Raw genomic sequence first — 55,862 nt, forward strand, 5'->3', positions numbered from 1 at the left:
GAAGAGGCACAAGGGCGCGAATACATCAAAGGGCCGAGGTAGCTCCTCATTATGAGCCCGCATATAAGCACGCAGTCTGACAAAATTAACGAAGGGTATTGTGCAATAGGAGGAGTCCATATAAGGCGTTTTAACGCTGAACAGGTAGCAGCGGGTTTACCCCGCGTAATTTACAGTTTTATCTGTGAAGCGCGAAGCGCCTCGGTTTACTCTGTGGTTCAATATTATTTGCACAAAGAGAAGACAATGAAAAGTGAATGAGTAACCCAACAAAACCATCAATTTTTTAATAATTCCTCTTAAGCGCAGCGTCTCTTTTCCTCTTTGTGAGTATTCAGTGGATTACGCGATATAAAATCGCCGCTACACTCTTGCTAATCCGCAACTCGTGCCCCTAGATCCTTTCACCTGTATTCTTTTACAATGCATAAAATGACTTTTTTTAGAGAATGCGTTGAACTACTTGGCTCACCTTTATTTAGCACAACCGACGGCTGATTCACATTTTGGTAATTTGCTGGGGGACTTTGGTGGGCGTCGGTATTCTGCGCAGTTACCCAATACGGTTAAAAATGGCCTTGAAAATCATTATCTGGTTGATAGGTTTACTGACTCACATCCCCTTGTAAAAGAGGCTAAGCAGTACTTTTCGCCAGCACGTAAACGCTTTGCAAGTGTCGCCATTGATGTAGCGTTCGATCACTTTCTAATTCAGCATTGGCAGCGGTTTAATGACCAACCATTAGCTGAATTCAAACAGCACAGTTATAGGCTTTTAAATGCTAGGCAAGCCATGATGCCTTCGCGTATGCAGCAAGTTGTGACTAGTATGACCAACAATGATTGGTTTAAAGAATATGAAACACTCGATGGGGTCGGCCTTGCCCTTGATAACATCGCCAAGCGTATTCGCTTTGCTAATAACTTTGCAGGAGCCGCTGACGATATAGCCCGCCACTACCAACAATTAGACGCGGTATTTTTAACGTTTTTCCCTGAGCTGGTTGAGCATGTGAAGCAAATGGGTGTGGAAAAGCAAAAGCTTTAAGCTGGTAGGTTGGGTAGAACGGAGTGAAACCCAACAAGTTATCGAGTTAAAGGGAAAGATACGAGTTTCGAGGAACGAGATGCGAGTTATAGGAGGCGTTTTAACGCCGAACAAAAAAGTCGATTGGGCATGGAACCCCCTTACGAATCCAAAACCAACACTATGCTGCTAGCACCTACCACCTAGCACCTGTGATCATTCCTACGCGATATAAAATCGCTGCTACAATTTTGCTAACTTGCTAACTTGCTAACTTGCTAACTTGCTAACTTGCTAATTTGCTAACTTGCTAATTTGCTAACCCGCAACTCATCCCATTTAATCGTCTGGGCCTTTTAGGGTAAACACTAAATGCCTGCGCATGTCTTTTAAAATCACGCCTTTTTTCAGCATTGCGCCACTTAGGCGTTTTTGCCATTTTAATAGCTCTGGGGTCGCTGCATCGAGTGTTTGCTGGTTTTCAAATTGAAAACATAATAGCAATGAGCCTGGGAATAAGTGGTATTCCACATCAAACCAGCATTGCAACATGCCTTCAAGTTCTGCGCGACCTTGCTCTTCAAGGGCGTCGGCAACATTTAATACAAGGGCTTGCTGTTTTAATTGTACTTTAGAAAGCTTTTTCATTTAAAAACCAAAATCGAGTCGAAAAACTAATTATACCTAAGCTTCATGCTTGGCGGAATGCATTACGCCAATCTCGCGGTGATAAACCAAACTGAGAGCGAAAATGGTGACGTAAAGTAACAGATGAGCCAAAGCCGCATTGCTCGGCTAAATGTTCTAGAGGTAAATCAGTTGACTCAAGAAGTCGCTGCGCGTGGTTTAAACGTTGATTTAATAGCCATTGCCCAACGCTCTGCCCAGTAAGCGATTGAAAGTGGCGGGTAAAGGTGCGTCGGCTCATGTGCATTTGCTCTGCGAGTGTATCAATCGTATGGTGGCTAGCTAAGTTTTTTTGCATCTGTTCAAGCAAGCTTGCTAAACGCTCATCAGCAACATTTTGCGGGACGGGTAGGGCAATAAATTGTGTTTGCCCGCCAGTGCGATACGGCGCAGTTACCATCATTCTGGCAATAGCATTAGTTTGCTTGCTTCCTAAAAATTTGCGAACTAAATATAAGCAACAATCAATGGCTGCCGCTGTTCCTGCCGATGTATATAGCCGATTATGTTCAAGGTAAAGCACTTGATTGTTAAGCTTCACTTTTGCAAAGCGCGCTTTGAAGTCATCGCTGTATGCCCAGTGGGTGGTTGCTTCAATATTATCTAAAAGCCCAATGTGCGCTAACGCATAAGCGCCTAAACAAAGCCCTACAATTATAGCGCCACGGCTATGCGCGTTTAGCAAACTGGTTGCTAATTTTTTAGAGGGGGCTGTTTCAGGTGATGGCCAAGACGGAATAATTATAATATCTGCCTGATCAAACTTTGTTATTGAGTGATGCGCTTGAATATCAAACCCCGCGCTTGAGGGCATTACAGCTTTACTTTCGCTGCACACTGCTAAGTTAAATTCTTTGATACCAGATGAGCGAGCGCCCTCACCAAACACCATACATGGTACTGCAAGGTGAAATGGACTGATATTTGGAAATGCGAATACTGCAACATTCATGGTAAAGCCTTATCAAACACTTTGGCCCAATATTATCGATAAATGGTGTTTGGGTCACTGTTTGATACGTTAAAAATTCAGCAAACTAGGCGTCAATACAATGAAAAAGGGTTTATACAATGACAAACACAGCATTACTAATTATTGACTTACAGAATGATTACTTTGAAGATGGCGCGTTTCCTTTATGGCAGGCTAAACAAGTAAAAGATCAGCTCGTCGATGTAATAAAACAAGCCACAGAGCGCGGGGTTTTACCTATTCATATTCAGCATGTTGCTGATCCTTCTCAGGGTTTAGCGCCATTTTTTAATGAAGGTACAGAAGGTGTTGATATTCATACTGATATTTTAAATGCAGCACCAGAAGCCCCTGTGGTTGTAAAACACTATGCAGACAGCTTTCACCAAACTAATTTAGAAGATGTCTTAAAGCAGCATGGTATTAAAAAACTTTTGATCGCAGGCATGATGACGCAAAACTGTGTGACTCATACAGCTATCTCAGAGCAAGCTAAAGAGTACGATGTAGAAGTTTTGACAGATGTGTGTACCACAGTATCTGAAATGCTACATTTAATCGCACTAAATGCGCTTGCCCCACGAGTAAAACTGCTGGACGCAAAGCAAGCCTTGCTTAGTTTGCAAAGTAATTAATATTTGCAAAGGCCGAAATAACATCTTTGGCAAATGCAATACGGGGGTGTTTTAATGCCCCTTTGTTCCAAACTAAGTAAATAATGTTTTCTGGGCCTTCGGGCCCTAGTTGCACAAGCTCCCCGGCTTTTATCTGATCGCGACAAAGGTAATCGGGTAATACAGAATAACCAATACCTGAACGAATAATATTGCTAATAGCACGTATATCTGGGCAAATAGCAATGACGTTTGAGTGGCATTTTGCGTTGAATACAGCTTCAAAGTATTGTCTTATCAAAGGCAGCTCTTCATCATAAGCAACGACATTGTAGCTTGAGAGTAAATCTGCGGTAAGGGCGCTGTCTTTGATTTCTCGGCCATGTAAACGGTTCATCACCAAAATGAGCTTTTCTTTGTCGAGCACTAGGCTATCGAATAGTGCTGGATCAGGCGCTGATGCGGCAATAGCAATATCTGCAGTACCTGATTGCAAGGCATCAAAAATTCTCACTTTATTACCAATATGCAGAACAAGATTTACATTGCCAGATTGCAGTAAGTTGGCAATTTGTGGCCCCGATACACTACTAATATATTCGGCAGGTCCTGCAATATTAACAGTGCCATGCGCGGCATCAGAACGTGCCCGTATCGACATGATCTTTTGCTCTAATATATCGATATGACCAGAAACCTGCAGCGCTAAATCATGTGCAGCGGCAGTGGGGGTAACACCGCGGGCTTTGCGCTCAAATAAAGATTTACCGACTACAGTTTCCATTGCTTGAATGTGTGAGGTCAGTGAAGGCTGAGATAAGCCTAAATTAGCCGCAGCCTTCGTAATATTTTTACAACGATAAACTTCAACAAAGGTTTTTAATTGCGTGAGATAAGACATGTAACTGTACGAGCCATAAATATTCTGATTGCTCCTCTTAATTTATCCGAATTCTACTCGCCCCGCAAACCCACTATGATAGCTTCACTTTCTAAGAGGATGAGTTATGAAAAAGATATTACAGCGACTAACGCTTGTTGCTGCATCAACTATGTCGATGTTTGCAGTGGCGGGTGAAGGCGAAGTATTGGTTATTTTATCAAGTGAAACAACCATGGACTTAGCTGACGGCCAGAGCATCGAAACAGGCTACTACCTAAATGAGTTTGGTGTGCCAGCAAAAGCATTAGTTGATGCGGGTTATGAGCTTGTACTTGCAACACCTAAAGGTAATGCGCCTCAAGTAGATAAAAAATCAGTGAGCACCGATTACTTTGATGGTGATGAAGCTAAAATGCAGAGCATTCAGCGTTTTGTAGCATCACTTCCTGATATCAATGATACCGCGAGTTTGAGCGAAATTTTAGCGGGTGACTTAAGCCAATATGAGGCTGTGTTTATCCCTGGAGGCCATGCACCTTTAATTGATTTAGCAAACAACCCAGAAGTGGGTGAAATTTTGCGTCACTTTAATAAGCAAGGTAAACCAACAGCGGCAATTTGCCATGGCCCAATTACCTTGTTGTCGGCTCAAGTTCAGCCAAATTCTTATTATCAAGCGATAAAAGAGGGCGAAAAAGCATCAGCCAATAACTGGATTTATGACGGCTATAAAATGACTATTTTTTCAGACCCTGAAGAGCGTGTTTTTGAAAGCAGTTTAGAAGGTAAAAAGCTTAAGTTTTATCCAGCTATGGCAATGGAAAACGCCGGTGGAAATATGGCATTCGCTAGTGAGTGGCAGCCAAACGTGGTTGTTGACCGCGAACTCATTACGGGGCAAAACCCGTTTTCAGATAAATTATTAGCAGAAAAGCTTTTAGAAATGTTAGCTAAGTAAATTAGCTAATTAGCAATTTAAACCTAATTTAAGGGGCATTTAAATGTTGAACTTTATTTATAAAAATCAAACCGAAATTTTGTTTGGTAAAGGTCAAATGAGTGAGATCACGTCACGTTTACCAGAAAACGCTAAAGTACTATTACTTTTTGGTGGTGGCTCAATAAAGAAAAACGGCGTTTACGACCAAGCAATGAGTGCGTTAGCCGATGTTGACGTTATAGAGTTTGGTGGTGTTGAACCTAACCCAACATACGAAACACTGATGCAAGCTGTGGCAAGTGCTAAAGAGCATAATGTTAACTTTATTTTAGCTGTTGGCGGTGGCAGTGTTATTGATGGCGCTAAGTTTGTTGCAGCAGCTTATAACTTTGCAGGTGAGCCGTGGGATATCCTTGTTAAAGGTGCTGAGTTTAGTAACCCGCTTCCTATTGGTGCAGTATTAACTTTACCTGCAACTGGCTCTGAGAGTAACGGCAACTCAGTGGTTACTAAAAAAGAGACGTCGCAAAAACGTGCTTTTTCATCACCGAGTGTGCAACCAGTTTTTGCAGTACTTGATCCTGAATATACTTTTTCGTTACCTGAGCGCCAAGTAAGTAATGGTGTTGTAGATGCGTTTGTACACGTTATTGAGCAGTACTTAACTTACCCAGTAAATGCACCATTACAAGACCGCTTTGCAGAAGGTATTTTACAAACTTTGATCAGCGAAGGACCTAAAGCGCTGAGCGAGCCACAAAACTATGATGTTAGAGCCAATGTTATGTGGTCGGCTACAATGGCACTTAATGGTTTGATTGGTCAGGGTGTACCGCAAGATTGGTCTACACATATGATTGGTCATGAATTAACAGCACTTTATAATCTTGATCACGCACAAACACTAGCGATTGTTTTACCTGCACTAATGCATGTTCAAAAAGAGCAGAAGTCTATTAAAATACAGCAACTTGGTGAGCGAGTGTTTGGTTTTAATTATAGCGATGAAGCTGAACAAATCGATAAAACGATTAAAGCAGTGCAAGACTTCTTCGAAGCAATGGCTGTGAAAACACGCCTTGCTGATTATGACCTTGATGAACAAGCAATCGACGCGGTTGTTAATAACTTAGAAAAGAATGAGTTAACTACGCTAGGTGAACACGGTGATATTGATTTAGCGAAAGTTAAGCAAATATTAGCGCTGGCACTTTAGGGGTTAAATTTAAAGGCGTAACATAAGCTGTTACGCCTTTTTAAAAAATTGAAGACGTTTAATTCTATTGCATAAGCTAGTAAAATCTAGGCAATAAATTATCGATAAAAATCACACCATGAAACTTACCCATTTATTTTCAAGCGCTTGTTTAGCTTTATCTTGCTTTGTCTATGCAGAACCTGCAAAGTTTTATGCTAATGAAGCATTGCAAAAACAAACGCCAACAGCATACGCGCTCAGTGAATCTAATATTCCTTGGTTAGAGCAAGCACATAAGCAAAGACAACTTGATGCAGAAAAACTGGTCAACGCCTTAAAGCAAAATAAAGCGCTTTATAAAAAGTTAATGAACTGGGAAGCGCTATCGTTTGAGCAGCGAATGGCTTTACTACCAGAGGTGTTTGCAATTGAAATTAAAAGCTTTGCTATTACAGCACCAACCTTGGTGATAAATAACACCTTGTATCCGCAAAGAGCAGTTAATTTTGTGTTTGATGTACGTTACCCAGGTGCAGGATTAGTTTATTTAAACCCAGATAAGCTCAAAGAGATGGAAGTTTATGCGCCATTAGCGTTTTTATTACACGAAACCCGCCATGCATACCAATTTCAGCTAGCCTTTAAAGAGCAAAACTTATTAGCAAAAGGTTACTTAAGCGCATTTAAAACGCAGAGTAACTTATCGGGCGCATCATTTAGTGATTTTTTAACACTACTTAATGAGTACGAGGCGTTTCAATTTGGTAATCAGGTACTTGAACTGCTCACTGATGGTAAGTTTGAATCAGCAATGATGGGCACATTTGCTAGCCAATTTAATGAGCATAACCACTTAAAAATTGATTTGCTCGAACTGGCTAAAGAACCCCAAAAGGGCAGTTTACTTGAGCGGTTTAATGCCGCGATGAAAGAGCAATATAAGCTACGTTACCCTGAAAAATAAACTAACGTATGTGAGTGTTCACTATTTCATTGAGCGCCATGCAAAGGTCGAGGCGGCAACCACAATCGCAATAGAAATACCAAGGTAGAGGGTTTCTATTGTGCCGCCAAACTCAACGGCGTGTTCTAAAAACAGAATCACCAAAATCACAGATGTTACCTGCACTAAAGTAATTTTTAAGTCATGAAAATCTTCGATATGAAAGGCGGCCAAAAACTGGCTGCTTTTTGTTGTTGAGGGCGATATAAATAGCCGGTACAGACTGATGGTAATGACTTGAAGAGTAATACCAATCAGTAATAAGTCGAGAATTTTTAAAAGCTCGACAATTAACTCTTTCCCTCCTTTTGCTGAGTCAGGTAGCGCGGTGATGGTGACTTTAACAACATTGAAAACGATATTCACACAGGCAATGTAAACGAGTAACGATGAAATGGCCGTGGTGAGAATCGCGATAATAACTAAAAACCGGCTATTTTGAAAAATGCGCTCCATATTAACTCACACAAATTAATTTCTTTAATATACGTAGTTTAGCTCGTTTTTGATTAATTACTTAACATATTATATGCCAAGTTAAACCTAACTTATTAGTTCTTTGCGTATTTACTCGTAAGGTCGGGTTGTGTATAAGTTTAAGGAACAATGAAGGTTGTTCTCATTAAGCTTTATTTTAAAAGGGATGTTTATGGGTTCTATGGCTAAGCACTCACTGGAACTGGATTTAAATGATAAAAAATGGTTTCGATATGCAGCCTTTAAAGGAAAGTCATCACTAACCGAAGATTCATTAACAGAACTAGAGTCTTTGCCAGGCTTAGCGACGTTATCAGGATGGGCCGAAGTGATTTTTGCGCTTATGGTATGCGCAATTTCACTATCTAGTTTTTATTTAGTAGATGCTGTTAAACCATGGTTGGCTTTTTTAATTTGCCTTACAAGCTTTTTATTGGTGTTTATTACCAAACGCATCATGACTTACAAGAAGTATGGCTTTGGTTCTAAATGGGCAATGAGCATAAGCAAGGATGAGCTTAAAGTTGATAAGTTGACGTTTAAAAAGCACCAAAATCGTCCCATCACAATTGCTAAAAATGAAATCGCAGAGGTGTTATTTCACTATACGATGGATCTAAAACGAAAACGAAAGTTTGGCGAACCCCGAATTAGATTACCTACTTTGCATGTGTGTGAAATTCACTTAAAAAATGGTGATACCCATGAAATTGACGGGATGCGGGTAGGGCTTTTTAACGTATTATATTTAATGGTTTTTCATGGCTATCCATTAAGCTTTAAAGGCACTTTTGCTGGTGGTGCAGGGAATGTCTTAATTTTGTTACTAAGGATGTTTGCTCTATCAGCAATTGCAAGTGCGCTTAGTATGCTTTTCGTTAATTTAAAGCCATGAGCAGTTGTTGTGTATTCTTGAATGAAATAGCGCCTATTAAAATCAATAGACGCAACAGGTACGCTCGAATTAAGCAATAAAGTCAAGGGTTACAAGTAGTCGTTTTTCGCCAGCAGCGAGTGCTGGTGAGCGGTGCACAAGGCCTTTGCCTTCGTTATCTTGCCAAGTTTCGCCTTTTAATAAGGCCACATCACCCACATTTAGAGAGTGAATTTTAGCATTTGCTGTCATTAATCCTGATTCTTCATCGCTTAATCCTTGATGACCAGCGCCAAGTTTGGTGCGATCAAGTCCTGCATTTTGCAACCACTGCGAACCACTACCATAATATGTGCTGACTAACCGGCAAGGGACTTTATCAACATGAAAACGTGGGCACATGGCACGTTCAAGAACTCTTAGGCGTAATCCGGTTCGCTTTAACTCAAATAAATAACAAAACATATCAACAAGCTGAGCGAGGTCGGCTTTAAGCTCTTTTGCTTGAGGTAGTTTTTCAAGGGCTTTATCAATGTCAGCCACAATGCTGTTTTGATTGATCACAGCGTTAATGCTGAGTTCTGGGTTGGCTGTAATACTCTCAGCTACTTCTGATTGCAGCTGTTCAGCTAAGTTGCGCTGCCAAATTGCAATGTTATGCTCAGGTTTATAAATTTGTGAAAACACCACAGGGCTTAACGCTGTTGCGGCCGCTGTTGGTAGGTTATCAGTGTCATGTTCTAATGCGTAGGCTGTCATTATGCTTCCTCCCAGACAGGAAATGGATCGGGCAGGGTTTGCCAAAGCGCTTTGCCTGCTAATAGTTCATCGTCGCTAAGTAAGCAGTTATCGAGAGCTTGAATGATCGCTGCTTGATTGAGGTTTTGACCAATAAAAACCAGCTCTTGGCGCATATCACCAAAGGGCTCTTGCCATACTTGGTTAATTGAATCTAAGTAGTCGCTATCTGTTGGCCACTGATCTTTCGGTAAGGCTTTCCAAAATACCCCGCCAAAACCATAGCGGGCTATGCCGCCAGCTTGATTCCATTGGCAAGCAAATTGTGGTCGAGAGGCTAACCAAAAGTAGCCTTTGGAACGAAGTAATTTGCCTTCGCGCTGATTGTTATGAATAAAGTTATAAAATTTTTCAGGGTGAAAAGGTCGGCGGGCCCCGTAAGTAAAGCTGCTAATATCGTATTCTTCGGTTTCTGGGGTATGTTCGCCGCGCAGTTCTTTTAGCCAGCCAGGTGCTTGCTGAGCTTTTTCAAAGTTAAACAGGCCCGTGCCCAAAATTGTATTGATATCAACTTGGCCATTTTCAATGGCAATCAGTTCTGCAGAGGTATTTAATGAGTTTAAAATGGCTTTTAAACTCTCAAGTTCATCGGCACTAATTAGGTCTGTTTTACTAATTAAAATGACATCAGCAAACTCAACTTGATCAATAAGTAAGTCGGCTACGCTTCGCTCATCTTCATCACCTAAGTGTTCGTTGGTTTCTTGTAAGAATTTGGCTTCGTTAAAGTCGTTTAAAAAATTAACGGCATCAACGACCGTGACCATGGTATCAAGCCTTGCAACATCAGACAGTGACACGCCATCTTCATCGGCAAAGGTAAATGTTTCGGCAACAGGAAGGGGTTCTGAAATACCGGTTGACTCAATAACCAAATAATCAAATTGGCCTGTTTGCGCTAGAGCGCGTACTTCAATGAGTAAGTCTTCACGCAATGTACAGCAGATACAGCCATTGCTCATTTCTACTAGTTTTTCTTCGCCGCGGCTAAGCGAAACATCGTTTTTAACTGTTGCTGCATCGATGTTTATTTCGCTCATATCATTGACGATTACAGCCACTTTTTTGTCTTCACGGTTATTTAAAATATGGCTGAGCACAGTGGTTTTACCTGCACCTAAAAAGCCAGAGAGCACGGTGACGGGGAGTTTGCTCATGGTAGTGACCCTTAATAAGATTAAACAAAATACGCTAAATGTTTTGTTATAATATATCAATCAGATGTCATTTAGGAATAGTAATCGTTGTTCGAGTAAGACTATTTGGCAGTGTACGAATAGGTACAGCTGGCTTAGTCTTTAGCTAATCAACTGCTTATTAAGGACTTATATGCGCTTAGCCAAACTGTTGTTAGCATTTTCTATTACTTGTTTACCTTATACGTTATCGGCAAAAGAGCCGTTAGCACCAAAGCTCCCTGAGGCTATACAAGAAATCTACCCTACAGTCATGAATCAACAGATTTGGGTTGCAGGGGGTATCTCTACCGAACTGCCAGCGTCAGCGGGTAAGATGACCGCAAAAGTCCATTTTTGGTCGCCTGAGTATGCAAGTTGGCAATCGGCCCCGAGTTTGCCTGAAGGGCGTCATCACACGTATTTAATCGCAGTAGAAAACAGACTATTTGCTTTTGGAGGTTTTGTTAATAGCCAAGGCCAATGGACCAATAGCCGTGATGTGCTAATGCTAGATAAAGGCGCTAAAGCATGGCAAAAGGTGGCGAGTTTGCCTTTTGCGTTAAGTGAGACTGTGGGAGCAGTGCTTAATGGTAAAGTGCACTTAGCAGGTGGACGTAGCCCAAGCAGTGAGAAAAATGGCCAATGGCAGCATAGTTCAGATGTGAGTGCGCATTTAGTGTTTGATCCTAATAGCTTCACATTTACAGAAGCGGCTCCTTTACCTTCAGCTAGAAACAGTGCGGCGAGTGCTCAAGTAAACGGTCGTTGGTTTGTGCTAGGTGGCAGAACCGTTGGCGGTGAGCCTATCTCAGACATGCTCGAATACTTACCCGATACAAACACATGGCAAGCACATGCAGCACTCCCTAAAGCACGAGCAGGGCATGCGGCAGCGGTTATTGATAATGCTATCACTGTGTTTGGCGGTGAACATAGCAAAGGAGTTGATCGTGAGGTTTTTAGCTATGATTTGTCTAAGCAGCAATGGCGCAAATCTTTCGAGTGGCAAACGCCACGCCACGGTTTAGGAGCTGTTACGTTAAACGGCCAAATTTGGCTAGTGGGTGGCGCCACAAAGGTAGGACTTTCTGAAACGAGCCGTGAAGTGAATAATGCAAATGTGCTGCTTGAAGGTATGAAAGGTTTATGATTACTGTCTGTTAAAAATAATGTTATATTTGTATTCTTACCAAAAAGTAATAAAATAATACAAATTAAAATTTAACGATCAGGTTTCAAGATGACATTACAAACAAATAGTCCGTTAGTAGAGCAGCGTGCCGATCCATTTGTGCATAAGCACAGTGATGGTTTTTATTATTTTACCGGTTCTGTACCAACTTATGATCGCATTGAACTTCGTAGGGCTGCGACATTAGAGGGCCTAAAAGACGCTGAAACCTTTGATATTTGGTTCAAACATGACAGCGGCCCGATGAGTCGTCATATCTGGGCACCTGAAATTCATTACCTCGATGGCAAATGGTATATCTATTTTGCAGCGAGTGAAGAAAGTGATATTTGGGCATTACGCCCGTATGTGCTTGAGTGTAAAGGTCAAGATCCGTTAAATGATGAGTGGGTTGAACTTGGCATGATGCAAGCGGCTGAGGGCGATGAAAAGTCGTTCACTGATTTTTCTTTAGATGCCACCATTTTTGAAAATAACGGTAAGCGTTACTTTTGCTGGGCAGAGAAAACCGGCGGTCAATTTGCGGCATCCAACCTGTATTTAGCTGAGATGGAATCTCCAATTAAGTTAAAAACAGCGCAGTTTATGCTGACGACACCTGATTACGATTGGGAACGTGTCGACTTTTGGGTAAACGAAGGCCCGGCAGTACTTAAAAATAACGGTAAAATCTTCATTGCTTTCTCTGCAAGCGCAACAGGTGCATGTTACTGTATGGGCTATATGGAAGCGGATGAAAACAGCGATTTACTTGATCGTAATTCGTGGACTAAAACACGTATGCCAGTACTTGAAACAAGTGTTGATAAGAAAATTTATGGTCCAGGTCATAATTGTTTTACAGTAGCTGAAGATGGTGAAACACCACTGTGTATTTACCATGCCCGAGACTATGAGCACGCAGTTGGTGAACCAAGTGTGGTGCCAAAAACAGACACTCGTCCACTTGAGGAAATAGTAAAAGATCCACTTTACGATCCAAACCGCCACGCTCGTGTGATGGAAGTAAAATACGACGAAAATGGTCGTCCGCTATTTGAATTGTATTAATTTACAGTGATTCAAAACTCGCTTACAAAGCCACCTACTCAGGTGGCTTTATTGTATGAGGTTTAGTTAGCTAACAATAGCTGGGTACCAGTTTGCCATAGTCACCCCAAATAAGCCGATTAAGAACACGATTGATATTAGCGTCATCAAACAGGCGGTGCCGATAGTGATAAAGGTAATATTCGTTCGAGCTGCATAGCGGACAAGCTCTGCTATTAAAAGGGGGACTAAGTAAGAGCAAAGGCTAACAGCAAGCACGGCAGGCCCTGTAAATGTAGCGGTATCGACGCCTAAGGTGCCAAATACTAAAAACCATGCAAATATGAGTAATCTAAAAAACAACACACCATTAGCAGCAAGATATAACCGTATAGCCCACCTTTGATGAGCATTGAAGTTACGAGCCCATGCTGTTTTCACTGCAAATATACTTGATACGATAACCACTAAACCGCCAAACATTGTCAGCGCATGCATCAAGGTATTACCAACCGTTCCTCTTACTATCATTAAATACATGCCAGCAAATGAAATACAGCAAGCTAAAACAACAAATACACGGCCATTATAGCGATGAAATGTTCGGTATTTTGTTCTCAGTTTTTCAATCAGCTGTAAGCTTCCGCCAAGGATCATCACGACAGCAAATAATACATGCACTGCATACATCAAATTCCCCGTTGCATCATTGGCAACATAAGCGGTGTTATTAAGCTGGTTCCAACCAGAAAGACCTGTAGTTAACCCTGTCACTCCATAACCAAGAATGAGGTAAATCACAAAGCAAGTTTGCGCCATTATCAGGCTAATAAACCAAAGCTTTTTACTGTATTCGAGCGCCTTTAAAGGCGTAAGTTTGCTATTTTTGTTAAACATCATCAAATCCATTATATTTTTCTAATACCGCAAATATAAAGGGCTAGAGAAGAAACTCTTCTCAAATTCGAAATTTGATCAATAAAATATTGTGATTATTTATGAGAACTCACACAGGGTTTGACACATTCACTAACAAACTCTTTTTGCTATGTTGATTTTGAAAAAGTACACTTATCTGATTGGTAAAAAATTCATCAATCACCCAATTTAAGGCATGAAGAGTTATGCAAAATACATCCCCTTATTACTTACTCGTTTTCGTTTGTATGGGGCTCATGCTGCTAAATGGCATGAAAAAAGAAAAGCAACTTATTCATTATCTGTTTGCTGTATTTTGTGGCTCGCTTTGCATGGTTGGGGTGCAAAAAATTAGTGCGCCCAGTATTGGTGTTTACAGTTATTTAATTGGCTTATTTACCTGCGCAACTTGTAATATGGCTTGGCTTATCTCACGGACTTTATTTCGAGAGCAAAAGCCTATTTCTAAGGTGCATATTGCAGTGGCAACTGTTATTGCGGGGTTAATTATGTTTAACCAGACGTGGCATTATTTGGTGAGTATTGATGTAAAGCTTTTCCCTGATAGCCAATTTATGTGGCGTTTAAAGCAGGGGATGGCCGAAATAACGGTGTTGCTAGCGTCTAGTATTCTGGTGCTCTCTTTTTGGGAAGCATTACGGGGTTATAAAGGTCAAACAGAAACGCAAAAGTTGCAGGCAAAGATTTTTGCTAGCTGCTACTTCTTAGCTGTATTTAATGCCAGCATTTTGCCTAAATTTTTATTCAGTGAGAGCGAGTTTCGACAATTTGAGCCGCTTATAATTACCTCATCTGCATTGTTGATTGTATTTGCCATGCAGCTAGTAATGTTCTTGCAAAAACGTGCCCACAACAGCGTGCCTGAAGCTGTTGATAGTGAAGTGCTGAACTCTGAAAAGGTAGTGAAAGCTACCAATCAGGCTGAACAACCTGAAAATAATGAGGTAGAGGCTGAGCTTATTACTGGCATAGAAGCACTCATCAATAAGCAGGTTTATTTGCAAACTAATTTGAAAATTTCTGATTTTGCCCAAGCATTAGCAGTACCTGAGTATAAGATCAGCCGGGCAATTCGTTACCACTTTAAAGCTACAAATTTTAATTTATTTATTAATCAGTACCGAATACAGCATGCGCAAGGGTTGTTACTAAAAGACGAAGCAAGTCATTGGAGTATACTCAGTATAGCAATGGAAAGTGGTTTTTCTTCGCTTGCTACCTTTAACCGTGTGTTTAAAAGCATCGTTGGGGTTAACCCAAATGAGTTTCGTAAGCAAAACAACTCATTAGTAGAACAAAAAATCATAGAGCTTACTGACTAGAAATTACAGCTGCTTTTGCGTTAAATGCTCAGCAATGACCTCAAACATGGTTTGTACTTCTATTGGCTTGGCGATGTAGCCTTGCATGCCAGATTCTTTTGCTTTAGTTAGGTCGGCTTCCATGGTGTTGGCGGTCATGGCGATGATTGGAATATGCGCAAACTTTGATTGCTGTTTAATTTTATTCGCGGCGGTATAACCATCCATTCTTGGCATTTGACAGTCCATTAAAATGCAATCGAATGTGCCTTTTTCTACTGCTTCAATCGCTGCAACCCCGTCTTCGGCGATATCAACAATAAAGCCATTTGAACGCAATATTTGCGATGCGACTTGTTGGTTTAGCGGGTTGTCTTCAACGAGAAGTATTTTTGAGCCCGCGAGCGTTTTAAAACAGGTGTTATCTACTTTGTTTTCCTTTTTAGTAGCGATCCCCATCACATGCTCAAGGGTTTTTAGTAAGTTTCCTTTTATAATCGGCTTTAAAAGTATTTCTTCAACGGTTTTATCTAGCGTACTTAGCGTGTCTTTAACTTCTTGGTTTTCAAAAGATGCGAGAATAATGGTTTTTTTAATATCGATAGAAAGCTGCTTTTTGAGGTTTTCTAAAATGTTATTTTGCTCACAGTTTAGTACGTGCCAATCTAAAAAAATAAAGTCGTAACTATGGCTAATATCGACCTCAGAGAGTTTTTCATCCATGCAATCAATAGTTTTTACATTGATGCTTAATGTGTTGAGCATGCTTTGGAGAATAGCTTCAGGTTGGCCGCTTTGCTCAATAATAAGAGCTCGCTTATGTTTGAAAATGTTTGTGTCGTGGCAGCTTTGCATACCCGATAGCGCAAATGACACATCAAAACTAAAGCAACTCCCTTTGTTTAATTGGCTTTTTACCTCAATGTGACCACCCATAAGCTCGATGATCTTTTTACTGATAACAAGACCTAGACCTGTACCGCCAAACTTACGTGTTGTTGAAACATCGGCTTGTGAAAAAGGCTTAAACACACTATTTACTTGCTCTTGAGACATACCAATGCCTTGGTCAATGACCTGAAATTTAATACAAATAGAGGTATCGGTTTGTGACTCTTTTGTCATTTTTAGCGTGACATTTTGCTGGTTTGAAAACTTAATAGCATTGCTCAGTAAATTTAACAAAACTTGATTGAGCCTAAGTGCATCACCGATTAAAAATTCAGGAATATCATCGTCAATTTCAAAAATGACTTCGATGTTATTTTTCTCAATTAAGCTACTGGCTAAATTAGCTAGGTTAGCGAGAAAGTTGTTTAGATTAAAATCACTATTTTCAAGTTCGAGCTTATTGGCTTCTATTTTAGAAAAGTCGAGAATGTCATTGATAATACCAAGCAGTGATTTGGCCGAGAGTTGGATTTTTTCAATGTAATCATATTGTTTGTCGGTTAATTCTGTATCAAGGGCGAGGTGGGCCATGCCTAGAATTGCATTCATTGGCGTACGGATTTCGTGACTCATATTCGCTAAAAACATCGATTTAGCTTGGTTGGCGGCATCGGCTAACTCTTTGGCTTTATTTAAATCCTGGGTGCGAATGATGACTTCTTGTTCTAGATTTTCGGCGGCATGTTTTAGCGTCATATTGGCTTCATATAACTCTAAGGACTTCTGTTCTAAAAGCGCTTCGGCTTCTTTTCGAGCCTGGCGCTCTCGTTCTATTCTACGTTTGTAGAGTTCTTCATCCACATTAAGCTTCTTTTGTTAGAGTAAAAGTGGCAGATTGATAGTTATCCTCAATCTCGCTTTTAACGGTAATAACTTCATTGAAATGTTCGCATGCGCCCTCAATTAAGCCCTCAGCTAGACATGCAAATGGGTTACCAGAGCGATAAAACATTTGCATTTCGTTCTGGCTAATTCGTTTAGTTTCAAAGCTTGGTAATTCAGCGTCGTTGTAGAGCTTTTTAACTTCAATATGTACGTGTTGGTCAATGGTATCAAGGAATTCAAAAGTACTTTCGACACTATCAAAAAAGTGTGGAAATAAAACAAAAAAACGCTTTAACAAATACTTACCATAAGCATGAACTAGTTCATCAACGGGCTTATTTATGTGATTGCTTAATGAGCTGACCAACATTAACAGCTCTTTATTGTCGTAGTTTCCAACGCTGGTGTAAGCGCCGTTTGAAGTAAGTGAGTTTTCTTCAATGATTTTGTCTGCGACCTCATAAGAAAACTCATTTTCGACCATTTCTAAAAACTCGGTAAAGACGATACCTTTCATATAATTGGCCTAATGATTTTTCATACTTAAAGTTTAGATATAAACAAGAGTTTTACAATTTTTATGTATCAAACTTTAGTATGGCTAGCGATAAAATCAGCTATTAAGTTTTTTGCTTTAAATAACACAGACTTTGTCGGGAGTTGTAGCCATGTAGTTTTCAGATGGTTTTATTGTTTTTTACAAAAAATAAACATTAATTGTGTTTTTGGGTACATGTGGGTAGTCTATCTCTATAGGTAATTTAATATTATAAATAATTAAGGAAGATAGTCTTGAAGATTTACAGCTCAACTAAGTTGTTAGTGAAAACATTAATAGTACTTTTGTGCTTTACTCAACATACCTTACAGGCACGAGAATGTAGTGCTATGCCAGAATCTGGCAATGTATACTCTGTAATTAATAGGGGGTCTGGCCTTGCACTTGATGTAAATACCAGTGATTCTAGCTCAGCCCCGAATATTATTAGCTACGAATACTGGGGTGGAAATAACCAAAAGTTTCAGCTTATTCAAGAAGCAGATGGCTATTGGATTATTCGCTCTAAATTTAATAATAAAGTTCTTGATGTGTTGAACTCATCGCAATCAAATGGTGCAAATATAATTGCTTATGATGATTGGCAAGGAGCAAATCAACGTTGGTTGTTAAAAGCATCTTCATCGGGCGGCTTCAATATCGTTAATAAGTTAACCGGTAAATCTTTGACAGTTGCAGGCTCAAATAATACTGCAAATGTTTATCAAAATGATGATGCTGGGATCAGTTCACAAAGATGGTTTATTAATCCAGTAAATGGCGACTGTGGGACTACAGGAACCACTCCTAGTGACTTAATAGGCTTTGCATCTCAAGCAGGTCAAGATGGATTGAGCACAACGACCGGTGGTGGTAATAACACTGCCATCACAGTATATAGCTGTGATGATTTAAGTACGGCGTTGAGTTCTAGTTCTGCTGCGGTTATTCAGGTTCCAGATAACACCGTGATTGATTGTAGAACCGCCAATAGAACGGTGCCAGCTTGTCCACTTGATTGTGGCCAATGGGGTGATTACGGTAAAACGTGGTACAGAATACCTGTTGGTAATCAAAGCTGTAGTGAGTTGGGAAGTAGCTCAAACTCAACCGTGAATGTTACCCGCAATGATAGACGTATTATTGTGCAATCAAATAAAACGCTGCAAGGGTTAGGTAAAAACTCGAAAATAATTGGTGCCAGCCTCGTTATCAGTAATCAGCGAAATATTATTATTAAGAACATTATGCTTGAGGATATTAACCCTGCGCTTGTTGAAGCTGGTGATGCTATTTCAATAGATGATAGTAGTCATGTATGGGTTGATCACATGGCATTTAATAAAATAAGTGATGGATATATTGATGTGGACAATAGTCAAAACGTTACTTTAAGTTGGAATCGTTTTTACGGGCATAACACGCAAGTTTGCGCTAACCAGCATTGGTATACTCATTTATTCAGAAACTCTCAAATAACAGCGCATCACAATTTTTGGGATACAGCAGCAGGGAGAAACCCTAAAGTCGATGGCTATAATTCACGCGTGCATATGTTTAATAATTACTGGAAGAACATTACTTACTTCTCAATTAGTGCAGGTAATGGCGCTGAGGTTTTAGTAGAAAACAATTACTTTGAAAATTCAGCAAAACCGCACTGGAATCAAGGCTCGGGTTATTTTAGTGCCTCAGGAAATGTTTACACTGGAAGTTCTGCAACTGATCAATATCGTGATAGCGGAGCAGCGGTATTTGGTGATGTTCAACTCTATCCATACCGCTTGGATGATCCAAATTCTTTGGGCAGTAAAGTGAATGGCGGAACAGGCCCACAATAAGAATCAATTGTGAGTTGGAAAAAGCTCAGCTATTACTAAATAGCTGAGCTTAACGTTTTAAATTGCAACTAAGCTTTGCTCCAGCATCGCTTTAATTTGCTTAACAATTTTAGCTTCTGTCTCGGGCTCAAATTGCTGAATACGTGGGGTGTGAATATGCCCTGTAGGGATGTCTGAATTAAGCTCATCACGCAGTCGAATACTACGATACGAAATTTCATTTGATAAGTAGCCGCCACCACCACCTTTGACAGCAATCGCACCTTCTAATTCTTTAAGAGATTGTGGCTCAAATGCTTTTTCAAGCGTAACGACTTTATGATTGTCGTTGATTGGGAATGGCCCTTTGGCTTTTTGCATCTGCTTAACTGGTAAGCTAAAAGTGACAAACTCATTGCCCGGAAGAGGGCGGTCGTTAAGGCTCGAAATTTTCGGTGCAGTGGCTGTGCCGCCATACACAATATTGGCGTTATCGGGCGCCGTTACACTACGGCGTTTACCTGGAAAGCGTTCAAGGTCAAAGTCTTTGCTGCCCATACTAATAGTGGCAATCATATCGACATTGTTAAGTGCGTAATAGGGCGCAAGTAATGATTCGATAATACCTTGATCAAAGTCTTCGTAGCGTACTGGCACCATCACCGTATTGATCTCTGCGCTAATGCCATTGTAATTAATCACTTGGCCATCAAGTAATAATGCCGCAACACCTGATGGGTTACTTTGATTAATATTTCTATCTAATAAGAATGGATCAAAACCTGTAATTAAAATGCGTTTATCGGTTTTTTTACTGTAATCAAGGTCGGTACGGCCTCGGCTGCCATTTTCAAGCATGGTTAATAACGCGGTTTGTTCACTGTCGGTCATTGCAAACTGAGGTTTGCTGGTGCGAATAATCTTGCTTGAAAGTAAACGTGCCCAATACAGCTCTCGGTCGTCGAAGCTGTTGGTTTTAATTATACGCGCTTTGGCATCGCGCCATAATTGTTTGGCGTAATCATCAATAAGGTCACTTGCTTGCTGATAACTGGTGGCAGCTTGCCATTGTTTTTCAAATTGATTTACTTCATCAGAAAAAGCACTCAACACCTTTGGCATGGCTTTGCTGGCTTTTTCAATACGCAGTTCTTCAACGGTTAAATTGGCTGCAAATGCAGTAAATGACGAGGCGATTAAGCTAGTGGCAAGTAAAACTTTTTTCATGATTATCCTATTTAGTTACAGCAGGTTTTGTAGGCTTGAGTTAACTATCCTATGGATAAAAGCTGAGCGCAAATAAAATCGCTCAAAATAGAATTAGAGAAATAATGAATGAACAGAGATAGCGCTTTTGCTCAATACTTTACCTCAAAGGAAGGACTTTAAATGTTCGATATGAGTTAATTTATTATCGTTTTTCGGTAATTTTTGTTTGTTTTTTAACTTTTTCAGTGCCATAGTAGTTTTTTTACTAGAAGGATCGAGAAAATGAAATTTGGTTCTATAGCAATCGTTTCGCTGATTGTGTTGTTATTAACTGGTTGTACGACAATTAAAGTTGAGGAGTCTCACTTTTTGTATCCGGATAAAAAAATAACGATGCGGGAAATACAAAATGTTGATGCGACAGCCAAAAAGCAAGAAGTTACTTTATCCACCGATGAAGGCATCACTCTTAAAGGCACCCTAATTAAAGTTGCAGATGCACGCGCAACAGTTATTTACTTTGGTGGCAACCAGTTTCGCGTTAGTGCCGCAGGCGGGGATCCTGCCAAGCTACTTTTACCTTTTCAGGTAAATATTCTAATGATGGACCATCGCGGTTATGGGCTGAGTTCTGGAGTACCCAGTGTGGCTAACCTAAAAGCTGATGCATTACTGGTGTTTGATTATGTGAAAGGCAGAGCCGATCTAAGTACTTTGCCTGTGGTGATCCATGGTCATTCTTTAGGAAGTATGATCGCAGGTTATGTTGCCAGTCAGCGCAACGTCGATGCTCTCGTACTCGAAGGCAGTGTGACAAATGTTGAGCAGATGACAGCAGCACGAATTCCGTGGTTTGCTAAACCGTTTGTTAGTGTTGAATTTAGTGAAGAGGTTAATCAAGTTGATAATTTAAAAGTATTACAAGTTTACCAAGCACCGCTATTAATAATCACCGGTGAAAAAGACACACAAACGCCACCTGAGTTAGCGGAAGATTTATATCAACATGCAAAATCTCAGCAAAAGCAGCTTTACATTGCAAAAGGTAAGCATCATTCAAATGCGTTGACAGGTAAGCAGTTAGCGACTCACTATGAGCAACTTTTAAAACAAATAACACTGAGTAAATCGTCATGAAAAAAATAGTGTGGATGAGTACGCTGATCCTAAGCTTGCTACTTTTTACGCTTATTAGTTTGTTAGTAACAAGCATTATTGTCCTTTTCAGTGACAGTGATGTGTTAAGTTTTACGCAAAGTAACGGTGCGCATATGTGGATTGGCCTTGAAGTCAGTGGATCTTGGCAAGGAATCGCTCAGACATTGGGTGAGCATGGCTTTGATAGTGTTTTATGGCTGGGTCTTGTGCAATTGCTGCCGTTTTTTCTTATCAATATAATTTTGATTCGGTTATTTCTGCTTTACCGATGTGGATCTTTTTTCACTATTGAAAATATCCAATGTTTTAAATGGTTAGGTGGCGTATTATTAGCGCAATTTGCACTAGTTGTATGCTATCCACCACTACTTATAACTCTTCTTAATTTTGCAACAGGAACTGATATGGGAAGAGTCGTGACGATACAAGATACTGATATTATAGGTTTAGTGGTGGGGTTGATTATTTATGTTATTGGTTGGATTATGGGCCAAGCACAGCAACTACAAGAAGAGCAAGAGTTAGTGATTTAATGGCGATTATTATTGATTTAGATGTTGTGTTAGCTAAGCGAAAAATGAAATCTACAGAATTAGCTGAAGCGATAGGTATTACGCCACAAAACTTATCCGTTCTTAGGGCTGGGCGAGCTAAAGCTGTACGCTTTACAACCTTAGATGCAATTTGTAAGCACTTAGGTTGTCAGCCAGGTGATATTCTGCGTTTTGAAGATGACTAACGCAAAATGAGTTTTGTTTGTTTAGTTTGAGCGTCTTTTAATAACTTGCGGTATTTTGCCGGGGTGACGTGCATTATTGCTTTGAACTCTTTGATTAAATGGGGCTGATCGGTAAAGCCACACTCTACAGCAATATCTGCAAAGCTTTGCTCAGGGTTTTCCTTAATTGCTTGTTTAGCCAGTTTTACTCGGTAAATACGTTCAAAATATTTAGGTGTGACACCACATTGCTCCTTAACCTGCCTTTCAAGCTGACGTTGACTCAGTGGGGCACGCTGATAAGCCGTTTCGAGAGGCGTTAACTCAATGAGATTACGGATTAAATGTTTTGAGTGTTTATTATGTTGATTTAATCTGTGCTGGCTAGTGAAATACGATTTGACCAAGGTCACAAACTTTTCGAGGTTGGCACTCTGTTGCAAGGTTTTTGCTATAGCATTTAATGAGCTCTTTGCGACGATAGGGTGTGCAGAGCGTTCAAGTTCAGGCAAAACGGTCGGGTTAAAACGAATACCACAGAACACAGCATTTTCTGAAAAAGTAAGTTTAGAAGCATGTGTAGATGTTTGTTGGAATGCATAAGGGGGGAGCAACTGATGGTCATCAAGCAGTAGCTCACCTGCAACAGGAAATATAACACCTGTAGCTCCGTCACAAGCAAGCCATTGCTCCCCTTGAAAATTCGCCCTGGCAAACCAAATAGCTTGAATACTTTGGGCAATATCACCTTTAGGGGTCATCAGTTCTAAGGTAAGGTGGTTACTCATTAAACTCCACTTCAGGTTTAAACATTTTCACAATACGGTTCCAACTATTAATGGCATTAATAGCGATTGTGAGAGCGACTAACCCTTCGTCTGTAAATTCTTTAACTAGCGATTGGTAGAAAGTATCATCAATTGGCTGTGCTTGTGTCAATTTTTCTGACAAAGTTAGCGCAAGTTGTTCTTGGTTAGTGTAAAAGGGCATATCTTTCCAAGCACATAAACCAATAATACGGTTCGTAGTTTCACCATAGTCTTTTGCTTGTTGTGTGTGCATCGCAATACAAAAAGCACATTGATTAAGTTGCGACACTCTTAATTTAATAAGCTCCCATGTTTTTAAGCTGAAAGTCGTTTCGGCAGCCTGTTTTATAAGTTGCTCTTGTTCCATTAGGTGCTTTATTAGCAGTGGTTGTAAAGAAAAATAGTTAGCTCGTTTCATAAATGATCCTTAAATAATATTTTCAACGAGCTTAGTGCTTATGCATTGTTTAATATTGCAAAAAAACGACATTTTATAGAGTTTCTTAGACACGCCAATTAGCACCTTATTTTGAATCCTGCTATGCTACGCGCATTTGCAACACTGAGTATTTGAGATGATTAACGATAACGATGTAATTGAAACATTAGATGAGTTAGAAACGTTTTTACGCCTAGTTGAAAATGGCGGTTTAGGGCTTGAGAACGTAGCCGGAGTTGCACTTGCTACAAACAATAGTGATGGTCGCCCATTTGTTGCGGTGCTTGATGATAGTCATAAGCTGCTACTGGGTCGTTACGTAAGTAATGATGTTTATGAAAACGGTAAAGATATGATCCGTTATGGGACTAAAAAAGCACATTAGCGTTTTTCTTGTTGATAATGAATTGCTATAGTGGCGGCTCGTTTTCATGATTATCTATTAGTTTTAGTTAGTTTTAAAAGGAAATTTGTTTATGAGGTTTTTAATGTTGGCCTTGGTTGGTTTAGTTTTATCTGGATGCGCAAACTCAGGTAAAGAACAAGCAAGTAACGATGGCTTAATTTGTAAAATGGAAAAACCGACTGGCAGCAATATTGCTACTCGCGTGTGTCGTACACCTGAACAAATTGCTGCTTTGGAAAAAGAAGGTAAGCAAGGGATTCGTGATATTCAAAGAAATAGCACTAATACAATAAAATGAATTAGTGGCTGCAATAAGCTCTATAGTATTTTAGCGTTTCAATGGCCACATGTTAATTGTGGCCATTTTTTTGATTGTATTTTGATATTTTATTTTGTGCGATGACGCTGCTGTACGTCACTTGCAAAATATCCATATAAACAGAACTAAGTTTAATTTTTGCTGGCGTTCTTTTGTATCTAATAACTAATAATGTTAATGGTTTAGCTAATCGTGTAAAGTTCTCTATGAATACTCATTACCAGTTCGCTAGGAATGCATAACTGATTGGCCAATGTGTCTAAGTAGTGTTTAGAAACTGTTTGGTTCAAATCAATTGCACTGGCACTGGCTGCATATACTTCAATACCCATTTGTGCGTTTGGCACAGCGGCAACTAACTCTGATAGTTGCATTGGTTTTCTTAGCTCATCAAACAGCATGGCTTTTTCTTGCACTGACAATTGCATTGTTTCTACTTGTGCGAAGATTTTTTGTCTTTCGGTTTCATCAATGTGGCCATCAGCATAGGCCGCTGCAATCATAGCGCGCATGAGTAATAATTGCCCATCACTGTGATTATCGTCGATTGCATCAGTGAATGACTGCTCGGGCAGCGTGGCGGGGGTAAAATCAAAACCACGAGAACTAGTTTGCTGAACTGGAGCCGCTTTTTGTTCTGAGTATTGTTTATAGGCTTTCCAAGCAAGGCCACCGACAGCAGCAAGCGCACCATATTTTACGGCTTTTTTACTGCTCTTTTTACTTTTTCCGCCCATCAAGCTCGTTAGCCCACCGCCGGCAACACCACCCAAAAAGCCATTCAGCGCGCCTGATTTATTTAAATTACCCACTAATTTTTGTAAGTCTTTCATTGTTCTCTCCTTGCAGATATGTGCCCAGATTAGGTGATTTAAAATCAAAAGGAAACGAGATAAATGTTACAAAACACATCAGTTAACAATTGGTGGTATATTTTTATTGGGTATTCTATCGGCAATATTAAAACCTGCTATTGGGGTGAATAGAGATTAACTTAAGTCAAGAAAGCCAGCAAACTAGCTGGCTATCTATTGGTGAAAATATAAGGTTTAAATTAAGGTAAACGTCCCTTGCATAATTGCGTAGTGACCAGGGTATGAGCAGAAAAATGCATAATTTTCGCCCTCTTTTAAAAGGTTGCTTGCGAAGGTTACGCTGGTTTGTTCGCCACCCCCTATAATTTTAGTTGCAGCAAGTACACGACTATCACCTTCTTTTAGGTAATTTTTGTCAAGCCCTGCGCCCATGCCATCGCTGGCGATATCTGGAATATCTGCTTGTTTAGAAAGCACCCAGTTATGGCCCATGGCATTTTTTGGTAATTTGCCAGTATGTTTTAGTGTTACCGTCACTTCTTTACAGCTTTTTGGGGCAGTTAATGACTTAGTTGAAAACTGCATCATATCGTTTGATTCAATTGTTAGTTCACATTCATTAGCATTTGCTGAAGCTGCAAGAATAAACAAAATAGAGCCTAAAATTTTCTTCATGGTATTCTCCTTAAATGAACATATTTATACAGTGGCACGTGCATCTTTAGTTAGTTGAACAAGTGCTTTTCGTACTGCTTGAGGGTTATCACATACCTCATTAAAAGGGATGTAGTAGTTCTTATTATGGCTTCTGATGTAGCAGCCTTGCGGTAGCAAACCATTCATAACGGGTGCTGTGTCGTCAACGTGGTAGTGATGGTTTAGAATTAAGGACATTGCATCTTTGTGGTCTTCGTTCATATGATTGATCATATGCAGCTCTTGGTTGTCATCCCATGCTTTTTCTGATGTAAGCCATTCATCTTTTTCAATCCAAAAAATCTTGCCAAAGCCGCCTATATAGCGAATGCGAACAGGGTCTAATTGCCATAAGTTAAAGTCATGAGCGCTACGATAAGAGTCAGCTTCTGGGTATAAAGCAATATATTTGTTGAGTAATACTTCAGCATGTTCTGCTGGAACTAATGAGCCATCACCCACGATGGTTACTCGACCATGTTCGTTTTGATCGCCTGTTTGCGCTGCATCAAATATTGTTAGACTCATGCGCTTGTCGTGAACTAGGTTTTTAGTGTGTTGAGCAATATCGCTGATAAAAAAATACAGTTTTCCTTGCTCATCACGCATGTAAGGAGTTACAGAGCCAAATGGATAGCCGCGTAAATTATATGAAAGGGTAGACATTACTCCGCTATTTTTTTTGTATACCAATTGCTTGGCGTCGTTGACGGCTTGTGTTCTCATGAAAACTCCTGACGTTGAGAATAAATCATTGGGGCGTCATGCAGTGGATGTGACTTAACATACAAAGGCATGGCGTAAATGTGTTTTAAATTATGTTCAGTGAGGACGTCTGATGTTCTGCCAGACGCCAAAATCTGTTTTTGATGCAACATAATAATGTCGCTGGTATAAAGACTTGCTAAATTTAAGTCGTGGATTGCAATAATGGCGGCATTGCCTTGCTCAACAAACTTGTTAACACAACCCAATAAAGCATGCTGGTGGCGCATGTCGAGCGCTGAAGTTGGCTCATCTAATAACATGAGCTTCGGCTGAGCATCATCACTAAATGCATCGAGTTGCGCTAAACAACGCGCCATACTCACTCGTTGTAACTCGCCGCCCGATAAAGCCGTGGCACGACGATCTCTCAAGTGACCCAGCTCCATAAAATCAATGTATTGAGCTACTTTTTTAGCACAGTGCTGCGTTGTTTCTTTGTAAGGGTAGCGCCCCATTGCGACAAGCTCTTGCACTGTGAATGCAAAACCTAGCTGCTGAGACTGCATAACAACGGCACGTTGATGGGCCAGTTTAGCTTGGCTAAATTTTGCTAAGGGGTGGTTGTGGAGCAGTATTTCACCTTGATAAGGATGACTTCCGGCTAGAGTGTGGAGCAAGGTGGATTTTCCAGCTCCATTTTCACCAATTAAGCCCACACATTGACCTGCTTTAATCTTACCAGTTAAATCTTGCAAGATGGCTTTTTCGCCGTAATTAACACTTAAGTTATTAAAACTAAGCAATTGCGCCTCCTTGCTTACTTTTTAAAATAAGGTAGATAAACAAAGGCGCACCAAGTAGGGCGGTGATAATCCCAATAGGAAGCTCTGCTGGCATGACTAATGTGCGTGCGAGCCAATCAGAGAGTAATAAAACGATAATGCCAAGCAACATACACAAAGGCATCATAACCCGTAAATGGGGACCCACCATAAGCCTTGCAATATGCGGAACAACCAAACCAACAAACCCGATTAAGCCTGTCATTGCGACACTTGCTCCCACACCTAATGCAACTAAAATAATGATTTGAAATTTAAGAGTCTGCGTGTTTATTCCTAAATACTGAGCTTGTGATTCACCTAGCAGTAAACAATTCATAGGTTCTTTTAAATACCACAGGCCAATTGCACTGATAAGTAACAGTGGTAATGCTTGATTTAAATTAGCCCACGTAGCACCGCCAAGTGAGCCCATAGTCCAATAGTTTATTAACCTCAGCGCACTGTCATCAGCATAAAAACTTAATAACCCTATTAATGCAAAGGCAAGAGCGTTTACTGCTACACCGACCAAAATCAAGGTCGTCACATTAACTTGACCGGCCTGTTTAGCGATCAGGTAAACAAAAAGCGTGACAGCCAATGCACCTAAAAATGCGGCATAAGGTAAATATTTATCGGCTTGAAAATCAAATTTCGCACCCAGTGCGATAAATGCCACTGCAATAACTGCAGCGCCTGAACTAATACCAATAATAGATGGGTCGGCAAGTGGATTACGGCACAGGGCTTGAGTTGCCGTTCCTGTTTGAGCCAGCACTAAACCAATCATTACAGCTAACATAAAACGTGGTAAACGAATTTGCGTAACAACATTAATTTGTAACGGGTCAAACTGTGTAAAGTGCTCTGGCGCAAGCCAAGCAATAGCTAAACGCCAATCCCAGCCGGCGGGGCCAAAACCAATACTTAGTAAAGATAAGGCGGCAATACTCAGAACGCAAAGGACTATCCATTTATTAGGAAAAAGCCTTGTTCTTAGCACTATTGGTAAAGTAATTGAACCGTTCATAGCTTATTGCGATATTCACTAACTTGCTCAATGGCAATCGCTATTCTTGGTGTTAACCCCAATGATAATAAGCTATCCATAACCAGTAACTTACAGTTTTGTGCTGCTTTTAATAAAGATAAAGCGGGCAGCTTACAAAATGCATCTTTACCACCTAATGAGTATACGACATGAGCAGGTGCAATAATAAAATCGGGTTGCTCTACGGCAAGGATCTCTCTATTTAATGGTTTAAAGCCTGAGTGAGTCTGCGCTAAGTTTTTAATTCCAGTATATTCAAACAACATTTGCGGCACGGTATCAGTACCGGCAGCAACTAAGCCTCTATCATTGGCCGATAATAGAAAAAGTGCTTTTTTACCAGTAAGCGAAGATTTTTCAGGTAAGCTATTTTGGATTTTTTGATTTAAAGCACGTGCTTGCTCTTGCGCACCTAATTCATTACCTAAATTAGTAATTAAGCTATTTAGCTCACTGATAGAGTCTGGCTTAGGGTAGGTTTTTAACGTTACACCAGTCGAACTGATTTGTTTCAATACTTCAGGTCTGCCAGTTCCTTCAAGTGCAAAAAGTGCCGTTGGGCGTAAAGAAAGTACACCTTCCGCAGCAAGATCGCGGTAATACCCAACCTGAGGTAACTCTGTGGCCGCTTTTGGATACATACTCGATTGATCAACACCTACTAGCTCTTGCTGCTGACCTAACGCGAATATAATTTCTGTTAATGTTCCTCCGGCACTTACTATTCGTTGCTCAGCGAAGACTGAGCTTGAAAGCAGTAATAACATGACGCTTAAGTATTTCATATTTGCACTCACTTGAATGATAGTAGCCCTATTATAATTAATTAAATGCAAATGAAAATAGTTATCACAATCAATATGTGTTTGAGGGTGTAACTTCGTAGTTCAACTCTTTGTGCTAGTCTTGTTGGATGAAATTTAGATTATACTCGATCATCTATCACTTTGAGGGCGGGAGGCTTGCATGAGGCGTTTTTATGAAACAGAACGAACTTTAATGGATTATCGAGAAAGAGAAAAAAGCCGTTGGCTTAGGATGCTTTTTATTACAGTGATTAGTATTGCAATTTCTTTACTGATTACTTTCTTGATTCTTCTGGCTACAAGGACAGAAATGATGCCTATCATTTTTATTATAGCGACAATTGCTCCTGCAGTTACTGCACCAATCGTTTCATGGTCTATTAGTGGTTTGATGATTAAAGTTCAAAAATTAGAGGAAACACATCGAAAACTAGCAATGTATGATCATTTAACAGGATTGCTATCTCGTCGAGAGTTTCTAGCTCAAGGGAATGAACTATTGCAAATGTGTCAAAGTAATAATCAACCAGTTGTATTTGCTTATTTAGACTTAGATCACTTCAAAAAAATTAATGATACATACGGTCATGCTGCTGGAGATGAGGTATTGGTAAGTTTTGCAAACCTAGTCAAGAAAACTTTAAGGCAAGAGGATTTACTAGGTCGTTTAGGGGGCGAAGAGTTTGCTCTAATTTTGGTAAACACGCGAGTGGTAGAGGCAAAACAGAAGCTAGAATTGCTCCGTAAATCTGTCGCAAAGATGACAATTAATTACGCTGAGCAACCGCTAAAGATTACAGTTAGTTTAGGGGTAGCTGATTGGGACCGTCCTCATGAAGAAAACTTAATATCGTTAATGAAAAGAGCTGATAATGCACTGTATAGCGCTAAATCATCTGGGCGAAACCAGCTTGCATTTGCCAAGCTATTTTAATGGCTTGCTCCATAAAAACACTGATATATTGTTTGTCTTTGAAACACCTAAATTCTTTAAATAATTTTATTTTTTAAGTAGGGCGCATGTTACGATTTTTTTCTATAGACCAAGGTGTGATCACAGAAACAGAGCCAGCTGCTGATATGCCTCTTGCAACCGCTATTAAGAATGCCCATTGGATTGATACTATAAATCCGACTGAAGAAGAACGACAAGCGCTGGCAAGCACCCTTAATATCACCTTACCCGGCGCTGATGATGTTGAAGAAATCGAGGCCTCTTCTCGTTGCTTTATCGACCATGAAGGCTTGCATGTGCATGCGCTTTTCATGTCACCAAACGAAGGGCGCTTTAACACGGTAACCGTAGCTTGTTTGTTACAAGACAACTGTTTGCTGACAATCCGCGATGATGAACTAGCCGATTTTCGTCTATTACGACTACGTGCTCGGAAAGGGCAAGTGGCGTGTGATAATCCAAAGCAACTTTTGGTGACTTTATTTGACCAAAAAGTCGAAAACCACGCTGATATGCTTGAAGACATGCATCATCAGTTAGAAAAACTCAGTGCCTATGTACTTGAAGAGGATGACTCTGACTTAGAAGAAGCCGTTAGCCGAATTTCTCGCCTTGAAGATAATAACGGTAAGGTGCGTTTATGTTTGATGGATACGCGCCGGAATATTTCGTTTTTACTGCGCCACCTAGGAGCGCCGACAGAAGACCGCGAATCACTACGTGAAATTGTACTCGATATTGATACCCTTATGTCTCACTGTACATTTTTGTTTGATAAGGTGAATTTCTTAATGGACTCGACTCAGGGTTTTATTAACATCGAACAAAACCAAATTATCAAAACCTTCTCTATTGCCTCTGTGGTGTTTTTACCTCCAACCGTTGTCGCCAGTATTTATGGGATGAATTTTAACAGTATGCCTGAACTGCAATGGGCATGGGGTTACCCGTTTGCAATTGGCATTATGTTGCTGTCTGGCTTTGCACCTTACTTGTTCTTTAAACATAAAGGTTGGTTGTAACAAAGCATAAAAAAGCCCAGCAAATGCTGGGCAAGGGGTCTTCGGATAGACCTAGGGGGTTTAACTTTTCAATTCGCCGGTAGACGATTCGATATGTGCACGAACAAACCATTGGAATTGTTCTAAATCAGCCAGTTGGCCAGTGATCATATCTTCAGAAACTGGGTCTAGCTCACCAAGCTTATCGATAGCTGCACGGTGGTCTTTATTAACACCGTTATACACTTTATCAAGCGCTGTTAGGTGGTCAGTAACTAAGCCTTTACCAATTGAATAATCTTGCCAAGTACGGCGTTCTACAATTGATTGAGGTGTGCCAACAGGTACGCCGCCCATGGTTGCAATACGCTCTGCAATCGTGTCAGTCATCTCTTGCACTGCGCTTACTTGTGGGTCTAACATTTCGTGTACACCAATAAAATTAGGACCAACAACATTCCAATGAATGTGTTTTAAAGTGAGGTGTAAATCGATTAAAGCGACCATGCGTTGGTCTAGAATAGCAATCGTGTCCGCTGCAGCTTGGTCTTTAACGCCCGGTGCTGTAAATTCTGCGATTTTTGATGATGAATTACTCATTACTCCTCCGAGATTATCTGTAAATTTCCTTTCGCTTTTAATCTAAAAAGCATGTGTAATTACATAGAAGCAAGCGTTGTGCCTAATAATTTTTAAATTATAAGGAACTGAATTTAAAAGATTAATTTTATTTAAGTCTTGAGGGAGGGTGATACTAGCTAAGAAGAAGTATGAAAACTCTGCACACCTTCTGTAAAAAATTCAGTGTGCAGATATAAAGTTACGATTTAAGAAAGTAAAGCCGCCGCTAAACGAACAAAATCAGATGAGGTTAGAATGCCCACTAGGTTGTTATCTTTATCAACCACAGGCATGCAGCCATGACGGTTCTCAACAAAAAACTTAGCAACTTCGTGTAGCGGTTGCTCTGGCGAGATACTGGTAAAATCGGTAGCCATAATATCAACCACTTTAGTTTGCTTTTCCTTGCGTTCGAGGGCGCTGGCACTGTAATTAGCCATGATATTCATTACCTGAGCAATCATGATTTTTTGCGTTAACATGCCAACCAAACCACCATGCTCATTGATCACAGGGACATGACGAACATTTTTCTCTTTCATTAGATTATGAGCATCATGCAGGGTATTTTGCGCGCTAATAGCAAATGGGTCTGGCGTCATTAAATCACTAACTAGGTGTGTCATGGCTACATCCTTACAATTAATCAAGTTGTGGTAAGTTTAGCGCTTATCTAGTTAATTTCACTTAAGTGAGATCAAAGTATTAGTGATTAACGGTGTAATTACTTATGCAGTTCAGCCGTAGGTAAAAAGATGTAATGAGGATAATTTTTACCTTTAAATATTAATTTTATGAATTATTAGCTTGTTCAATTAGCGTATAAGCATCATGCGCTTTTTCACTTGGTTTTATGCCTTTTCCTAAAATGATTGTTAATTGTACGACTATTGTGCGCTCTAATAACGTTGACTCATGCAGTGCTGGCGAAGTTTGACTTGTGCAGGTTAATAAACCGCAGTGGGCTCTTTGCTCGAAACGAGGTTTGTTAGTGGGCTTGGCGCGTTCAACATCAACTGCCTGCTCGGCAACGAGAAACCAGTCATAACCGGTGTCTATCGTAATGTTGGCGGCTTGCAGCATACTTTGCTCAAGCGCTGAGCGCTTTGAACCGTGACGAGTCTCGTATCGAAGGATATATTGATTATCTGCAAGCTGCTTAGTTGTTAGGCCAGGAATGTTTTTATCATTCGAATGTTGGCTGCTGGTGCAGCCAATTAATACAATGGTAATATAAGCTAATAATACGTGTTTCATGATTGTCTCGCTTATTGCCAATGGCTAGTCAGTGCTTGTTGTTCGGCGTTACGATCTAACGGTTGGCCTTGAATGTGCTCGTCGATGTAACTATCAAGCGCAGGTGTTTTACTTGCTAAGCGATAGCTTTGGCTTGACATTGCGCGTTGCTCGCTCGATGCATGAAGCTGCCAAATTCCTTGTTGTTTACAAGCAATATGTGTTTGCTGGGTAGTTTTAGAATACAGCGTGTATTGGCGGCAAAAATCGCCATTAGTATTAACAAAGCTAAGCTGTGCAGTTAGGCTTCTGTTTGTATCTAATAGTGTGTTGTCGCCACTTAGTTGTTGATCTAATGCGTTGGCAATGGGTTGTTCCAAACCTTGTTGTTGAACAAAGCTAGCAATAGCGACTGTAAAAAGCACCGCAATACTTGCTGCAACGGCCATTTGTTTGCGACCAGCTAGTTTAATTTGCTGCCATTTGGATAGCGAAACGACATTCTCTTTATTATGTTGCTCGATTGTTTGTGCAAGTTCATCAGACAAGGGCATTGCATCAATCTGTGCTGCGTGTTGTTTAACTAGCATGTCAACTTCAGATAGTTCAGCTAGGCGTAAAGCGAGTTGCTCATCTTCAGCAATTGCATTACGTATTGCGTCCATTTCGTTTGCTGGTAATTCATTGTCTAAAAAAGCACTGAGTGTTTGGTCATCAATCTTCATGCGTTTTCCTTAGTGAAATCAGGCTTAATTAATTGATAAAGTGCAGCTCTGGCTCGTGACAATTTACTCATCACGGTGCCAACAGGTATTTCGAGGGTGTGCGCAACATCTTTGTAAGCCATACCTTGCACTGCCACGAGGGATACAATAGCGCGTTGTTCATCTGGCAAGGTTGTTAAAGCGTTATTTACCCGCTGCAAAGTCTCTTGGGTTGCGAAACTCTCTTGTTCATCGTCACAGATGGGTTCTTGAAGTTCTGTATTTTGAACTGCCTTTAAGCGCACTTTTTGCGAGCGGTATTCGTCGATCCAAACATTGCGACAGATCTTGAAAGCCCATTTTAGTGGTTCAATATCATCGGGCATGCCTTTTTGTAAAAGTTTCTCGATGGTCATTTGTACAATATCATCGGCATCTGCTTGATTGCCGGTAAGCGAAAATGCAAAACGTCGCAGCGCTGGTAATAAACTGGTTACTGTATTTGTCATAGTTTCCCTTATTGGTTAGGGTAAGGGCCGATTAATGAAATAACTCATCAATGATTCAGCCAACTCACACTACTATAACGAGCAAGAAAAAGTTTTATTCCCAATAAATGCAATTTTTCTTTCACTGAAACGTTATAGTAGTACCTAACTAAATGAGAAGTCACTGTAACATGAAATTGAAATCAGTCATTTTAAGTAGTTTGCTGTTTACTTCAAGTACGCTATCAGCTGCGATTATCAAGCCAATAAATGGTGTGATAGAACAGGTAGATCCTGTTATTAATCAACTTGAACCGCGCATCACTAGCCAAGTAGAAAGCATACGCAAACATGAGTTAATCGACGACGCAACAGCCATTGTGACCTCGCTACCCAAAAGGCTAGAGATACTTAATCAGTTGCAGGCTCCTGCATTTGTTGAAGTCGACGTTGAGCATGGTTTTCGTGCAGTTGAAAGGCAATGGATAATGCTCGCGAATGAACAACATCAGGCAAAACTGTTGCAAATTGGCGCGCAAATTATCGTCACTAAACAATACACGTCATTGGGTTTGTCATTAGTGCGGTTTGTTGTCCCGACGAATTACGATTCAAAAGCGCATTTGCAACGTTTACTTTCACTCGATGATGCAGCGTTATTGGACAGAAATCATATTTATCAAGCGCAAAATGGTTCTCAGCAAGATGCGTCTACAAAAAAGCTTACAGCAATGTGTGACTGGTCTGTAAAAATTGGCATGATTGATAGTGCGATAGATACGACTCATCTGGGATTTAGTAACACACAGATAAAAATGCAGTCATTTCTTGCAAATGACTTAGTATCCCCCGATTTGCACGGCACTGCGGTTGCTGGCGTTTTGGTAGGTAAGTATGGGCAGCTCATGCCGTTATTATCTGAGGCAACATTATACAGCGCGGCGGTGTTTTATCAGCAGTCTGATTTTTCACAAGGGGCGACATTAGCTGCAATAGTTGAAGCACTTAATTGGTTGGTTGCTAACGAGGTGCCTGTTATCAATATGAGTTTTACTGGGCCCGACAACGCTATTTTAGCGGCAGCAATCAATGCTACAGCGGCTAAACACGTAACTTTAGTGGCGGCTGCAGGCAATGAAGGACCTGCTGCGCTGCCACTTTATCCTGCGGCATACCAACATGTCATTGCTGTCACGGCACTAGATAGCCAAAACCGAATTTATCGCTGGTCAAATAAAGGTGATTATATTGATTTTGCGGCATTAGGCGTCAATGTCATGACGTTAAAAGCTGGGGGGTATCTTGGCCGGGAATCTGGAACCTCTATTGCCGCGCCGCGTATTTCAGCGGCGGCTGCATGCTTATCGGCAAAGCCAAATGCTTCTCCTAAAAATATTTACCAGGCGTTACAGCAACAAGCGAATGATTTAGGTGAAGTAGGCAAAGATGCGGTGTTTGGACATGGCGTAATCGATTAAAAGCTGGCTTTTAATGACAGCGAAGCAATACTTTGGGTATAGGTGTTTGCTGCCAGCTTAGATTGATAATCGCCGTACTCTGCTTCAGTAACAATTTGCAAAGAGTCAAAAACAGAAAGCTGCCAAAATGCGCTGACTACACTGCGACTTTCATCCCGAGATGGCTCGCTTTGTGTAAGTGGTTGGTTGATAACTTCTTGGTAGTTTTTATCTTGATAGCGCCAGCTTAATCCTGCTTTATTGCTTATATCAAACGCTTTAAAACGATGAGTGATGCCTGTATTTAAGCCCCAACTTTTAAAGTTAAATTGCTCTGAATCAGCATTTTCTTTATCTAAACTAGCGCCTAAAAGCAGCATCGTTTTACCCTGATTAATAAAGTAATACAGGTTCGAATCAAGCCCTAACCCTTTTGCATCGCGCATTGACTGTGTGGCGAATTGTTTATCTGATGCCCTAATTGCAGTACGCAGATAGGTTGTTGGATTAAAGTAGTGGCCCACATACAAACTTGCTTGATCCAAGGTTAAAAATGTTTCTTTTGCTACTTTTGCTAAAGCGCCGTCATAACGAATACCTACATCAGTACCAGAAAGGCTATAGCTAGAATCAAGGCTGTATTGATGCAATGCCAAGTCGTACTGGTCAAGCTGATTATAATTGGTTTGCTCGTATCGATAACTTGGTGTGAACTTAAGGTTGTCAGTTGCATGTAACTCAGCGCTAACGCCAGCTTTAAGTATTGAACCCGTATCACTTTGTGAAGAAATATCATCTAACTCTTTAATGGCTAAATCGGAGTTAGTCGTTAAGCCAATTTGTGCATCAGCATGAAAAGTTGCATCCGAAGCAAATACTTGAATGCTTGTGGTTAACGCACTTAAGGTGATGAGCTTATTAATTGTACGCATAATAATCTCCTAAAGGAGCGCCGGGGGATAACCCGGCACGCTATTGGTTAAAGGCCTAAGTTCAAGCTGTTTTGAATGTTATTAACGACTTCGGTAGTCGTCGCCGCGGATACTTGCTCAGCAACTTGTTGATTGACGCTGTTGCTAACAGTTGATGAAATGGTTTGCTCAACACTACTTTGTACAGAGCTCATTGCAGCTTGTTGTACATTACTAATCAGTGATGATTGCAGGTCATTAGTGATTTGCGAGGCCTGACTTAGACCAGCAGAGCTTAGCTTACTAGGCTCTAAAGACGCTAATACATCTGTTTGCTGAGTCAATTGATTTTGCATTGCGTTAGTTGTGTTCGAATTTGTGTTCGCGACGGCCACATTACTAACAGCAGTTGTCGCAGTTGACAGCATTGACTCACCTGCTAGCGCTACGGTATTGGCTGCTTGAGAAGCGCTTGATACTGAGTTTGTTAAACCAAGCTCGGGCATAGTTTCCGCAGGCTGCTGCTCATCGTTTTCAAGCGTTGTTTGATTATTTGCTTGTCCGCTATTTGAGCTTTCAGTATTCACACCAGCTGATGAATTTTGTGTTGTTGCCGAGCCCGACACTTGAGTTGATTGTATCAGTGTCGTATTCGACGTTGCTTGGTTTGAATCAGTCGAAACTTGACTATTATTTGCTGTTTGCTGCTCAGATGCTACTGATAGTTGCACGTCAGCTGCTGATGAAGCCGCTGAAAAGCCTGTTGCAGTTACGACACAGATTGCGATAAGTGATTGTTTGAAGTTTGTCATTGTCTCGTCCTCTTTTTTGCGAATTGACATAGAGGTAACGAGTGGGTGAAAGGTTTATTCCAAAAATTTTTAACTTTTTCCATCAAATTAGCTAACTTATTGAAAGCTAGACAGAGCTTTCACTTTTTGTTCATTCACAGGTCACTAAGCTTTAAATTTTTAAAGAAGCTACTGCAATGAAAACATGTTTAGTTTTAGCCTTATTATTTTGCTCTGGATCGGTTTTGGCTAATAGCGTCTGTGGTGGAACGACTGCCAATGGCTATGTGCGTAATGCAGTAAAACTACCCAGCAAGGGTGATAACTTTACCAGTTACAGCAAAATGGCAGAACTGGCAGGGCGTACGTATGTTCATTCGCAGGTAAAAAACATCATTGTTGATACCTACCAAGCGCTCCAGAAATCCCATCCTGATAAACGATACAAATACGCTGAAACGGGCTTAGAAAATGGCGGGAAATTTAGCCCGCATAAAACCCATCAAAATGGTTTGTCGGTTGATTTTATGACACCTGTTGTTAAAGAAAAGGGGCAATCAGTTCATTTGCCAACTCATGTATTTAATCGTTTTGGCTACGATATTGAATTTGATAAACAAGGCCGGTTTGAACAGTTTAAGATTGATTACACTGCTTTAGCAGCTCATATTGTTGAGCTGCATAAATCGGCAACAGCAAAAGGTTACGACCTTTGGCGAGTGATCTTTGACCCAACCTTGCAAGCTGGGCTTTATAAAACCAAGTATGCCGACTATTTAAAAGAGCATATTCAGTTTTCGACTAAACCATCCTGGGTGCGACATGATGAGCATTACCATGTTGATTTTTTAGTGCCGTGTGAAAAATAGTCTTCAATTCATTACGGTTAGAATTGTTAATTAGATTATACGGTTTTAGTGAACAAGCAGCTAAAAGCTGATAAAGTACGTTGCGCAAAACATGGATGTTTCAACTTGTGCCACTTTTAAGTAAGTCCCTCACGTTTTCTTTAAGAAAAATAGAATCATGCCTCTGTTTGTATTTAATATGCTTAAAGCCTCACTATGCACATAGCTTAAGCATTTTAATTTAGAATTTACTATTAAATATAGAATTTAAAAATATGAAAAAATTAATACAAATCTTTTCTATTTTATTCTTTGTATCAACTTTATCTGCTTGTATGACAACTTATAACCCTGTTCCTCAAGGATATCAGGGCGAAACAGCAACTATAGATGACACCTTCAGAACCATGGCAACTAGTACAGGTCGCTTCTTTTACTTGAGTAAAGTGAATGGTAAAGATGTCAATAACGCTATTAGGGCAACAAACCAAGCTACTTATGGACAAGGTATGGTTCTGTCACCAGTGGGGTTTAGTCGAAAAGTACCAGCAGAGGAAATGACACTAACACTTGTAGCGCAGGTCCATCATGCCGCACCTATTAACTATATGTTTAATTCAGGAACGAATTACATTGTTACAGGTGATGTATCTTTTATTCCAGAAGCAGGACAAAGCTATCTAGTAAAGGGATATTTGAGTAGTGACTTTTCGTCTGTTTGGCTTGTAAATAGCGCTGGTGAGCAAGTATCTGATGCTGTTGTTTTAAAAGGTGATCCTGATAAGAGTACAGCTGTAATCGCCAAATTAGTTAAGGGTAAAGTTGTACTTCCCGAGCCGCCAAAAACGCAAGCGACTATTAAAAAGCAGGTTGCTATCACAACAGAGTCATTTGATAACCCATTGTTTTTTCTTGAGCAGGGGCTAAGCGCAGAAGCTATTATTAAGAAGTTAGGTGAGCCTGATCATATTCGTTATATTGAAAAAGGCTTTTTTAATAACAAGCCTGAAATACAAATATTTCATTTCACAGATCTTGGCAGTGTTCAAATGGTTAAGTCACCTGCAGATGGGCAATTTTACTCAAAGTTAACTTATAATGTTAATAGCCAAGAGCATTATCAGTTTGTTGATGTAGTGAACCAAGCTGATGGTACCGAAACTCAAATCCTTGGTAAGAAATTTTATAATATCGGTGTTTATAAAGAGCAATACCTAGACGCATTAGCGAATAAGCTCTGGCAAAATAAATATACTGTCGATGGGCGTATGCTAGATGGTGTCGCGTACTATTGTAAAATTATTGCCAATGCACAAACGATGCGTTATCAAGCTATGCTAAAAAGCCTTGTTGCAGATAAAGATGTTCCTTCAAAGTTACGTCGTCATTGTAAAGCGGCCAAAAAAGATATAGACAAATTAAAGCTCGCAACTGTTGAGCAGTTTGAATTTATGTAGTTTAGATCCAAGCCAATTCACTTAATCAAGTGAATTGGTATTTCAATCTTAATAATTATTTAAAACAAACTAAACATCACTGAAGCGATTAACAGTATTGCCATTAGGTAGTTAAATGCTTTTAAGCGCTTTGGGCTGGCAAGCCAGTGTTGTAGCTTTTCGCCAAGTAGAGTCCACGAGCTGACACAAGGCAGGTTAATTAAACCAAATACGAGGCTTACGATTAACACTGAGGTGAGGTTTTTATCTGGGGCATATAAACTAACCGCGCTTAATGCCATTGCCCACGCTTTTGGGTTCACCCATTGAAATAGTGCAGCCTGAATAAAAGTAAACGGCTTACTTTCACTACTGGCTTTTTGTTGTGCGTTACTTGTGGCAATTTTAAACGCCAGATAGAGCAAATAAGCAATGCAAAATACTTTCAATATCAAATAGCTTGGTGGAAACAAGTCAAATAGCTGCATGATGCCAAGGCCGACTAAAACTAACATCAACATAAAGCCAAACGTTACGCCAAGTAAGTGTGGTGTGGTTCTTTTAAAGCCAAAGTTAGCACCTGAGCTCATCAACATTAAGTTATTTGGCCCTGGGGTAATTGATGACACCAAAGCAAATAATGCCAAGGCTGTTAAAATTTCAAAACTCATCGCTATCTCTCCATTTGAATTTAGATGCAATTATAAGTTGTAATGCGCGCAATTTTTGCGCTTAATGTTGTTGTGTGTATTTAAATTTCACAATCAAAAATGAAAAAAGATAAAATTAACGACAGAATATTGCATGAGCTTAAGCGCAATGGCCGAATTGCCAATGCCGAGCTGGCAGATAAAGTTGGTTTATCGCCATCGGCATGCCTTCGTAGAGTGCAAGAGCTAGAAAAGCTTGGGGTTATTGCGGGGTATCGGGCGGTTATTAATAATCAGGCTGTTGGCCTTGGGTTTATCGCTTATGTTGGGGTTGGTTTAAATGAGCACTCAACCGTCTCTCAGCGAGCATTCGAACACGCTCTTGAGTTTATTGATGAAGTAAAAGAGTGCCACAATGTAACTGGCTCGTTTGAATATTTGTTGAGAGTTGAGACGGCGGATCTCAAGTCCTATAAAGCATTTCATGCAGATGTACTTGGCTCAATCCCACAAGTACGAACTATTACAACTCATGTAGTGATGGAATCGCCGAAGGATGAACGCGCTTAGTAAATAGGTTTAGAGCCTTTATATAGAAAACGTTTGGAAAAAGGCATTAGCAAGCGCTAGTGCCTTTTTTTTTTAACGGGCAGTTAGCGCAATAATCAGCGGCTACAAGTTGGTAGTGTAAGCAGCAGGTTTTACGCATAAATGTCAGCGTATTGTTTTGATCACTAAAGCGATGTTTACCACATAGCTTTTGCCATGGTTGAAAACGCTTTGCTATAAATTTTATCGATTTGTCTGGCCAGCAAGCGATTAACGCTGCGTGGAAAGTATCACTTTGTAAACGTTTTAATAATCCTTTATTTAGCCTGTATTGCAATGGCACGTTATTATACCAAGCTTGCTGGTGGTCAAATAAATGATTGGCTGCCAGTTCAATCAAATCTGCATTATTAAAAGAGTCTTGTTGAGCCATGATATTTAAATTAGCCAAACCATAAATATGTGAGCCTGTTACCCGCTGCTTAATATTGACCAGATCAGGAATGCAACCAAGCTGCTCTACACAGGCTACTAATAAGTAAATAACTTGCCAGCTCAGTTGTAAATAGAGGTTGATTGCGACATATCCCTCAGTAACATTTGCTCCTCTTAATTTTATAGCGTTAGCTAAATCGGTTAATTGCTTGCTAGTTAAACATTGACTGCTAAACCATTGTTCATCGATTGTTGGAGTTAAGAACGTCAGCAGTGAGCACTGCTGACGTAAGGCTAACTCAAGCTTATTATGCTGTTGTGTTTGCAAGTGCATATTGCGCCAATGGGTTTTGTAAATCACCTGCATACTGCAAGCTTGAAGCTGGGTCGGTAATATCAACCATTTGTTGATTGTTACGCAGCTGTAAGCGGTTTAAGCACGACAATGGGAATGACTCAGCAAATAAATCATGTTCAGCAAACTTGTCTTTAAGTGCGGGATGACTCGCCTGATACTGAACAATTGTATCGGCGACGGCTTGCCAAAACTGTTGTTCGGTCAAAAGGCCATCAGTTACTAAAATTGCCGAAAGGTAGCGGAAGAAGCAATCGAAAATATCAGTAAAAATAGACAACACGGCAACGCCTTCTGGAATGGTTACCTTAATCCGCTTTATTTCATCATTCAGCTCGATATTACTATTTAATAAGGCAATTTCTTCACCAATGTCTTTAATGAATACGCCTACCGGAACATGATTGTTAAATCGAACGATGAGATTTTCACCATGTGGCATAAAGACTAAATCATACTGGTAAAAACAATGTAGCAATGGTGTCATATAAGCCTGTAAGTAGTGGGCTAGCCACTTATCAGCACTTAGCCCCGACTTGGCAATTTTAGCGCTTACAAATGAACGGCCTTCGCTATCGATATGAAGCAGACTTGCCATAGTGGCAAGGCTTTCATTCTCGTCCATGTATTGAGCTGGATTTTCACGCCAAAGAGCCGCCATCATTTTCTTATAAGGATTATCGCCAAGCGCTGGATGAGTGTAATACTGCTCATCAAAGCCAAGGGTTGCGACTTCTCTTAAAGGTTGAAACTTCAGAGATTTTAAATAGCTATCTTGGTTTACTAAGTCGAACAACCATTGATTTATTGCCGGAGTTACTTTCATATAGGCGCTCGATAAGCCCCGCATAAAGCCCATATTTAAAATCGATAAGGCGGTTTTAACATAGCATTTGTGCGGTTTGCTGATGTTATACAGGGTACGAATTGATTGCTGCGGTAAATAACTATCTTGTGAGTAGCCTAAACAGACAATATGTTTTTGCGAGATGTGATAGCTATAAACATGGACTAATTTGTTAAACCATTGCCATGGGTGCATAGGAAATAACAGATAGTCACTTGGCTTTAAACCTTGCTCAGTTAGTGCTTTTTCAAAGCGTAAACGCTCAGCTAAATCAAGCTCATCGGCAATCAAGCTCTCGTATTTATAATCATCGGTACTTTTAAAGGTGGTGTGCTGTTTGTGACAGGCAAGCCATATAATTTGAAATGGGTTTGCGGCTTCTGGGGTATATTGGTGAAAATCTTGTGAGTTAAAACCAATGCGGCCATTGTTGGCAATAAAGCTTGGGTGACCCATGGTCATTTGGGTTTCGATCACTTGAAAATCTGCGTCTGCTAATTGCTGAGCGCTATAGCGATTATTTTTAAATTTAAATGCAAAGCCACTGAGTGTACTTGCGAGTTCTTCGAGATAGGTGCCAAGCATTGATTTGTCTATGTTTAACTTATCATTACACTCAAGTACAAACGCGATAGCGTCTAATGGTTGGCTGTGGTTAAGCGCCATTTTAGTAATGCTATTTGGCTCAACTTGTAGGTGATTAAGCAGCATTGATTCACCTTTAAACTGATAGCTTTGCCCACCCATGGTATGCAACACGTAATGGTTTGGTTTTTCACTGTCGTAGCTAAATAGTCGTTCGTGATAAAACTCACTGAGCATTTTGGCAATCAGTAAACGGTTTGCGTATTGCCACGCTTGTTGGTCTAGATGTGAGGTACTGCAAGATGGCGTTGTTTGTTGCACTGCGGGACCTTGCTGTGAAATGTCGAATCGAGATGAAAGATGCTGTAAGTAATTAAAATGATCTTTTTCTAAACTACCTAATAATGCAGTTTTCTCACCTAATTTAATAGCTTTATGATGGCTGAAACCTGCCTTTAAGTTAAGGCGATGAATTTTATGATTGGCTACATCTGGCTCCACAATCACTCGCTCACATGAGAGGGTATTAAACATAAACTCTAATACCGACTGCATAACAGCAAGACTAAACCCTGCCACAGAGAACTGCTTTGGAGCGAGTAAAATATGCATGCCTAAATCGCCGTTTTTAAGCGCTAGGTGGTTCTCAAGTTTTAGTATGTGTGGTTTGTAAATCTCAATTAAAGCAATGGGTGTTTGGTTTATTTCAAGCAAATAGGCTTGTTGAGCCTCATCTTTATTGAGTGTTGTATAAAATTCTAAAATCTCTTCGGGAGAATGTTCCATTGCTCCCCAAAATTGAGCTTGGGGGTGTTTAAGCCAAGGGGTAATCGTCATTAGATCGTGTTCAGGGTTTAATGCTCTGATTTTTACATCACCAAGCAAAGCGTGCTTGATAGGAGTTTCAGTAATATTTTTCATAATCGTGTTCTCTTAAAAATTAATAACTGTGAATAGGGTCTGTTGAGGTATGTTTGTTGCGTAAAAAAAGCAGATAAAACAAACATAAAGTGATGGCAAAGCCGACAGAACCCGTCAGTAATGGGGTGTTTAGTTCAAAGCGAGAGACTAAATCTCCCGCTAAAAATGAGGCGCAGATGACGCCGATATTTTGCATAAAATGAAGCTTGGCAAAATCGCTTGAGTAAAAGCGTGGTTCGCTCATTGCAAACAACATGACTTGCAGACGCACGGTCAGTAAAAATAGCCCAATAGCAAATACAACACGGCCGAACACAAGCCATTGCCAGTGTGAGCTAAGTTGTATAAATAGGCCGATACTGCTTAATACAAGTGCATAGGCGATTGTTTTACTGTGTTGATTGGTTGCAGGTTTGTTTTTGGTTGTAATCAAAATGACAAGTGCAACCCAAGCAGGGATAGCAAACACAACGCCAGCTAACAGTGCATTGCTGAAATCACTTACTTGTTGCCAAAGTAGCGTAAAGTATGGCGTTGCTAAGAACATGCTGAAGTACACGCCCATAGATATAACCCCTAAGCGAATAATGTAGCCAGGGAAACGCTTTCGTTTTACTGATGATGCGGTTAATTCCCGTGGCTTGTAGCTTACTTTTAATAAGTAAATTAAATACAAGCAGAGCATAACCTGTAAGCAGTCGCCCGCAGCCATCACTAAATATAAAAAGCGCGGCTCAATACTTTGAATGATTAAGCCACCTAATAAAGCACCGCCAATACCACCAAAGTGTAAAAGCACACTAAATAAAGCAACGACACCGAGGTGCTGTTGTTTTTCTTCGATACTTAGAACAAAGGGGTAAATAAGCAGGTAACTTGCTTTAAATACCAGCATCAGCTGTGATAACAGCCAAAAGCTCCAAACGTTTTCGCTGTAAAAGCACGCAACTCCCAATAGCCCAGCCATTATCTGGGTGATCACCCATAAATACAGCTCGTGCACGTGCTGCGCTATTTTCGCCCATACAGGGAAAGCACACATCACGGTGATGCAGCAAACAGCGATATAGGCACCAATGTGATTACTTGATTGCAAACCAAATTGGGCACTAAAAAACTGCGGATAAAAGGGCAAAATCATGGTGTCGCAAACAACAGAAATAATCGTCAGCAGCACCAAGCTTGATTTTAATGCGGGTTGTTTCATGCTATTTGCTTCTGTTTTTCGTTGACTACATCGGGTAAACCAAACTCTTGAAAGGCAATTTGTGTTTCAACAGGGTAGGGGGCATAACCTAAAATTGAGCGCAGAATATGGCTGTTTCGATAGCAGGCCATGCCCAGATCTGGCGTTACAAAACCATGACTGTGCAGCTCAGCATTTTGTACAAACAGCCGTTGTAGCTTGTCGATACTGTAATTCCGCTCAACAGCAAAGCACCCGTTATCTAGCCAATTTATTTCGTTCATTAAGCCACTTAGAAAATCGGGTAACTGATAACTAAAGCCTGTTGCCATAATGACCTGATTACTATGCAAGCTAAATTCAGCCTGTTGTTCACTGTGTCTAAAAACTAACTTACTGCCTTGTTTTTTAATGAGCTCGCTGTTGGTTAGTAACCTTGCGCGGTTCACACCTTGAATATCAAGTTGATAGAGCTGATCATAAATCTGATTAATTAACTCTGAGTTGATGCCTTTGTATAAATTACGTTGCTTGGCTAGTAACTCCTGTTTGGTGGCCTGTTCTAGGTTATAAAAGTAATCAACATACTCAGGAGAAGTCATTTCAAGCGTGAGTTTCGTGTACTCAAGAGGAAAGAAACGCGGCGCTCGCGTTACCCAATTGAGTTGGTAGTTATGCTGTTTAATGTCACACAACAAATCATAAAATACTTCAGCAGCACTTTGCCCTGAGCCAATCACAGTGATGCTCTTGCTATTTACTAATTCATCCCGTTTATACAGATATTCAGTGGCATGGCAGAGCTGTGTATCTTCTGCCTGAACAGCGGGTGGGTAATAAGGTGAGGGACCTGTGCCCAGTACCAAGTGACGACAATAAAGCGTTTTTGTTTGCTTTGCAGATTCAACAGTGAGTACATAGAGCTGCTTTGTTTGATCAAACTGGCTATGAATGACTTTATGACCAAATTGTATGTTACTTAATTGACTTGCTGCCCACTGGCAATACTGGTTGTATTGCTCGCGCAGTAAAAAGAAACTTTCTCGAATATAAAACTGATACAGCTTACCTTGTTGCTTCGCATAGTTTAAAAAGCTGTATGGATTGGTTGGATCTGCCAATGTGACTAAATCCGACATAAACGGTGTTTGTAATGTAACGCCATCGAGCATAAGCCCTGGATGCCAATTAAATTCATCACGTTGTTCTAAAAATAACGAATCAAGTGTTTCAATTGGCTCAGCTAAACATGCCAAACTGAGGTTAAACGGACCAAGACCTACGGCAATTAAATCGTATACTTTATTCATGGCTAGTTTCCTCAACTTTTAGGCGTGCCTTGATGCTGTAGGCGCAGGCTTTAATATCAGCTGCAATACTTTTAATGTCTTCAATCTGTGTGTTTGGATTAAGTAGCGTGAACTTTAAGTAGTTGATACCTCTAAATTTGGTTCGAGCAATGGCACACTCACCTTGTTTGAATAGCTCATCTTTAATTTGATAATTAAGCAGGTTTAATTGCTCATCACTGAGGTTTTTATCGTTAAAGCGAAACACTAAGGTACTGAGTTCAGGTTGATGAATTAGCTCAAATTCAGGGTCTTGTTTGAGTGCCACATAACTACTACGGGCTAGTGCCATAACAGAAGAAAACACTTTGCCAATTTGTTCGTGGCCCATAATGCGTAAAGTTAGCCAAAGTTTTAAGGCATCAAAACGGCGAGTCGTTTGAATGCTTTTATCAACAAGGTTTGGCGCTGCTTGTGGGTTGTCGTTAAACGGATTTAAATAATCAGCATGATGAGTTAAATGTTTAAATTGCTTTTTATCAGCAACAATAAAAGCACTGCTACTGACAGGTTGTAAGAATGATTTGTGGTAATCTAACGTCACCGAGTCAGCCTGTTCAATGCCATTGAGTAAGTGACGGTGATCGTCAGCGGCAAGTAGTCCACAGCCATAAGCGGCATCGACATGAAGCCATAAATTATCAGCTTTGCACCGCGTTTTTAGCTTATCGATAGGGTCTATTGAACCAAAGTCAGTTGTGCCTGCGGTGGCAACAAGTGCTATCGGAATATTGCCTTGTGCTTTACATTCATCAATCGCTGCATCAAGTGCGGCTAGGTCCATTTTAAACTCTTTATCAACTGTAACCGGAACAACCGCGTTATAGCCAAGACCCAGTAAAGCGGCTGACTTTTGAATACTAAAATGGCTGACTTCAGAGCAAAAAATACGGTAGCGATGAGCATCTGGGCCTAAACCAAAATCGCGAATAAGGTGCCCTGATAAGCGCTCTGCTGCATGGTCTCTAGCAAGTAACAATGCCATTAAATTTGATTGACTGCCGCCACTTGTGAATATGCCATCGGCAGTAGCACTTAAGCCAATGCGTTCGATACTCCAGTCAATTATCTTTTGCTCAATGAGCGTCCCGCCAGCACTTTGGTCCCAGGTGTCTAACGAAGAATTTATAGCAGTTAATAACTGTTCGGCTATCACCGCAGGGTAAGCAACGGGGCAGTTTAGATGGGCAACATACTTTGGATGATGAAAATAGACAGCATGATCTAAATACAACAATTTTACTTCATTTAGCGCTTGCTCAACGTTATTGAGAGGTTGATTTAGTTCTACTCTGGCTATTTGTTTACTGAGCTCTTTGTGGCAGACGCCAGAATGAACTTGTTTTGCAGAACGCAGCGCTTGATGGATGAGCGACATTGTTTGCATTGAAGCCATCTCATATTTGAGTAAATTATTTTCGTTAAAAATAAACGCATGGGGCTGTTCATCAACGTTTATTGATGAATGAGCATTAAGCACGGGGGCTAATTGATTCACGACTCAATTCCTTCTTGGTTAATTTGAATCGGGATCGTAATGATAGTGATTATCAATATCAATAATAATAAATCATTAATTTACTTTACAATTTAATTACCTTTAATAAGTTGAAAGTGTTTTGTTTTTAAACTTATCTAGTAATAAATAATTGCCATTTAGTCATAAATTATGACTAAGTTAGTCCCTTTTTCAGGTTCTATTTGACAGCATTTTTTGCTTTTTCGATGAAAATGCTCACAAATAAAAGCAATAAAGCCATCATTTAAAAAAACAATAATAGGTAGGTGAGAGGTTTTAAGAGCTAAGTAAACACACTTTGAGCTGCTATAAAATGCGTAAGCAAAGGGAGGGTTCTGCGAATAGTTATTTTAAGAAAGACTGTGTTACAAATTTGGTGAGTATTAAATTAATTAAAAAAGTTGCCATCGCTCTTTGCGAGAATGGCAACAGGGAACTTTAGTTTATAAAAACACATAAGCAGCGGGGAGCAGCATACCGCTAATGACTAAAACTGAGCGGCTGCCCCATGGGCTATTTTTACCTTTGATCATAAACAAGCCGCTGATCGCTAAAAACAGCAGCAGCCCTGCAAAAATATCAGAAAAAATAACCCACGAAGCGGTTGTCTCGTTCAAGTGTAAACGGTTAAATGCTTGAAATACATGACGAGGCTCAATGGCTTCATAGCTTATGATATCTTTATTAAGTTTAAGGCTGAGATTGTTACCGTTTTTTAAAAACACCTTAAACTCTTGCGGCGACACCCAATAAGAGGCCTTTACCGGCTCGCTTACATCAGCATGAGAGATAATTTGTTCAATCAGCAACTCGTCATTATCTAATTGCCAAGTTTCATCGCTCACACTGATTTGCTGGTGGCTTACTTTGTAGTTTGGGTTCCAATCATCTTTGTGGTTCACTGCAATGCCAGAAACCGCAAAGATAATCACTAAACCAACACAAAAATAACCAATATCGCGGTGTAAGTTTCTGTTTAACTTAAACCAGTTGATACTTGATTTATTACTCAATGATTTCAACTCCGCTCGGTACGAGCTGATAAATAGCCATTGCTTCAGTCACAGAGTTTACATCAAAGCTTTCGCCGGCTTGCTGCGCTTTGTGAGCAAGTAACGCTTTAGTGCGGCCAAGGCTAAGCTGAATTTTATCGAGCTTACCAGTTACGATAGCTTTACTGCCTTTAGCCGTCATCGGGAATACCATGTCGCCATCTTCAACTTTGATACGTAAGTTTTCAAAGCGTTTGTCTGATGCGAGCGTCATCCAGCAACCACGTTTTTCGCAAACCCCAGTGATAGTCCCTTCCACGGTAATTGGACTTGCAAGGTAATCGTCAGGTGAGGCCATAACCGTCGAAATTTTAATGAGTTTGTCACTGTCGACTTGATTGCCAAACTGTAAGCTAAAGGCGTGCTGGCTAAAGCTTAAAAGCGCCAATGAGAATACAATAAATGTTTTTGATTTTAGGAACATAGCGGTTGCTTCTTAAAAATAATTTAAGCCTTAGTTTAAGCGATTTACTTGTATGATAAAAGCTTAATGAGATTAAAAATGATTTGTAATTATATCAAACCTAGATCAATTGCTTTTAATGCTGCACGGGTTCTATCACGTACATCTAGCTTTCTGAGAATAAAAGACACTTGATTACGGATAGTCCCTTCAGACTTATAAAGTGCCTCGGCGATTTCACTATTTGAATAGCCTGCAGCGATTAAATTGAGCACTCTAAGCTCGCTTTTACTTAATTTATCAGGAGTTGCTAAAGAAGTATCGGTTGTTTTAGTGGGCTTATTCAAAATTCGCTCGGTGATCGCAGGAGCTAGCGCTGAGCCACCTTTAGCAAGTGTTTCGATGGCGCTGACCAAGCGCTCTAAATTAATATCTTTTAACGCATAACCCTTAGCGCCATAGCGAATGCATTCTAGCACTTGTTCACTATCATCAAAGGTCGTGAGTACCAGTACTGGTTGCCTCAGCTGTTGTGCTTGCATACTTTTCAGTACGCCAATACCGTCTAGAATAGGCATGCGAATATCAAGGAGTACAACATCAATAGAATGTTGCTTGAGCATCTCAAGAGCCGTTTGGCCATTGTCAGCCTCAGCCACGACTTGAATACTTGCTTTAAGGGCGAGTAAGCTTTTTAAGCCTTCTCTTAATAATGTTTGGTCATCAACGAGTAATACCCTAATCATTTTTTACGCCAAAGTATGTGGATTAAGTTTATGAGGTAACGTTGCAGCAATCGCAAACCCATTATTATTTTGTTCAAACTCGATTGCCCCTCGCACTAAAGCTAAGCGCTCTTGCATGCCTGTTAAGCCATTGCCTAAGTTCAGCTCGGGCATTTCGCCGCCGTTATCATAAATAGTGAGATGCACTGAATCAGCTTGGAGGTCTAAGCTTACCGACAGCTCGGTCGCATCACTGTGTTTAATACAATTCGTAATCGCTTCTTGCACAGTATGAAATAACGTTTGTGCCAATAACGTATCACTTATTTTTATATTTTCATCGTAATTGAGTGTGACATTTAAGCCTGTAACATGGCTGCACAGTGAATTAAGCGATGCATGTAAATCAATGGTTTGGTTTTCTCGCATTGACGAGACAGAGTCACGCACATCATTTAATAACAAGCGGGTAATTTGCTGTGCTTTAGTTATGTGTTTTGGTGCTTCATGATTAGCACAGTGATTGGCGACTTCTAAGTGAATACTGAGTCCTGTAAGGTGGTGGCCAAGGGTATCATGTAAATCTCTGGCAATACGAATACGTTCATCGCGAGTTGCGGTGTCGTTTAAAAGCGCTTGAGTTGCTTTCAATTCACGTAATAAATGGGCTGCTTGATCTTTGGCTTTACGCTCAGAAATAAGCCGAGTAGCAAAGCGATAGGCAAAGCTATTGTATAAAGTGAAAGCCAACCCGTTGAGCAATACAAATTGCTTATCAAAGCCATAGTGAAGCGTCAGCGCCATCAAAAAGGGCAGGCAAATGAGTAAATAGAGGCTGGCTTTGTTTGGCTCGTAATCGCTGAATTTAACTAAGAAGATGATCAATAGAATTGCAACAAAGCCAATATTAAATAGCCACATCAATAGCACAACATTAGCGATAGTGAAGTTCAAAATACGGGTTTGATAGTGCTTAAATCGTGATCTGAAAAACTCAAAATAAATTAAAAAAGCAAAAAAGCTTATAAATAACACACTGATCAAAAACGTATTTATTGTACTAAAACTTAGCTGCGCTGACTCTGCTCTTTGCGACCAAGCGTGCAGAGTATAAATAAACACAAACCCCCAGGTGATTGCTGAGAGTATAAAATCGCTTCGATGTATCAACGTTTGCAAGAGTTTGTTCATACGCTTAGTTTAATCCGCAATTATTCGTTTATGTATATGACAAATGTCACGATTAAATATGTGACATTTGCAGCAAGTCAGTCCTAATGGTGAGGCGTTAAACTGCATTAAAACACCAATATAGGGACATTATCATGACCAAACATGAATTTCTGCGAAATAGTCTTTTTTCTTATCTGTTGATTGTAGCTTATTGTTTAGCAGCATTATTTGTTGATGATGCCAAGGCCGATGAGCAATCACAGCAATGGCAAATGGAGGTCGGTGCTGCACAATTGGCTATTGATACAGCATGGCGAGATCACGATATTCAAACCATGGTCTTGCCATACTTCAACGCCCGAAAAGGCAACTGGCGCATAGGGCCTAAATATGGCTTAGTGCAATATGCCTTTTTACAAGGCGCAGAATTTGAAGCGTCAATGGGGCTTAGTCTCCGAGATGAAACCTACGATAGCAGTTTAATCTTTAGTGATGAGTTGTCGGATGATGAGGTTTTCACTGACTATAAAGACGGCAAAGGTGAGCTAACTTTCAGAACTCAGCTGCAATATAAACAGCTTTTTGTTCGTTTAGCGCAAGATATTTCGAATCACTCCGATGGACTTACGTTTCTTGCCCGCTATAACCTACCGATTTATGGCCAAGGATTAGGGTTACAGCTAAGTGCTGATCTCGGTTTTTATTGGCAAGATAAAAAATACACTCAATACCTGTATGGCATAGCTAATGGCAATATCGCCCCTGAGTTTGGCAGATATGAATATCAGCCAAGTGCAGCCCTTAACCCATTCACCTCGCTAAACCTGACTTATGTTTTTAATGAGCAGTGGTCTGTTTTTACGAGCTTGCGGTATGAGCAACTTGACTCAACTATCAAAAAAAGCCCGCTCGTGGGAGAAACTGCCAAGCAGCAATTCACTGCAACTATAAATTATCGTTTTTAGAAAAAGGGATGAGCAATGAATTATCTACTGAGATTATGCATTTTACTCTTACTAACTGGTTGCAATAGCGCTGAAGAGGAAGTGTTTGACGAAGACGATTTATACCAAGGTGTCTATGAAAGTGACTATTATGTTTATAACTTTAGCGAGTACCCGGTTGATTTTTATATGATGAACCTACGAAACAACACACCAACAAGCGCAATTTATAAGGAGCAGAACTTCCAACAATCAATCGATGGCTACGGTGGTTTTGAAAAGCTTAACTTTAAGCGTTCTGTGGTCGGAAAGGTTGGCTTTGCAGCTTTTTATGATGCTGAAATAAAAGCTCATCTACAAAAGTGGGTTGTTAGTGATATAGCTAATTATGTGATCATTTATATGGATGGCGAAACGCTGAAACTGGCTTTTTTAGCACGCACTGAGGCTGTAGATAGTGGTGATTACCCTGTGGTTAGGCTGGTTAGTTTTATCGGCAATACGAACTACAGCTATAAACTTGCTAATAGTGAATTAACTAAAGCAACAGCAACAGCTTATATACCGTTAACTCATTGCGCTAGTGACTTACAAATAGCCGGTTTTGAATTTGATTTTTGTAACTTAGAGCAGCGTGGTTACTTAATTGTGCTGCTACCTAATGAGCAACTAGCAATCATCAAAGAGTAGTGCTTTATGACAATTTCGTGAATATTGTGATAATGTAACTTTTTATAGTTTCATTGCTATATAATGCCTTTTTTATTTGTATGATAAAGCTGGTTTTGAGCTTGGAGTTAGCATGGTTTCACGTCGAGAATTTTTAGTAGGGGCGGGCACATTAGCCTTTTTAGGATTATCAAAAAGTGCCATAGGTAAAGTGTCGTTAGGTGATTTAAAAACAACGGCTGTGGGCTTTGGTCCGTTAATTCCTGATCCAGATAAATTGCTCGACTTACCCGAGGGCTTTAGTTATCAAGTAGTTTCAAGCCTAGGTGAGAAAATGTCTGATGGGTTTACAGTACCGGACAAAGCTGATGGCATGGGCTGTCTAGCGCTTGGTAATGACCGTGTTGCATTAGTGCGAAACCATGAGCTGAAACCAAAAGACTTAGCGAAAGCTGAAGCAAGTATTGCCAATCATAAAACACCTCTGGCTTTTGATACTAACAGTGACGGTGTGGCGTTACCGGGTGGCACAAGTCATATCATTTATAACTTAAAAACCCATCAAAAAGAGCAAGAGTACTTGTCATTGGTCGGCACTATTCGTAACTGTTCTGGCGGTATTACGCCATGGGGCACCTGGCTTACGTGCGAAGAAACCACAGATACTAAAGCCGATGGATTTAACCAAGATCATGGTTATATTTTTGAAGTACCCGCAAATAGCAAAGGCTTAATTAAACCTGAGCCATTAAAAGCCATGGGTCGATTTAACCACGAAGCGGCTGCCGTTGATCCGCGTACGGGCATTGTTTATTTAACTGAAGATAAAGGTGATAGCGTCTTTTATCGTTTTATTCCAAATGAATATGGCAAGCTGCATAAAGGCGGGCAATTACAAGCGATGGTGGTAAAAGGTAAGCCACAATTCGATAGCCGTAACTGGAATAATAAAGCCATGGGGCTACATCAAGAGCTTGAGGTTGAGTGGGTCAATCTAGATAATCCTGAAAGCCCGAAAGACGACCTACGCCTGCGCGGATACAAACAAGGTGCAGCACTGTTTGCTCGCGGTGAAGGTATTCACTGGGGTGATAAAGAGCTTTATTTTTGCTGTACCAATGGTGGTAAAAAACAACTTGGTCAGGTTATGAAATATCAGCCATCAGAATTTGAGGGCACAGATAAAGAAGCACAGCAACCTGGTAAGATCTCGTTGTTTGTAGAAAGTACTAGCAAAACTCTCTACAACTTTGGCGATAACCTAACCGTATCACCTAATGGTCACTTAATTGTTTGTGAAGACCAATACACCGATGTGGTTGATAATCATCTTCGTGGTGTGACACCCCAAGGCCAAGTTTATAATTTTGCCCGCTTAGTGGCGCAAACTGAGCTGGCTGGTGCCTGTTTTTCACCCGATGGTAGCACTTTGTTTGTGAACGTTTACTCACCTTCAAAAACACTTGCTATAACAGGCCCATGGCATCAATTTAGTGTTTAATTAAAGTCTATTTTAAATAGCCACTGCGAGGTGGCTTTTTTTGTATCACGAAATTTTTGTTCCTCTTTTTATAATCAGCTGTTCTAGTTAGAATCACTTTGTTTCACAGGAAAATAATAATAAAACGAAAACGGAGTTGATATGTCTGTTACTGAGCAGAGTCGAGAGCAAGTTAAAGCAAAACTAGTTAAGCAAAGTCCACTTGCAGCCGCAATCGGCGTAGCGTGCTGGAGTATCCCAATCATTATTTTATGGATCACAGTATTTTCAATTAAAAGTGCTATTGGGCCAGTAATGTTAGTGATTAGCGGCGTACTCGTTGGCCTAGCCGTTCGTATTCATGGGCGTGGCTATGATCGTATCTTTTCAGTTATTTCACTTATTGCATACCTATCTGTAATCGCTGTTGCGCTCAGTTCAGAGGTTTTGATCAGCGGTACATTGTCTTTATCAATTTATGCTTTGTTATTTGCACTTGGCTCTTGGTCAGCAGCATTTATTGCACGTAAAAGCATTCCATTTATTGACCATAAGTTATTTGCTGAGGTGTATGAATCGGGGGAGCTGGCAGGGTATAAAAAAATTAAAAATCATTGGTTGGTAGTATTACCGAGTACCCTAATTGCTACATCATGTTTGAGTTTTGCAGGCGCCGTTGGTGCATTTGCTCACCAGCAGTATTTGTTTGTTGAAAAACAGGTGGAGCAAGAGCAACATCAAGCAGCTAAGTTTAGAGCAAAACATATTCCAACAGATGATGAGTTTCTTGCAACCTTGTCTGACAAAAAAGCATTTAGCTATGCTTTTGCCTACTATTCGGGTCGTCACTTTGATGAGCGAGGCGTTTATCATGGGAATTTTCCACAAGATACATTTAAATCAGAAACTATTTTACGTTATCTCGTTGAACATAAAAATGAACCTAGAGCGCAATTTATTCTGGGAAGAATGCTTGCTTTTGAGCGTGGTGAAGCACTCATGGCAAGCTCAAGGCAGAGCGGTGATCAGTTCGCTCGGCTATATGACATTTATCAATTCGGTTGCCATATAGATGCAAAGCAAGGACGTACGCTATTGCAAAGCTTTAAAAAACTCGTAACAGAGCAGTCGGTGATCATCGATATTCAGCAAATGCAGAGTAATGATTTTCGTGATTATTGCGACATTCTAGATGACACCGAATTTGATTACCGTTATATCCGTGATTACAAAAGCTAATCCCCAAGGTCACTAATTATTAGTAACGGAAAGTTCTTTGCTGAGCGGGGCTGCCAATCTGCAAACTCAATATTACTCACATTCAGTGTATTGAGTGCTTTTTTTGAGTAGCTCCAGCCTCTGGCTTT

General features: G+C 40.3%; 61 protein-coding genes (1 of these 61 running past the window's edge). 25 read left to right on the forward strand and 36 right to left on the reverse strand.

Going from position 1 to position 55,862, the window contains the following annotated elements; genetic code table 11:
* Window positions 1–454: 454 nt before the first annotated feature.
* Window positions 455–1,048: an acyl carrier protein phosphodiesterase gene (locus L1272_RS04735; RefSeq protein WP_235372852.1), complete on the forward strand. Its 594-nt coding sequence runs from the start codon at window positions 455–457 to the stop codon at window positions 1,046–1,048.
* 318 nt (window positions 1,049–1,366) lie between these two features.
* Here L1272_RS04735 and L1272_RS04740 read toward each other — a convergent pair whose 3' ends face one another.
* Window positions 1,367–1,675 carry a hypothetical protein gene (locus L1272_RS04740; protein WP_054560743.1) on the reverse strand — a complete coding sequence of 103 codons (309 nt, stop codon included), beginning with the start codon at window positions 1,673–1,675 and terminating at the stop codon, window positions 1,367–1,369.
* A 43-nt stretch (window positions 1,676–1,718) separates the two neighbouring features.
* Window positions 1,719–2,666, reverse strand: coding sequence for a GlxA family transcriptional regulator (locus L1272_RS04745; protein ID WP_235372853.1), 948 nt, complete (start codon window positions 2,664–2,666; stop codon window positions 1,719–1,721).
* 119 nt (window positions 2,667–2,785) lie between these two features.
* On the opposite strand from L1272_RS04745, the gene L1272_RS04750 reads away from it, so the two are divergent.
* Window positions 2,786–3,322: a cysteine hydrolase family protein gene (locus L1272_RS04750; RefSeq protein ID WP_235372854.1), complete on the forward strand. Its 537-nt coding sequence runs from the start codon at window positions 2,786–2,788 to the stop codon at window positions 3,320–3,322.
* Here L1272_RS04750 and L1272_RS04755 read toward each other — a convergent pair.
* Complete coding sequence (locus L1272_RS04755; RefSeq protein WP_235372855.1) at window positions 3,303–4,202, reverse strand: LysR family transcriptional regulator; 900 nt, start codon at window positions 4,200–4,202, stop codon at window positions 3,303–3,305. The two genes, L1272_RS04750 and L1272_RS04755, sit on opposite strands and share 20 nt — an antisense overlap.
* A 106-nt stretch (window positions 4,203–4,308) precedes the next feature.
* Between L1272_RS04755 and L1272_RS04760 the strand changes: the two genes are divergently transcribed.
* From L1272_RS04760 to L1272_RS04770, 3 genes are all read left to right on the forward strand, one after another.
* Window positions 4,309–5,142 (forward strand): type 1 glutamine amidotransferase domain-containing protein, encoded by an 834-nt coding sequence (locus L1272_RS04760; RefSeq protein ID WP_235372856.1) that lies wholly within the window; start codon window positions 4,309–4,311, stop codon window positions 5,140–5,142.
* Between the two features lie 43 nt (window positions 5,143–5,185).
* Window positions 5,186–6,340, forward strand: a complete 1,155-nt coding sequence (locus tag L1272_RS04765; protein WP_054551915.1) for an iron-containing alcohol dehydrogenase — start codon at window positions 5,186–5,188, stop codon at window positions 6,338–6,340.
* Between the two features lie 118 nt (window positions 6,341–6,458).
* Window positions 6,459–7,286 carry a hypothetical protein gene (locus L1272_RS04770; RefSeq protein WP_187489978.1) on the forward strand — a complete coding sequence of 276 codons (828 nt, stop codon included), beginning with the start codon at window positions 6,459–6,461 and terminating at the stop codon, window positions 7,284–7,286.
* 21 nt (window positions 7,287–7,307) lie between these two features.
* On the opposite strand, the gene L1272_RS04775 is transcribed toward L1272_RS04770, so the two are convergent.
* Window positions 7,308–7,781, reverse strand: coding sequence for a YqhA family protein (locus tag L1272_RS04775; RefSeq protein ID WP_054551913.1), 474 nt, complete (start codon window positions 7,779–7,781; stop codon window positions 7,308–7,310).
* A gap of 193 nt (window positions 7,782–7,974) precedes the next feature.
* On the opposite strand from L1272_RS04775, the gene L1272_RS04780 reads away from it, so the two are divergent.
* Window positions 7,975–8,697 (forward strand): hypothetical protein, encoded by a 723-nt coding sequence (locus L1272_RS04780; RefSeq protein WP_235372857.1) that lies wholly within the window; start codon window positions 7,975–7,977, stop codon window positions 8,695–8,697.
* A gap of 69 nt (window positions 8,698–8,766) precedes the next feature.
* Here L1272_RS04780 and L1272_RS04785 read toward each other — a convergent pair whose 3' ends face one another.
* Window positions 8,767–9,435, reverse strand: a complete 669-nt coding sequence (locus tag L1272_RS04785; protein WP_194442773.1) for a DUF1826 domain-containing protein — start codon at window positions 9,433–9,435, stop codon at window positions 8,767–8,769.
* Complete coding sequence (zigA, locus tag L1272_RS04790) at window positions 9,435–10,631, reverse strand: zinc metallochaperone GTPase ZigA (RefSeq protein ID WP_235372858.1); 1,197 nt, start codon at window positions 10,629–10,631, stop codon at window positions 9,435–9,437. Before zigA ends, L1272_RS04785 begins: the two co-directional genes overlap by 1 nt.
* A 172-nt stretch (window positions 10,632–10,803) precedes the next feature.
* Here zigA and L1272_RS04795 point away from each other — a divergent pair, with 172 nt between their 5' ends.
* Both L1272_RS04795 and L1272_RS04800 read left to right on the forward strand, forming a co-directional pair.
* The gene (locus L1272_RS04795) at window positions 10,804–11,802 is read left to right on the forward strand and encodes a Kelch repeat-containing protein (RefSeq protein WP_199529327.1); all 999 of its coding nucleotides are present in this window, start codon (window positions 10,804–10,806) and stop codon (window positions 11,800–11,802) included.
* A 90-nt stretch (window positions 11,803–11,892) separates the two neighbouring features.
* Window positions 11,893–12,894, forward strand: a complete 1,002-nt coding sequence (locus L1272_RS04800; protein WP_199529328.1) for a family 43 glycosylhydrolase — start codon at window positions 11,893–11,895, stop codon at window positions 12,892–12,894.
* A gap of 66 nt (window positions 12,895–12,960) precedes the next feature.
* Here L1272_RS04800 and L1272_RS04805 read toward each other — a convergent pair whose 3' ends face one another.
* Window positions 12,961–13,770 carry a DUF2306 domain-containing protein gene (locus L1272_RS04805; RefSeq protein ID WP_199529333.1) on the reverse strand — a complete coding sequence of 270 codons (810 nt, stop codon included), beginning with the start codon at window positions 13,768–13,770 and terminating at the stop codon, window positions 12,961–12,963.
* A gap of 227 nt (window positions 13,771–13,997) precedes the next feature.
* Here L1272_RS04805 and L1272_RS04810 point away from each other — a divergent pair, with 227 nt between their 5' ends.
* On the forward strand, window positions 13,998–15,134 hold the full coding sequence (locus L1272_RS04810; protein WP_235372859.1) for a helix-turn-helix domain-containing protein: 1,137 nt from the start codon (window positions 13,998–14,000) through the stop codon (window positions 15,132–15,134).
* Between the two features lie 3 nt (window positions 15,135–15,137).
* Here L1272_RS04810 and L1272_RS04815 read toward each other — a convergent pair whose 3' ends face one another.
* Window positions 15,138–16,865, reverse strand: coding sequence for a response regulator (locus L1272_RS04815; RefSeq protein WP_199529329.1), 1,728 nt, complete (start codon window positions 16,863–16,865; stop codon window positions 15,138–15,140).
* A gap of 1 nt (window position 16,866) precedes the next feature.
* Window positions 16,867–17,406 (reverse strand): heme NO-binding domain-containing protein, encoded by a 540-nt coding sequence (locus L1272_RS04820; protein WP_138599878.1) that lies wholly within the window; start codon window positions 17,404–17,406, stop codon window positions 16,867–16,869.
* A gap of 275 nt (window positions 17,407–17,681) precedes the next feature.
* Between L1272_RS04820 and L1272_RS04825 the strand changes: the two genes are divergently transcribed.
* On the forward strand, window positions 17,682–19,268 hold the full coding sequence (locus tag L1272_RS04825; RefSeq protein ID WP_235372860.1) for an RICIN domain-containing protein: 1,587 nt from the start codon (window positions 17,682–17,684) through the stop codon (window positions 19,266–19,268).
* A gap of 57 nt (window positions 19,269–19,325) precedes the next feature.
* On the opposite strand, the gene L1272_RS04830 is transcribed toward L1272_RS04825, so the two are convergent.
* A complete protein-coding gene (locus tag L1272_RS04830) occupies window positions 19,326–20,474 on the reverse strand; it encodes a hypothetical protein (RefSeq protein ID WP_054551903.1) in 1,149 nt (382 codons plus the stop codon).
* Window positions 20,475–20,738: 264 nt separating this feature from the next.
* Between L1272_RS04830 and L1272_RS04835 the strand changes: the two genes are divergently transcribed.
* From L1272_RS04835 to L1272_RS04845, 3 genes are read left to right on the forward strand one after another with little or no spacing between them, the layout of a single operon-like run.
* Complete coding sequence (locus L1272_RS04835) at window positions 20,739–21,593, forward strand: alpha/beta hydrolase (protein ID WP_199529332.1); 855 nt, start codon at window positions 20,739–20,741, stop codon at window positions 21,591–21,593.
* Window positions 21,590–22,147: a DUF2975 domain-containing protein gene (locus tag L1272_RS04840; protein ID WP_166339193.1), complete on the forward strand. Its 558-nt coding sequence runs from the start codon at window positions 21,590–21,592 to the stop codon at window positions 22,145–22,147. The genes L1272_RS04835 and L1272_RS04840 overlap by 4 nt, the downstream gene beginning before the upstream one ends.
* A complete protein-coding gene (locus L1272_RS04845) occupies window positions 22,147–22,353 on the forward strand; it encodes a helix-turn-helix domain-containing protein (protein ID WP_054551900.1) in 207 nt (68 codons plus the stop codon). Before L1272_RS04840 ends, L1272_RS04845 begins: the two co-directional genes overlap by 1 nt.
* Here L1272_RS04845 and L1272_RS04850 read toward each other — a convergent pair.
* Both L1272_RS04850 and L1272_RS04855 read right to left on the reverse strand, forming a co-directional pair.
* On the reverse strand, window positions 22,350–23,120 hold the full coding sequence (locus L1272_RS04850; RefSeq protein ID WP_187489969.1) for an AraC family transcriptional regulator: 771 nt from the start codon (window positions 23,118–23,120) through the stop codon (window positions 22,350–22,352). The genes L1272_RS04845 and L1272_RS04850 overlap by 4 nt on opposite strands.
* Window positions 23,113–23,559, reverse strand: a complete 447-nt coding sequence (locus L1272_RS04855; protein ID WP_138599883.1) for a carboxymuconolactone decarboxylase family protein — start codon at window positions 23,557–23,559, stop codon at window positions 23,113–23,115. Before L1272_RS04855 ends, L1272_RS04850 begins: the two co-directional genes overlap by 8 nt.
* A 157-nt stretch (window positions 23,560–23,716) precedes the next feature.
* On the opposite strand from L1272_RS04855, the gene L1272_RS04860 reads away from it, so the two are divergent.
* Both L1272_RS04860 and L1272_RS04865 read left to right on the forward strand, forming a co-directional pair.
* Window positions 23,717–23,965: a hypothetical protein gene (locus L1272_RS04860; RefSeq protein ID WP_054551897.1), complete on the forward strand. Its 249-nt coding sequence runs from the start codon at window positions 23,717–23,719 to the stop codon at window positions 23,963–23,965.
* Window positions 23,966–24,056: 91 nt separating this feature from the next.
* A complete protein-coding gene (locus L1272_RS04865) occupies window positions 24,057–24,284 on the forward strand; it encodes a hypothetical protein (RefSeq protein WP_054551896.1) in 228 nt (75 codons plus the stop codon).
* A gap of 203 nt (window positions 24,285–24,487) precedes the next feature.
* On the opposite strand, the gene L1272_RS04870 is transcribed toward L1272_RS04865, so the two are convergent.
* The 6 genes from L1272_RS04870 to L1272_RS04895 form a co-directional block, all read right to left on the reverse strand.
* Window positions 24,488–25,138 (reverse strand): tellurite resistance TerB family protein, encoded by a 651-nt coding sequence (locus L1272_RS04870; RefSeq protein ID WP_138599884.1) that lies wholly within the window; start codon window positions 25,136–25,138, stop codon window positions 24,488–24,490.
* Between the two features lie 216 nt (window positions 25,139–25,354).
* The gene (gene azu, locus L1272_RS04875; RefSeq protein ID WP_054551894.1) at window positions 25,355–25,795 is read right to left on the reverse strand and encodes an azurin; all 441 of its coding nucleotides are present in this window, start codon (window positions 25,793–25,795) and stop codon (window positions 25,355–25,357) included.
* A 24-nt stretch (window positions 25,796–25,819) separates the two neighbouring features.
* Window positions 25,820–26,542: a HugZ family pyridoxamine 5'-phosphate oxidase gene (locus L1272_RS04880; RefSeq protein ID WP_235372861.1), complete on the reverse strand. Its 723-nt coding sequence runs from the start codon at window positions 26,540–26,542 to the stop codon at window positions 25,820–25,822.
* Window positions 26,539–27,327 (reverse strand): heme ABC transporter ATP-binding protein, encoded by a 789-nt coding sequence (locus L1272_RS04885; RefSeq protein WP_199529166.1) that lies wholly within the window; start codon window positions 27,325–27,327, stop codon window positions 26,539–26,541. Before L1272_RS04885 ends, L1272_RS04880 begins: the two co-directional genes overlap by 4 nt.
* The gene (locus L1272_RS04890) at window positions 27,320–28,378 is read right to left on the reverse strand and encodes a FecCD family ABC transporter permease (RefSeq protein ID WP_054551891.1); all 1,059 of its coding nucleotides are present in this window, start codon (window positions 28,376–28,378) and stop codon (window positions 27,320–27,322) included. Before L1272_RS04890 ends, L1272_RS04885 begins: the two co-directional genes overlap by 8 nt.
* A complete protein-coding gene (locus tag L1272_RS04895) occupies window positions 28,375–29,184 on the reverse strand; it encodes a heme/hemin ABC transporter substrate-binding protein (RefSeq protein WP_054551890.1) in 810 nt (269 codons plus the stop codon). Before L1272_RS04895 ends, L1272_RS04890 begins: the two co-directional genes overlap by 4 nt.
* A gap of 181 nt (window positions 29,185–29,365) precedes the next feature.
* Here L1272_RS04895 and L1272_RS04900 point away from each other — a divergent pair, with 181 nt between their 5' ends.
* Window positions 29,366–30,139 carry a GGDEF domain-containing protein gene (locus tag L1272_RS04900; protein ID WP_235372862.1) on the forward strand — a complete coding sequence of 258 codons (774 nt, stop codon included), beginning with the start codon at window positions 29,366–29,368 and terminating at the stop codon, window positions 30,137–30,139.
* Between the two features lie 86 nt (window positions 30,140–30,225).
* Window positions 30,226–31,182 (forward strand): magnesium/cobalt transporter CorA, encoded by a 957-nt coding sequence (gene corA / locus L1272_RS04905; RefSeq protein ID WP_054551888.1) that lies wholly within the window; start codon window positions 30,226–30,228, stop codon window positions 31,180–31,182.
* A gap of 60 nt (window positions 31,183–31,242) precedes the next feature.
* Here the strand turns inward: corA and dps are convergent, their stop codons facing one another.
* The 5 genes from dps to L1272_RS04930 form a co-directional block, all read right to left on the reverse strand.
* Window positions 31,243–31,761 (reverse strand): DNA starvation/stationary phase protection protein Dps, encoded by a 519-nt coding sequence (gene dps / locus L1272_RS04910; protein WP_235372863.1) that lies wholly within the window; start codon window positions 31,759–31,761, stop codon window positions 31,243–31,245.
* Between the two features lie 227 nt (window positions 31,762–31,988).
* Window positions 31,989–32,408 (reverse strand): CBS domain-containing protein, encoded by a 420-nt coding sequence (locus L1272_RS04915; RefSeq protein WP_235372864.1) that lies wholly within the window; start codon window positions 32,406–32,408, stop codon window positions 31,989–31,991.
* A gap of 166 nt (window positions 32,409–32,574) precedes the next feature.
* Window positions 32,575–33,039 carry a CC0125/CC1285 family lipoprotein gene (locus L1272_RS04920; protein WP_235372865.1) on the reverse strand — a complete coding sequence of 155 codons (465 nt, stop codon included), beginning with the start codon at window positions 33,037–33,039 and terminating at the stop codon, window positions 32,575–32,577.
* A gap of 11 nt (window positions 33,040–33,050) precedes the next feature.
* The gene (locus L1272_RS04925) at window positions 33,051–33,743 is read right to left on the reverse strand and encodes a hypothetical protein (RefSeq protein WP_194442761.1); all 693 of its coding nucleotides are present in this window, start codon (window positions 33,741–33,743) and stop codon (window positions 33,051–33,053) included.
* Window positions 33,740–34,231, reverse strand: coding sequence for an RNA polymerase sigma factor (locus L1272_RS04930; protein WP_187489964.1), 492 nt, complete (start codon window positions 34,229–34,231; stop codon window positions 33,740–33,742). Before L1272_RS04930 ends, L1272_RS04925 begins: the two co-directional genes overlap by 4 nt.
* 170 nt (window positions 34,232–34,401) lie before the next feature.
* On the opposite strand from L1272_RS04930, the gene L1272_RS04935 reads away from it, so the two are divergent.
* Window positions 34,402–35,688: a S8 family serine peptidase gene (locus L1272_RS04935; protein WP_235372867.1), complete on the forward strand. Its 1,287-nt coding sequence runs from the start codon at window positions 34,402–34,404 to the stop codon at window positions 35,686–35,688.
* On the opposite strand, the gene L1272_RS04940 is transcribed toward L1272_RS04935, so the two are convergent.
* On the reverse strand, window positions 35,685–36,599 hold the full coding sequence (locus tag L1272_RS04940) for a hypothetical protein (protein ID WP_235372868.1): 915 nt from the start codon (window positions 36,597–36,599) through the stop codon (window positions 35,685–35,687). The genes L1272_RS04935 and L1272_RS04940 overlap by 4 nt on opposite strands.
* A 47-nt stretch (window positions 36,600–36,646) precedes the next feature.
* Window positions 36,647–37,390 carry a hypothetical protein gene (locus tag L1272_RS04945; RefSeq protein WP_235372870.1) on the reverse strand — a complete coding sequence of 248 codons (744 nt, stop codon included), beginning with the start codon at window positions 37,388–37,390 and terminating at the stop codon, window positions 36,647–36,649.
* Window positions 37,391–37,614: 224 nt separating this feature from the next.
* On the opposite strand from L1272_RS04945, the gene L1272_RS04950 reads away from it, so the two are divergent.
* Both L1272_RS04950 and L1272_RS04955 read left to right on the forward strand, forming a co-directional pair.
* Window positions 37,615–38,238, forward strand: a complete 624-nt coding sequence (locus L1272_RS04950) for a penicillin-insensitive murein endopeptidase (protein WP_328249734.1) — start codon at window positions 37,615–37,617, stop codon at window positions 38,236–38,238.
* A gap of 254 nt (window positions 38,239–38,492) precedes the next feature.
* Complete coding sequence (locus tag L1272_RS04955; protein WP_235372872.1) at window positions 38,493–39,674, forward strand: hypothetical protein; 1,182 nt, start codon at window positions 38,493–38,495, stop codon at window positions 39,672–39,674.
* Between the two features lie 59 nt (window positions 39,675–39,733).
* Here L1272_RS04955 and L1272_RS04960 read toward each other — a convergent pair whose 3' ends face one another.
* Complete coding sequence (locus L1272_RS04960) at window positions 39,734–40,324, reverse strand: LysE family translocator (protein ID WP_194442755.1); 591 nt, start codon at window positions 40,322–40,324, stop codon at window positions 39,734–39,736.
* A 99-nt stretch (window positions 40,325–40,423) separates the two neighbouring features.
* On the opposite strand from L1272_RS04960, the gene L1272_RS04965 reads away from it, so the two are divergent.
* A complete protein-coding gene (locus tag L1272_RS04965; RefSeq protein WP_054551870.1) occupies window positions 40,424–40,873 on the forward strand; it encodes an Lrp/AsnC family transcriptional regulator in 450 nt (149 codons plus the stop codon).
* 46 nt (window positions 40,874–40,919) lie between these two features.
* Here L1272_RS04965 and L1272_RS04970 read toward each other — a convergent pair whose 3' ends face one another.
* From L1272_RS04970 to L1272_RS05010, 9 genes are all read right to left on the reverse strand, one after another.
* Window positions 40,920–41,621: a (2Fe-2S)-binding protein gene (locus L1272_RS04970; RefSeq protein ID WP_194442754.1), complete on the reverse strand. Its 702-nt coding sequence runs from the start codon at window positions 41,619–41,621 to the stop codon at window positions 40,920–40,922.
* Entirely contained in the window at window positions 41,596–43,995 is a 2,400-nt protein-coding gene (locus tag L1272_RS04975; RefSeq protein ID WP_235372873.1) for a GNAT family N-acetyltransferase, read from the reverse strand. Before L1272_RS04975 ends, L1272_RS04970 begins: the two co-directional genes overlap by 26 nt.
* Before the next feature lie 19 nt (window positions 43,996–44,014).
* Entirely contained in the window at window positions 44,015–45,202 is a 1,188-nt protein-coding gene (locus L1272_RS04980) for an MFS transporter (protein WP_235372874.1), read from the reverse strand.
* Window positions 45,199–46,491, reverse strand: a complete 1,293-nt coding sequence (locus tag L1272_RS04985; RefSeq protein WP_235372875.1) for a lysine N(6)-hydroxylase/L-ornithine N(5)-oxygenase family protein — start codon at window positions 46,489–46,491, stop codon at window positions 45,199–45,201. Before L1272_RS04985 ends, L1272_RS04980 begins: the two co-directional genes overlap by 4 nt.
* Window positions 46,484–48,028: a pyridoxal phosphate-dependent decarboxylase family protein gene (locus L1272_RS04990; RefSeq protein ID WP_235372876.1), complete on the reverse strand. Its 1,545-nt coding sequence runs from the start codon at window positions 48,026–48,028 to the stop codon at window positions 46,484–46,486. The genes L1272_RS04985 and L1272_RS04990 overlap by 8 nt, the downstream gene beginning before the upstream one ends.
* A gap of 464 nt (window positions 48,029–48,492) precedes the next feature.
* Complete coding sequence (locus L1272_RS04995; protein WP_209326657.1) at window positions 48,493–49,062, reverse strand: PepSY-associated TM helix domain-containing protein; 570 nt, start codon at window positions 49,060–49,062, stop codon at window positions 48,493–48,495.
* On the reverse strand, window positions 49,055–49,525 hold the full coding sequence (locus L1272_RS05000; protein ID WP_166339163.1) for a DUF4920 domain-containing protein: 471 nt from the start codon (window positions 49,523–49,525) through the stop codon (window positions 49,055–49,057). Before L1272_RS05000 ends, L1272_RS04995 begins: the two co-directional genes overlap by 8 nt.
* 89 nt (window positions 49,526–49,614) lie before the next feature.
* Window positions 49,615–50,250, reverse strand: a complete 636-nt coding sequence (locus L1272_RS05005; protein WP_054551862.1) for a response regulator — start codon at window positions 50,248–50,250, stop codon at window positions 49,615–49,617.
* 3 nt (window positions 50,251–50,253) lie between these two features.
* Entirely contained in the window at window positions 50,254–51,351 is a 1,098-nt protein-coding gene (locus L1272_RS05010) for a sensor histidine kinase (protein WP_235372877.1), read from the reverse strand.
* Between the two features lie 203 nt (window positions 51,352–51,554).
* Between L1272_RS05010 and L1272_RS05015 the strand changes: the two genes are divergently transcribed.
* From L1272_RS05015 to L1272_RS05030, 4 genes are all read left to right on the forward strand, one after another.
* Entirely contained in the window at window positions 51,555–52,367 is an 813-nt protein-coding gene (locus L1272_RS05015; RefSeq protein WP_235372878.1) for a MipA/OmpV family protein, read from the forward strand.
* A 15-nt stretch (window positions 52,368–52,382) separates the two neighbouring features.
* Window positions 52,383–53,036: a hypothetical protein gene (locus L1272_RS05020; protein ID WP_194442747.1), complete on the forward strand. Its 654-nt coding sequence runs from the start codon at window positions 52,383–52,385 to the stop codon at window positions 53,034–53,036.
* A gap of 112 nt (window positions 53,037–53,148) precedes the next feature.
* Window positions 53,149–54,516 (forward strand): alkaline phosphatase PhoX, encoded by a 1,368-nt coding sequence (locus L1272_RS05025; RefSeq protein ID WP_194442746.1) that lies wholly within the window; start codon window positions 53,149–53,151, stop codon window positions 54,514–54,516.
* Window positions 54,517–54,657: 141 nt separating this feature from the next.
* Window positions 54,658–55,734, forward strand: coding sequence for a hypothetical protein (locus tag L1272_RS05030; protein ID WP_235372879.1), 1,077 nt, complete (start codon window positions 54,658–54,660; stop codon window positions 55,732–55,734).
* Here L1272_RS05030 and L1272_RS05035 read toward each other — a convergent pair.
* A protein-coding gene (locus L1272_RS05035) for an ATP-dependent Clp protease proteolytic subunit (RefSeq protein ID WP_194442745.1) crosses the window boundary here: on the reverse strand, window positions 55,731–55,862 show its 3' end. The gene runs 564 nt beyond the window's last position; the window shows 132 of its 696 coding nt (coding positions 565–696); the start codon falls outside the window, past its right edge; it ends in the stop codon at window positions 55,731–55,733. The two genes, L1272_RS05030 and L1272_RS05035, sit on opposite strands and share 4 nt — an antisense overlap.

Origin of the sequence: Pseudoalteromonas sp. PAST1, assembly GCF_021532515.1 — a bacterium.
Taxonomy (GTDB): Bacteria; Pseudomonadota; Gammaproteobacteria; order Enterobacterales; family Alteromonadaceae; genus Pseudoalteromonas; species Pseudoalteromonas simplex.

What these genes read in the sequence shown, in the direction of transcription:
- L1272_RS04945 (WP_235372870.1), bottom strand. Translation starts at nt 37,390, where the DNA reads ATGACAAACTTCAAACAATCACTTATCGCAATCTGTGTCGTAACTGCA.
- L1272_RS04745 (WP_235372853.1), bottom strand. Translation starts at nt 2,666, where the DNA reads ATGAATGTTGCAGTATTCGCATTTCCAAATATCAGTCCATTTCACCTT.
- dps (WP_235372863.1), bottom strand. Translation starts at nt 31,761, where the DNA reads ATGAGTAATTCATCATCAAAAATCGCAGAATTTACAGCACCGGGCGTT.
- L1272_RS04800 (WP_199529328.1), top strand. Translation starts at nt 11,893, where the DNA reads ATGACATTACAAACAAATAGTCCGTTAGTAGAGCAGCGTGCCGATCCA.
- L1272_RS04920 (WP_235372865.1), bottom strand. Translation starts at nt 33,039, where the DNA reads ATGAAACACGTATTATTAGCTTATATTACCATTGTATTAATTGGCTGC.
- L1272_RS04785 (WP_194442773.1), bottom strand. Translation starts at nt 9,435, where the DNA reads ATGACAGCCTACGCATTAGAACATGACACTGATAACCTACCAACAGCG.
- corA (WP_054551888.1), top strand. Translation starts at nt 30,226, where the DNA reads ATGTTACGATTTTTTTCTATAGACCAAGGTGTGATCACAGAAACAGAG.
- L1272_RS04750 (WP_235372854.1), top strand. Translation starts at nt 2,786, where the DNA reads ATGACAAACACAGCATTACTAATTATTGACTTACAGAATGATTACTTT.
- L1272_RS04900 (WP_235372862.1), top strand. Translation starts at nt 29,366, where the DNA reads ATGAGGCGTTTTTATGAAACAGAACGAACTTTAATGGATTATCGAGAA.
- L1272_RS05000 (WP_166339163.1), bottom strand. Translation starts at nt 49,525, where the DNA reads ATGTTCCTAAAATCAAAAACATTTATTGTATTCTCATTGGCGCTTTTA.
- L1272_RS04935 (WP_235372867.1), top strand. Translation starts at nt 34,402, where the DNA reads ATGAAATTGAAATCAGTCATTTTAAGTAGTTTGCTGTTTACTTCAAGT.
- L1272_RS04845 (WP_054551900.1), top strand. Translation starts at nt 22,147, where the DNA reads ATGGCGATTATTATTGATTTAGATGTTGTGTTAGCTAAGCGAAAAATG.
- L1272_RS04925 (WP_194442761.1), bottom strand. Translation starts at nt 33,743, where the DNA reads ATGAAGATTGATGACCAAACACTCAGTGCTTTTTTAGACAATGAATTA.
- L1272_RS04980 (WP_235372874.1), bottom strand. Translation starts at nt 45,202, where the DNA reads ATGAAACAACCCGCATTAAAATCAAGCTTGGTGCTGCTGACGATTATT.
- L1272_RS04765 (WP_054551915.1), top strand. Translation starts at nt 5,186, where the DNA reads ATGTTGAACTTTATTTATAAAAATCAAACCGAAATTTTGTTTGGTAAA.
- L1272_RS04965 (WP_054551870.1), top strand. Translation starts at nt 40,424, where the DNA reads ATGAAAAAAGATAAAATTAACGACAGAATATTGCATGAGCTTAAGCGC.
- L1272_RS04840 (WP_166339193.1), top strand. Translation starts at nt 21,590, where the DNA reads ATGAAAAAAATAGTGTGGATGAGTACGCTGATCCTAAGCTTGCTACTT.
- L1272_RS04850 (WP_187489969.1), bottom strand. Translation starts at nt 23,120, where the DNA reads ATGAGTAACCACCTTACCTTAGAACTGATGACCCCTAAAGGTGATATT.
- azu (WP_054551894.1), bottom strand. Translation starts at nt 25,795, where the DNA reads ATGAAGAAAATTTTAGGCTCTATTTTGTTTATTCTTGCAGCTTCAGCA.
- L1272_RS04810 (WP_235372859.1), top strand. Translation starts at nt 13,998, where the DNA reads ATGCAAAATACATCCCCTTATTACTTACTCGTTTTCGTTTGTATGGGG.
- L1272_RS04960 (WP_194442755.1), bottom strand. Translation starts at nt 40,324, where the DNA reads ATGAGTTTTGAAATTTTAACAGCCTTGGCATTATTTGCTTTGGTGTCA.
- L1272_RS04880 (WP_235372861.1), bottom strand. Translation starts at nt 26,542, where the DNA reads ATGAGAACACAAGCCGTCAACGACGCCAAGCAATTGGTATACAAAAAA.
- L1272_RS04895 (WP_054551890.1), bottom strand. Translation starts at nt 29,184, where the DNA reads ATGAAATACTTAAGCGTCATGTTATTACTGCTTTCAAGCTCAGTCTTC.
- L1272_RS04890 (WP_054551891.1), bottom strand. Translation starts at nt 28,378, where the DNA reads ATGAACGGTTCAATTACTTTACCAATAGTGCTAAGAACAAGGCTTTTT.
- L1272_RS04805 (WP_199529333.1), bottom strand. Translation starts at nt 13,770, where the DNA reads ATGTTTAACAAAAATAGCAAACTTACGCCTTTAAAGGCGCTCGAATAC.
- L1272_RS04830 (WP_054551903.1), bottom strand. Translation starts at nt 20,474, where the DNA reads ATGAAAAAAGTTTTACTTGCCACTAGCTTAATCGCCTCGTCATTTACT.
- L1272_RS04870 (WP_138599884.1), bottom strand. Translation starts at nt 25,138, where the DNA reads ATGAAAGACTTACAAAAATTAGTGGGTAATTTAAATAAATCAGGCGCG.
- L1272_RS04970 (WP_194442754.1), bottom strand. Translation starts at nt 41,621, where the DNA reads ATGCACTTGCAAACACAACAGCATAATAAGCTTGAGTTAGCCTTACGT.
- L1272_RS04820 (WP_138599878.1), bottom strand. Translation starts at nt 17,406, where the DNA reads ATGAAAGGTATCGTCTTTACCGAGTTTTTAGAAATGGTCGAAAATGAG.
- L1272_RS04855 (WP_138599883.1), bottom strand. Translation starts at nt 23,559, where the DNA reads ATGAAACGAGCTAACTATTTTTCTTTACAACCACTGCTAATAAAGCAC.
- L1272_RS05025 (WP_194442746.1), top strand. Translation starts at nt 53,149, where the DNA reads ATGGTTTCACGTCGAGAATTTTTAGTAGGGGCGGGCACATTAGCCTTT.
- L1272_RS04795 (WP_199529327.1), top strand. Translation starts at nt 10,804, where the DNA reads ATGCGCTTAGCCAAACTGTTGTTAGCATTTTCTATTACTTGTTTACCT.
- L1272_RS04915 (WP_235372864.1), bottom strand. Translation starts at nt 32,408, where the DNA reads ATGACACACCTAGTTAGTGATTTAATGACGCCAGACCCATTTGCTATT.
- L1272_RS05005 (WP_054551862.1), bottom strand. Translation starts at nt 50,250, where the DNA reads ATGATTAGGGTATTACTCGTTGATGACCAAACATTATTAAGAGAAGGC.
- L1272_RS04975 (WP_235372873.1), bottom strand. Translation starts at nt 43,995, where the DNA reads ATGAAAAATATTACTGAAACTCCTATCAAGCACGCTTTGCTTGGTGAT.
- L1272_RS04985 (WP_235372875.1), bottom strand. Translation starts at nt 46,491, where the DNA reads ATGAATAAAGTATACGATTTAATTGCCGTAGGTCTTGGTCCGTTTAAC.
- L1272_RS04775 (WP_054551913.1), bottom strand. Translation starts at nt 7,781, where the DNA reads ATGGAGCGCATTTTTCAAAATAGCCGGTTTTTAGTTATTATCGCGATT.
- L1272_RS04755 (WP_235372855.1), bottom strand. Translation starts at nt 4,202, where the DNA reads ATGTCTTATCTCACGCAATTAAAAACCTTTGTTGAAGTTTATCGTTGT.
- L1272_RS04860 (WP_054551897.1), top strand. Translation starts at nt 23,717, where the DNA reads ATGATTAACGATAACGATGTAATTGAAACATTAGATGAGTTAGAAACG.
- L1272_RS05015 (WP_235372878.1), top strand. Translation starts at nt 51,555, where the DNA reads ATGACCAAACATGAATTTCTGCGAAATAGTCTTTTTTCTTATCTGTTG.
- L1272_RS04740 (WP_054560743.1), bottom strand. Translation starts at nt 1,675, where the DNA reads ATGAAAAAGCTTTCTAAAGTACAATTAAAACAGCAAGCCCTTGTATTA.
- zigA (WP_235372858.1), bottom strand. Translation starts at nt 10,631, where the DNA reads ATGAGCAAACTCCCCGTCACCGTGCTCTCTGGCTTTTTAGGTGCAGGT.
- L1272_RS04930 (WP_187489964.1), bottom strand. Translation starts at nt 34,231, where the DNA reads ATGACAAATACAGTAACCAGTTTATTACCAGCGCTGCGACGTTTTGCA.
- L1272_RS05030 (WP_235372879.1), top strand. Translation starts at nt 54,658, where the DNA reads ATGTCTGTTACTGAGCAGAGTCGAGAGCAAGTTAAAGCAAAACTAGTT.
- L1272_RS04955 (WP_235372872.1), top strand. Translation starts at nt 38,493, where the DNA reads ATGAAAAAATTAATACAAATCTTTTCTATTTTATTCTTTGTATCAACT.
- L1272_RS04835 (WP_199529332.1), top strand. Translation starts at nt 20,739, where the DNA reads ATGAAATTTGGTTCTATAGCAATCGTTTCGCTGATTGTGTTGTTATTA.
- L1272_RS04940 (WP_235372868.1), bottom strand. Translation starts at nt 36,599, where the DNA reads ATGCGTACAATTAATAAGCTCATCACCTTAAGTGCGTTAACCACAAGC.
- L1272_RS04780 (WP_235372857.1), top strand. Translation starts at nt 7,975, where the DNA reads ATGGGTTCTATGGCTAAGCACTCACTGGAACTGGATTTAAATGATAAA.
- L1272_RS04770 (WP_187489978.1), top strand. Translation starts at nt 6,459, where the DNA reads ATGAAACTTACCCATTTATTTTCAAGCGCTTGTTTAGCTTTATCTTGC.
- L1272_RS04865 (WP_054551896.1), top strand. Translation starts at nt 24,057, where the DNA reads ATGAGGTTTTTAATGTTGGCCTTGGTTGGTTTAGTTTTATCTGGATGC.
- L1272_RS04760 (WP_235372856.1), top strand. Translation starts at nt 4,309, where the DNA reads ATGAAAAAGATATTACAGCGACTAACGCTTGTTGCTGCATCAACTATG.
- L1272_RS05020 (WP_194442747.1), top strand. Translation starts at nt 52,383, where the DNA reads ATGAATTATCTACTGAGATTATGCATTTTACTCTTACTAACTGGTTGC.